General features: G+C 67.6%; 45 protein-coding genes, 1 pseudogene and 1 riboswitch. Of the genes and pseudogenes, 19 read left to right on the top strand and 27 right to left on the bottom strand.

Annotated features, from left to right (window positions below; genetic code table 11):
- From IAE58_RS05330 to IAE58_RS05355, 6 genes are all read right to left on the bottom strand, one after another.
- A partial coding sequence (locus IAE58_RS05330; protein ID WP_199932863.1) for a transposase occupies window positions 1–237 on the bottom strand: 237 nt, incomplete at its 3' end.
- Window positions 238–469: 232 nt separating this feature from the next.
- Entirely contained in the window at window positions 470–1,189 is a 720-nt protein-coding gene (locus tag IAE58_RS05335; RefSeq protein WP_199932864.1) for an energy transducer TonB, read from the bottom strand.
- Window positions 1,186–1,611, bottom strand: coding sequence for a TonB system transport protein ExbD (exbD, locus tag IAE58_RS05340; protein ID WP_199932865.1), 426 nt, complete (start codon window positions 1,609–1,611; stop codon window positions 1,186–1,188). Before exbD ends, IAE58_RS05335 begins: the two co-directional genes overlap by 4 nt.
- Window positions 1,612–1,618: 7 nt before the next feature.
- Window positions 1,619–2,326, bottom strand: coding sequence for a tonB-system energizer ExbB (exbB, locus tag IAE58_RS05345; protein ID WP_233614717.1), 708 nt, complete (start codon window positions 2,324–2,326; stop codon window positions 1,619–1,621).
- Window positions 2,313–2,774, bottom strand: coding sequence for a YbaN family protein (locus IAE58_RS05350; RefSeq protein ID WP_199932897.1), 462 nt, complete (start codon window positions 2,772–2,774; stop codon window positions 2,313–2,315). Before IAE58_RS05350 ends, exbB begins: the two co-directional genes overlap by 14 nt.
- A 31-nt stretch (window positions 2,775–2,805) precedes the next feature.
- A complete protein-coding gene (locus IAE58_RS05355; protein WP_199932866.1) occupies window positions 2,806–3,393 on the bottom strand; it encodes a biliverdin-producing heme oxygenase in 588 nt (195 codons plus the stop codon).
- A 104-nt stretch (window positions 3,394–3,497) separates the two neighbouring features.
- Here IAE58_RS05355 and IAE58_RS05360 point away from each other — a divergent pair, with 104 nt between their 5' ends.
- Complete coding sequence (locus IAE58_RS05360) at window positions 3,498–3,755, top strand: DUF2789 domain-containing protein (RefSeq protein WP_108754064.1); 258 nt, start codon at window positions 3,498–3,500, stop codon at window positions 3,753–3,755.
- 66 nt (window positions 3,756–3,821) lie between these two features.
- Here IAE58_RS05360 and IAE58_RS05365 read toward each other — a convergent pair whose 3' ends face one another.
- The 5 genes from IAE58_RS05365 to IAE58_RS05385 all read right to left on the bottom strand — a co-directional run bounded on the left by IAE58_RS05365 (window position 3,822) and on the right by IAE58_RS05385 (window position 9,491).
- Window positions 3,822–6,743: a TonB-dependent receptor gene (locus IAE58_RS05365; RefSeq protein ID WP_199932867.1), complete on the bottom strand. Its 2,922-nt coding sequence runs from the start codon at window positions 6,741–6,743 to the stop codon at window positions 3,822–3,824.
- Window positions 6,744–6,898: 155 nt separating this feature from the next.
- Window positions 6,899–7,837, bottom strand: a complete 939-nt coding sequence (locus tag IAE58_RS05370) for a FecR domain-containing protein (RefSeq protein WP_199932898.1) — start codon at window positions 7,835–7,837, stop codon at window positions 6,899–6,901.
- 103 nt (window positions 7,838–7,940) lie between these two features.
- Entirely contained in the window at window positions 7,941–8,441 is a 501-nt protein-coding gene (locus tag IAE58_RS05375) for an RNA polymerase sigma factor (RefSeq protein ID WP_199932868.1), read from the bottom strand.
- A gap of 82 nt (window positions 8,442–8,523) precedes the next feature.
- Complete coding sequence (locus tag IAE58_RS05380; RefSeq protein ID WP_199932869.1) at window positions 8,524–9,000, bottom strand: hypothetical protein; 477 nt, start codon at window positions 8,998–9,000, stop codon at window positions 8,524–8,526.
- Window positions 9,000–9,491 carry a hypothetical protein gene (locus IAE58_RS05385; protein ID WP_199932870.1) on the bottom strand — a complete coding sequence of 164 codons (492 nt, stop codon included), beginning with the start codon at window positions 9,489–9,491 and terminating at the stop codon, window positions 9,000–9,002. The genes IAE58_RS05380 and IAE58_RS05385 overlap by 1 nt, the downstream gene beginning before the upstream one ends.
- Window positions 9,492–9,674: 183 nt before the next feature.
- Here IAE58_RS05385 and ppa point away from each other — a divergent pair, with 183 nt between their 5' ends.
- Window positions 9,675–10,211, top strand: coding sequence for an inorganic diphosphatase (gene ppa / locus IAE58_RS05390; protein WP_199932871.1), 537 nt, complete (start codon window positions 9,675–9,677; stop codon window positions 10,209–10,211).
- Window positions 10,212–10,362: 151 nt separating this feature from the next.
- Window positions 10,363–11,484 carry an HDOD domain-containing protein gene (locus IAE58_RS05395; protein WP_108757094.1) on the top strand — a complete coding sequence of 374 codons (1,122 nt, stop codon included), beginning with the start codon at window positions 10,363–10,365 and terminating at the stop codon, window positions 11,482–11,484.
- Window positions 11,485–11,628: 144 nt separating this feature from the next.
- Here IAE58_RS05395 and IAE58_RS05400 read toward each other — a convergent pair whose 3' ends face one another.
- The 6 genes from IAE58_RS05400 to ggt form a co-directional block, all read right to left on the bottom strand.
- Window positions 11,629–14,562 carry a TonB-dependent receptor gene (locus IAE58_RS05400; protein WP_199932872.1) on the bottom strand — a complete coding sequence of 978 codons (2,934 nt, stop codon included), beginning with the start codon at window positions 14,560–14,562 and terminating at the stop codon, window positions 11,629–11,631.
- A 49-nt stretch (window positions 14,563–14,611) separates the two neighbouring features.
- Window positions 14,612–15,511, bottom strand: coding sequence for a helix-turn-helix transcriptional regulator (locus IAE58_RS05405; protein WP_108750612.1), 900 nt, complete (start codon window positions 15,509–15,511; stop codon window positions 14,612–14,614).
- Window positions 15,512–15,626: 115 nt separating this feature from the next.
- Complete coding sequence (locus IAE58_RS05410) at window positions 15,627–17,924, bottom strand: winged helix-turn-helix domain-containing protein (protein WP_199932873.1); 2,298 nt, start codon at window positions 17,922–17,924, stop codon at window positions 15,627–15,629.
- 259 nt (window positions 17,925–18,183) lie between these two features.
- Window positions 18,184–18,855, bottom strand: a complete 672-nt coding sequence (locus IAE58_RS05415; protein ID WP_108751624.1) for an ion channel — start codon at window positions 18,853–18,855, stop codon at window positions 18,184–18,186.
- 103 nt (window positions 18,856–18,958) lie between these two features.
- Window positions 18,959–20,803, bottom strand: coding sequence for a phosphomethylpyrimidine synthase ThiC (gene thiC / locus IAE58_RS05420; RefSeq protein WP_199932874.1), 1,845 nt, complete (start codon window positions 20,801–20,803; stop codon window positions 18,959–18,961).
- 83 nt (window positions 20,804–20,886) lie between these two features.
- Window positions 20,887–20,987, bottom strand: a riboswitch (TPP riboswitch).
- A gap of 22 nt (window positions 20,988–21,009) precedes the next feature.
- Window positions 21,010–22,728, bottom strand: coding sequence for a gamma-glutamyltransferase (ggt, locus tag IAE58_RS05425; protein ID WP_199932875.1), 1,719 nt, complete (start codon window positions 22,726–22,728; stop codon window positions 21,010–21,012).
- A gap of 795 nt (window positions 22,729–23,523) precedes the next feature.
- On the opposite strand from ggt, the gene ilvC reads away from it, so the two are divergent.
- From ilvC to leuB, 9 genes are all read left to right on the top strand, one after another.
- The gene (gene ilvC, locus IAE58_RS05430; protein ID WP_108754076.1) at window positions 23,524–24,498 is read left to right on the top strand and encodes a ketol-acid reductoisomerase; all 975 of its coding nucleotides are present in this window, start codon (window positions 23,524–23,526) and stop codon (window positions 24,496–24,498) included.
- 39 nt (window positions 24,499–24,537) lie between these two features.
- Window positions 24,538–26,274: an acetolactate synthase 2 catalytic subunit gene (gene ilvG / locus IAE58_RS05435; RefSeq protein WP_199932876.1), complete on the top strand. Its 1,737-nt coding sequence runs from the start codon at window positions 24,538–24,540 to the stop codon at window positions 26,272–26,274.
- Window positions 26,258–26,506 carry an ACT domain-containing protein gene (locus IAE58_RS05440; RefSeq protein ID WP_199932877.1) on the top strand — a complete coding sequence of 83 codons (249 nt, stop codon included), beginning with the start codon at window positions 26,258–26,260 and terminating at the stop codon, window positions 26,504–26,506. The genes ilvG and IAE58_RS05440 overlap by 17 nt, the downstream gene beginning before the upstream one ends.
- A 99-nt stretch (window positions 26,507–26,605) precedes the next feature.
- Window positions 26,606–27,706: a threonine dehydratase gene (locus tag IAE58_RS05445; RefSeq protein ID WP_199932878.1), complete on the top strand. Its 1,101-nt coding sequence runs from the start codon at window positions 26,606–26,608 to the stop codon at window positions 27,704–27,706.
- Window positions 27,703–29,286 (top strand): 2-isopropylmalate synthase, encoded by a 1,584-nt coding sequence (locus IAE58_RS05450; protein ID WP_199932879.1) that lies wholly within the window; start codon window positions 27,703–27,705, stop codon window positions 29,284–29,286. The genes IAE58_RS05445 and IAE58_RS05450 overlap by 4 nt, the downstream gene beginning before the upstream one ends.
- Window positions 29,287–29,296: 10 nt before the next feature.
- Window positions 29,297–30,073 (top strand): class I SAM-dependent methyltransferase, encoded by a 777-nt coding sequence (locus IAE58_RS05455; RefSeq protein ID WP_108762836.1) that lies wholly within the window; start codon window positions 29,297–29,299, stop codon window positions 30,071–30,073.
- Between the two features lie 60 nt (window positions 30,074–30,133).
- On the top strand, window positions 30,134–31,552 hold the full coding sequence (gene leuC, locus IAE58_RS05460; protein WP_199932880.1) for a 3-isopropylmalate dehydratase large subunit: 1,419 nt from the start codon (window positions 30,134–30,136) through the stop codon (window positions 31,550–31,552).
- A complete protein-coding gene (gene leuD, locus IAE58_RS05465) occupies window positions 31,552–32,130 on the top strand; it encodes a 3-isopropylmalate dehydratase small subunit (protein ID WP_108754081.1) in 579 nt (192 codons plus the stop codon). The genes leuC and leuD overlap by 1 nt, the downstream gene beginning before the upstream one ends.
- Entirely contained in the window at window positions 32,120–33,181 is a 1,062-nt protein-coding gene (leuB, locus tag IAE58_RS05470) for a 3-isopropylmalate dehydrogenase (RefSeq protein ID WP_199932881.1), read from the top strand. The genes leuD and leuB overlap by 11 nt, the downstream gene beginning before the upstream one ends.
- A gap of 183 nt (window positions 33,182–33,364) precedes the next feature.
- Here leuB and IAE58_RS05475 read toward each other — a convergent pair whose 3' ends face one another.
- Entirely contained in the window at window positions 33,365–36,526 is a 3,162-nt protein-coding gene (locus IAE58_RS05475; RefSeq protein ID WP_199932882.1) for an efflux RND transporter permease subunit, read from the bottom strand.
- A gap of 3 nt (window positions 36,527–36,529) precedes the next feature.
- Complete coding sequence (locus IAE58_RS05480) at window positions 36,530–37,651, bottom strand: efflux RND transporter periplasmic adaptor subunit (RefSeq protein ID WP_199932883.1); 1,122 nt, start codon at window positions 37,649–37,651, stop codon at window positions 36,530–36,532.
- Window positions 37,652–37,772: 121 nt separating this feature from the next.
- Between IAE58_RS05480 and IAE58_RS05485 the strand changes: the two genes are divergently transcribed.
- The 3 genes from IAE58_RS05485 (at window position 37,773) to IAE58_RS05495 (ending at window position 40,614) form a co-directional block, all read left to right on the top strand.
- Window positions 37,773–38,450 carry a TetR/AcrR family transcriptional regulator gene (locus tag IAE58_RS05485; RefSeq protein ID WP_164272152.1) on the top strand — a complete coding sequence of 226 codons (678 nt, stop codon included), beginning with the start codon at window positions 37,773–37,775 and terminating at the stop codon, window positions 38,448–38,450.
- A 141-nt stretch (window positions 38,451–38,591) separates the two neighbouring features.
- Complete coding sequence (locus IAE58_RS05490) at window positions 38,592–39,239, top strand: protein-L-isoaspartate O-methyltransferase (protein ID WP_164272149.1); 648 nt, start codon at window positions 38,592–38,594, stop codon at window positions 39,237–39,239.
- 16 nt (window positions 39,240–39,255) lie between these two features.
- Window positions 39,256–40,614, top strand: a complete 1,359-nt coding sequence (locus IAE58_RS05495) for a TolC family outer membrane protein (RefSeq protein ID WP_108754088.1) — start codon at window positions 39,256–39,258, stop codon at window positions 40,612–40,614.
- 76 nt (window positions 40,615–40,690) lie between these two features.
- Here IAE58_RS05495 and IAE58_RS05500 read toward each other — a convergent pair whose 3' ends face one another.
- Entirely contained in the window at window positions 40,691–41,902 is a 1,212-nt protein-coding gene (locus tag IAE58_RS05500; RefSeq protein WP_199932884.1) for an amino acid transporter, read from the bottom strand.
- 204 nt (window positions 41,903–42,106) lie between these two features.
- A complete protein-coding gene (gene waaA, locus IAE58_RS05505) occupies window positions 42,107–43,405 on the bottom strand; it encodes a lipid IV(A) 3-deoxy-D-manno-octulosonic acid transferase (protein ID WP_199932885.1) in 1,299 nt (432 codons plus the stop codon).
- A gap of 60 nt (window positions 43,406–43,465) precedes the next feature.
- Here waaA and IAE58_RS05510 point away from each other — a divergent pair, with 60 nt between their 5' ends.
- Window positions 43,466–44,383 (top strand): LpxL/LpxP family Kdo(2)-lipid IV(A) lauroyl/palmitoleoyl acyltransferase, encoded by a 918-nt coding sequence (locus IAE58_RS05510; protein ID WP_108754091.1) that lies wholly within the window; start codon window positions 43,466–43,468, stop codon window positions 44,381–44,383.
- 42 nt (window positions 44,384–44,425) lie between these two features.
- Here the strand turns inward: IAE58_RS05510 and IAE58_RS05515 are convergent.
- The 4 genes and pseudogenes from IAE58_RS05515 to IAE58_RS05530 form a co-directional block, all read right to left on the bottom strand.
- A pseudogene (locus IAE58_RS05515) lies at window positions 44,426–44,874 on the bottom strand (transposase).
- Between the two features lie 120 nt (window positions 44,875–44,994).
- Complete coding sequence (locus IAE58_RS05520) at window positions 44,995–46,326, bottom strand: O-antigen ligase family protein (protein WP_199932886.1); 1,332 nt, start codon at window positions 46,324–46,326, stop codon at window positions 44,995–44,997.
- The gene (locus IAE58_RS05525; protein WP_199932887.1) at window positions 46,307–47,422 is read right to left on the bottom strand and encodes a glycosyltransferase; all 1,116 of its coding nucleotides are present in this window, start codon (window positions 47,420–47,422) and stop codon (window positions 46,307–46,309) included. The genes IAE58_RS05520 and IAE58_RS05525 overlap by 20 nt, the downstream gene beginning before the upstream one ends.
- A gap of 15 nt (window positions 47,423–47,437) precedes the next feature.
- On the bottom strand, window positions 47,438–47,635 hold the full coding sequence (locus IAE58_RS05530; protein ID WP_108750589.1) for a zinc-finger domain-containing protein: 198 nt from the start codon (window positions 47,633–47,635) through the stop codon (window positions 47,438–47,440).
- A 394-nt stretch (window positions 47,636–48,029) separates the two neighbouring features.
- On the opposite strand from IAE58_RS05530, the gene IAE58_RS05535 reads away from it, so the two are divergent.
- Window positions 48,030–51,374, top strand: coding sequence for a GH92 family glycosyl hydrolase (locus tag IAE58_RS05535; protein ID WP_199932888.1), 3,345 nt, complete (start codon window positions 48,030–48,032; stop codon window positions 51,372–51,374).
- A gap of 4 nt (window positions 51,375–51,378) precedes the next feature.
- The gene (locus IAE58_RS05540; protein ID WP_108762849.1) at window positions 51,379–52,116 is read left to right on the top strand and encodes a basic secretory protein-like protein; all 738 of its coding nucleotides are present in this window, start codon (window positions 51,379–51,381) and stop codon (window positions 52,114–52,116) included.
- 157 nt (window positions 52,117–52,273) lie between these two features.
- Here the strand turns inward: IAE58_RS05540 and IAE58_RS05545 are convergent, their stop codons facing one another.
- Together IAE58_RS05545 and IAE58_RS05550 are read right to left on the bottom strand one after the other, a co-directional pair.
- The gene (locus IAE58_RS05545) at window positions 52,274–54,565 is read right to left on the bottom strand and encodes an NADP-dependent malic enzyme (RefSeq protein WP_199932889.1); all 2,292 of its coding nucleotides are present in this window, start codon (window positions 54,563–54,565) and stop codon (window positions 52,274–52,276) included.
- A 228-nt stretch (window positions 54,566–54,793) separates the two neighbouring features.
- Window positions 54,794–56,149, bottom strand: a complete 1,356-nt coding sequence (locus tag IAE58_RS05550; protein WP_199932890.1) for a dicarboxylate/amino acid:cation symporter — start codon at window positions 56,147–56,149, stop codon at window positions 54,794–54,796.
- Between the two features lie 321 nt (window positions 56,150–56,470).
- Between IAE58_RS05550 and IAE58_RS05555 the strand changes: the two genes are divergently transcribed.
- Entirely contained in the window at window positions 56,471–57,637 is a 1,167-nt protein-coding gene (locus IAE58_RS05555) for a porin (RefSeq protein WP_108754098.1), read from the top strand.
- Window positions 57,638–57,671: the final 34 nt, after the last annotated feature.

Below are 57,671 nucleotides of genomic sequence, written 5' to 3' on the forward strand. Positions count from 1 at the left end.
TCGTGCCCGAGCTGGGTTGATGCGCACCATGGGCAGACCGGCAGCGTGCAAAGCATCCAGGACGGCATGCTCGTAACCCCCGCTGGCCTCAAGAACAACCTGCTTGATGGGCCACTTCTTCAGCCACCGAATCAGACTGACAAAGCCACGCTTGTCGTTGCTGAATTGGCGAAATTGCTCTTCATGGACAGCCACATCCAGCGTGGCTTTGCTGACATCGATCCCGATCCCAAACATGGCAGAACTCCGCTAGGCTGACAGGGTCGAGAGCTCCCCCCGCTTGCCCAGTCTTATCAGTTCGAGCGCCAACTCAACCAACTGTTCGGGCGGTTCAGGGAGAATCCGGCGTGGGGACCCAAGCTACTTCACGGTCGCAAGACCTGGATCCACACGGTCGCCCACGCCGGGCTCTCGGCACCCAAGGTGCCAGATCGGCAAGAGATAAGATCCACGCCATGCGTGGATGCGGTCAGCGACCGCGCAGGAAGAACGACACCGGCACCATCACCTGCACCGGGTCGCCGGCCACCTCAGCCGGCGGCGCCGGAACCGGGCTGGCGCGCGCAACGGTGTCCAGCGTTTCCTGGTCCAGCAGCGTGTGGCCACTGCTGCGTTCAATGCGCGCCGCGGTCACCCGGCCATCGCGGAACACCGCGAACCGCACATATGCAACACCCTGCTGGCGCAGGCGTTCGGACTGCCGTGGATAGCGCCGGTGCTGCTGCAGATGGCCCAGCAGCAGGCCCTGCCAGGTGGCGTTGGCGGTACTGGGCTGCCCCGCCGTGGTCTGCGCCGCGGCGTAACGCGTCCCTGAATCGGCGGCGACCTGCGGCGGCGCGCTGGTCTGCGCGATGTTGGCATCGGCGGTGTCCGGCGAGGGGCGTGGCTGCGGCGCGCGCGGCGGCGGCAGATCGCCCTGCGGCTGCACAGGCACCTGGGGTTGTTCGTGCTGCACCGGCTTCGTTGCCTGCCGCTGCTGTTGCAGCAGCAGCGGCCCGCTGGCGACCTCGCGCGGCGGCGCGGGCGGGGCCTGTGCCATCGGCGCCAGTTCCAGCATCAAGGCCGCCGGCGCCGCCACGGGGGGCTGCACCGATGCGCGGGCCGCCCACCAGCAGGCCACGCCGATCAACAGCGCATGTGCCAGCAGCACGATCGCCAGGCTGGTCGCCCAGCGCCGCAGTCCGCTCATCGGGCGCCCTGCTCCAGCCCGACCAGCGCCACTTTCAGGTGGCCGGCAGCGCGCAGCGCATCCAGCGTGGCCATCAGCTCACCGTAGGCCACCTGTGTATCGGCGCGCAGATGGATGCGTTGTCCGGTGTCACCCCCGGTCGCGGCCTGCAGCGCCGCTGCCAGACCCTCGCGCGTGACCGCCTGCTCGCCCACGCGCAGCGACAGATCGGCCTGCACGGTCACATACACCGGTGCCTGCTCGCTGGGCGCGGCCTGCGCGCTGCTGGTCGGCAACTGCACTGGCACCGACACCGTGGCCAGCGGTGCGGCCACCATGAAGATGATCAGCAGCACCAGCATCACGTCGATGAAGGGCGTGACATTGATTTCGTGTGCTTCTTCCGGCGTATCGTCACGCTCGGACGCGGTCCTGATCGCCATGCCCGCCTCAACCGATGCCGCGCTGCGCAGCGCGGTCCAGATCACGCGAGACCAGTTGCTGCACGCCCGCCGACAGATCGCCCAGCAGGCCGCGCAGGCCGGCCAGCACGCGACTGAAGTGGTTGTAGACCAGCACCGCCGGAATCGCGGCCACCAACCCCAGCGCGGTGGCCAGCAGGGCCTCGGCAATGCCCGGTGCAACCACGGCCAGGTTGGTGGTGTTGCTGTGGGCAATGCCGATGAAGCTGTTCATGATGCCCCACACCGTGCCGAACAGGCCCACGAAGGGGGCCACTGCACCAATGCTGGCCAGCACGCCGATACCGCGCCGCTGCATGCGCGCGGTGTCCAGTTCGATGCGGTCCAGGCGCGAGGCCACGCGCTCCTTGATGCCTGCGCGGTCCGCCAGCCCGGTGGACAACTGCAGTTCGGTGCGGGCGGCCAGCAACATGGCGGCGGCCGTGCCCTGCCCCAGCGTGGCGTCCTGCGGCTCTGCAGGCAGCTGTGGCGCAGACAGCAGCTGAGTGCGCGCGGCGCGCAGCGCGCGGGCCTGGCGCTGCAGTTCCCAGCCCTTGGCCAGCAGCACGGTCCAGGTGGCCAGCGAGGCCAGCGCCAGGGCGATCATCACCGCTTTGACCACCACATCAGCGGCCAGGTACATGGCCCAGGGGGTCAGCGCGGAAGGGGCCATCGGGGCCAGGTCAGCAGGCAGCATCGTCGTTACGTCCATCAGCATCAGGGGCGGCGCGGCGGCGGCCGGCACGCAGGTCGGCCACGTCCATCTGCAGGCGCGGCGTGGGATCGGGGCGCGGCGCCGGGCGGCTGAGTACATAGCCGGCGCTGACCGCGAAGAACAGGCCGACGCCCAGCAGCAGGCGCCAGGAGGGGTGTGCACCCCAGCAGAACAAGGCGAAGCCCACCGCCATGCCGGCGCTGGCAAAGGCCTTGCCCTTGCGCGACACCGCGCCCTGTTCACGCCACAGGCGCAGCGACGCGCCATAGCGCGGGTGGGCCAGCAGGCGCTGCTCGAACTTCGGCGAACTGCGTGCAAAGCAGCCCACTGCCAGGATCAGGAAGATGGTGGTGGGCATCACCGGCAGCAGCGCGCCGATCACCCCCAGGCCCACCATCAGCCAGCCCAGTGCGAACCACAGCCAGCGCATCAGGCGCCGGCCTGCAGCGGCCGCCCAGGCATCAGCAGAACTCCCGTTCGACGTGGCCATGCACACTGCGGAACGCCGTGTCGGCGGCGTCGATCACCTGCTGTTCCTGCTCGGTGGTCAACACCACCGCATCCAGCGCAGCGGTGAATTCGCGCCAGTGGCGCGCGGCGCCATCGGGGTGTGCGGCCAGGTGGCGCGCGCCGAAGTCGCGATCCAGCCCCAGCGCAGCGGCCATCTTGTACAGCACCGTACCGCCCAGGTTGGATCCCTCGGCCACGTACAGCCAGCCCAGCGCGGCCGGCAGGGAAAGGTCATCGCCCAGCGCGGCGATATCGGCACCGGGCAGCGTCTGTTCCAGATCCTGCAGGTCGCGGCGCACCTGCTGCAGGCGGCGGCGTTCGTGCAGGTCCGGCAGCAGCGCATCCAGCGCAGGGTTGGCATACAGCGCGTCGATGCTGCGGTGGAAGCGGTACTGCACGCGCAGGAAACGGGCGAAGTTGCTGCGATTGGCGAAGATATCGCCGGCCATGATGCGCTTGTCCAGCGCACCGTGGCTGTCACGGGTGGCGGTCTTGAGCCGCACGCTGCGGCTGGTTTCGGAAGTCACGGAGGCGGTCATGCAGGGAACCCGGGGAAGCGTCGTGCAGTAGACGTCTGAACGGGGGATTTCCCCAAGCGCGCAAGCGTCGATAATGCAGGTTCCCAATCCGCCAGGTAACGACCATGATCACCACCGAACCGCGCATGACCAATCTGTTCCTGCAGCTGGGCCTGGATGCCAGCGCCGAGGGCATCGCCCAGTTCATCGGCAGCCACCAGCTGGCCACCGAAGTGGAAGTGGTTGACGCGCCGTACTGGAATGATGCGCAGCGCCAGTTCCTGGCCGAATCGCTGGAAGCGGACGCGGCCTGGACCACCGTGGTTGACGAGCTGAACGAGGCGCTGCACGAAGATGCGGTGAAGGCTGCGCGCGGTCTGTAAGCGCGCAGGCCGGGGTCAGAGCCCTTTCCGCAGGAAAGGGATCCGACCCCGATGTTGCCCGGCCGATCAATACCGCCAGGTCACCGCCAGGCGTGCGGTGCGGCCCGGGGCCGGCATCACACCCAGGGCAAGCGGGTCCAGGTAGTAGCGATCGGTCAGGTTGTCCACGTTCGCTTCCACCGACAGCTGGTCGTTGAACGCCCAGCTGGCGAAAACGTCCACCACCGTGGTGGGGCGATACAACTGCTGGATGGCCGACAGGCCCACGTTCCATTCCTTGTCCAGCTTGCTGATCGGGCCAGCGTTGTGCACCACGCGGGTGCCGAACGTCAGGCGCTCGTCGAACAGGCGCGAGCCCAGGGTCAGGTTGACCATGTAGCGCGGCGGGTTCTGCGTGTTGGTGTAGGACCCTTCGAAACCGCCGTCAACGCAATCCGGGGTGGCCGCCAGCTCGGCGTTCTTGCGCTGCACGCCATAGGCGCGGCGTTCGGCGGCAATGTCCGGCGCGCAGGTCTTGGCCTTGAAGTAGTAATGCGCGGACAGATCGGCAAACAGCTTGCCGCTGTCATAGCTGGACTGGAACTCCATGCCCGAGACCTTGAAGCGGTCGATGTTGCGGATCAGCCCGGCCGACAGGGTGCGGTAGTCGCGGGTGATCAGATCATCGATGCGGGTGTCGAAGTAGGCCAGCTTCAGCGCCAGGCGATCGCCGGCGGTGAACAGGTCGTGGTGGATGGTACTGGCGCCCAGCTCCCAGCTGTGTGCGGTTTCCGGCTTCAGTTCGGCCACCGGACGTGCGGCGGTGAACAGCCCCAGCGTGGTTTCGAACAGGCTGGGCAGCTTGGTGCCTTCGGCGTACTTCAGGTAGATCATGGCGTCTTCGCTGAAGCGGAACGCCACGCTGGCGGTGGGCGAGAACGCGCTGTCACGGCGCCGGATAGGCTGCGACCAGGTCCAGCTGACCGGCACTTCGTAGTCTTCCGGGGCGTCGGCATCGTAGAAGTTCCAGCCGCCCAGATCGGCCACCGTGCCCTTCTTGTACGGCGAGGCCAGCAGCGAGGCCTGGGTGAAGTTGCCGTTGGCGTCCGGGTACCAGTTCAGCAGCGCGATGCGCTGCGCGCGCCACGACGGCAGCGCCGGGTTGCCGTTCAGCAGCTCGGTGTAGCGGTACTGGCCCTGCACTTCATAGGCATCGACGGTGGCCAAGCGGTTGCGGTCGTGCACGTCCACGCGGTTCCAGCGGCCGCCGGCCATCAGTTCCCAGTGTTCGTTGGGCTCCCACTTCAGCGCTGCCACGGCGCTGGTTTCCTTGCGCCAGGCATTGCGCAGGAAGCGGTTGTTGACCAGGTCGTCCTGCATGATCGGGCCGGAACTGCCCGGCGCGATGTCTTCATCGCTGTAGGACAGGCCGTAATCCAGGGTGAAACGGCCCGCGCCGGCTTCGAAGAGCGAGGTGTTGCTGGCGTCCAGGCCGAAGCGCTTCTGCCGCAGCGGATTGCGGTAGGCATCCTTGTAGCCGGGGTTGCCGCTGAAGCTGGGCGCGTCGTACCACTCGGTGTGGCGGTCGAAGTACCACGGGGTGATGCCGGTCAGGCTGTTGTACATCACGCTGTCGGCGTCGGTGTACCAGGCGTTCACGCGCAGGTCGACCTTGTCGCTGTCCGGGTTGAAGCGGTAGCGCGCGCTGTAGCTCTCCATGTCCACGTGGCCCGGATCCCACTGCGGCACGCGGTCGCGGTCCACGCGGATGATCTGCGAGGCCATGATCTCGCCGGCCGTACCTTCGTAGCGGCGGTAGCCCAGTTCCAGGGTCTGCGCATCATCGATGCGCCAGGTGCCCTTCAGCAGCGCCGATTCCGAGCGCGAGGAGGTGTTGAATACCTCGGTGCGCGGCGGGTTCAGCGGCGCCAGCGTGCGCCGGGTCTGCGGGAAATCGTCGTAGCCGTGCTTGCCGGAAAAATAATTGCCATTGTCGCGGTAGGCGTAGGCGGCCACCAGATCGAAGCGATCCCAGTGGCCGGCCGCGGCCACGTTGAAGAACTGGCTGCCGGTGGCACTGCGGTCGCTGCGCGGCGCGGCATCGTAGTCCGGCAGGTTGTTGGCGCTGCCGTTGGCCAGGCCGCCGCGCACGCGCACGCCCACGTCGCGGCCTTCGCGCAGCACATCGTCCACGTTCAGCGTTTCCATTTCCACCACGCCGCCGATGCCGCCGGAGGCATTGGCCTGCAGGCTGGGGCCCTTGGTGATGGTCAGGCGCGAGATCAGGTCGGGATCGAGGTAGGTGCGCTGCGACTGGCCGGCATAGCCGCGATAGGTATCGATGCTGGACTGGCCGCCGTCGATGATGACCGGTACCCGGCTCTGGCCCTGGATGCCGCGGATGTTGACGTCGAAGCCGTTGCCGACGCGCGGATCACCGGCGGTCACGCCGGCCACGCCCTTGACGATGTCACCGGTGGAGGTGCCGCGGAAGCGTTCCAGCGTGGTGCGGTTGATCGTGCTGGTCGAGCCCACCGTGCGGTAGCTGTCGAGCAGGCGTGCTTCATCACTGACCGTACCGCCCTGCACCGGGTCGCCGGCCACGCTGAGCGTGTCGGTCACGATCACATCATCGCCGGCCTGCAGAGGCGCGCCAGCTTCCAGGATGACCGCATCGGGGCTCATCGGGCGCGCCAGCAGACCGGTGCCCTGCAGCAGCTGCGACAGCGCCTGGCTGGCCGGCAGGTTGCCACTGACCGCCTGCGAGGTACGCCCGGCGGTGAGCGCTGCGGCATAGGCCACCTGCACGCCGGACTGGCGCATGTAGCTGCGCAGTGCTTCATCCAGCGACTGGGCAGGAATGTCGAAGCGCTGCACGGCGGAGTCGGCGCCGCGCGGTGCGGACTGGGCAAAGACGGCAGGCGTGGTGGCGGCCAGGCCGGCAGCCAGCAGCGCGATGCACAGGCGGGACGGACGCGGCCGACGGCCACGGCTTGAGAAGTCGTACATAGGAAACCTGTCAGGAGAGCGTTACCGCGGACGCGGCGTCATCCGCACAGCGCGCGGACACAACGACGTACGTGGCGGCGGCGGGTACGTTCGTGGAGTAAGACGGATGGGATGAGCGGAACCCCAAGGTGAATTCATCCACGCATGGCGTGGATCTACTGGACGATGGCCACGCCCAACGGCCAGCGGGTGACCCGCAGGCCGGCGGTGGCCGCCAGCGTGTCCAATGCCTGCTCGGGGCGGTCGATGCGCAGCGCCGCGCTGATCGGTGGCAGCGATGACAGATCACCGCGCACGAAGGTCGGGCCGCTGCGATACCGCCCCAGACGGTCGATCGCCTCGGCCACCGGGGTCTGCTGCAGCAGCAGTTCGCCGCGGCGCCAACTGCCGATGCTGTCGGTGTCGGCGTCCGCCAGGCGCTGTACGCCGCTGTGCCCCCCATAGGACGCGCGCTGCCCGGCGCGCAGGTAGGTCCAGCCACCATCGGCGGGGCTGGCCACGCGCACCTGCCCCTGCCCCACTTCGGTCCGCGCGCCATCGCCCTGCCGTTCCACGGTGAACGCCGTGGAGATGTCCTCCACCACGCCGTTGCCGGCCGACACACTGAAACGCCGTTGGGCATCGGCCGCCACCTCGAACCAGGCGCGGCCGCGCAGCAGTTCGATCTGCCGTGCCGTCGCGTCGAAGCGCACGGCAATAGCGCTGTCGGCGTCGAGGACGGCGCGACTGCCGTCGGGCAGGCGCACGTCCTGCACGAATTGCTGGCTGCGGTGGTCGGCCTGCAGGCGCAGCCAGGCATCGGGCCACACCACCAGCAGCGCCACCGCGGCGGCGGCGGCCATCGCCCAGCGCAGACGCCGCGGGCGCCGACGCGGCGGCGCGACCGGCGCGCACACCGGGGGCGGCCCCAGGCTGCGCCACAGCCGACGCTCGTGCTCGAACGCACGGCGATGGCCCGGCTGCTGCAGCCAGTGCTCGAAGGCCTGCATGCGCGCATCACTCAGCTCGCCGGCCGCCAACCAGGCAATCCAGTCGCGGGCCTGCTCGGCCAGGGCAGCATCGTGGGCGGAAGATGTCGGCAGGTGCGGGCTCATGGGCTGGCGGGTGGGCGCGTTCACGCGCGTGGCAGGGTGCAGGGTGGCAGGCACGCCACTGCAGGGAAGACGTCTGCGGGCGGGCCGGCCCCAAGCCTATCCATCATCGCCCCTCGCGGGCCCAGGCCAGCCGCTGCAACGCGGAACGCATGTGGTTCTCGACGGTGGTGACCGACACTGCCAGGCGCCGGGCGATCTCGGCCTGGGTCAGGCCCTGCAGCCGGTTGAGGCGGAAGATGGTGCGCGTGGGCTCAGGCAGATGGCCGGCCGCTTCCAGCACGCGCTGCAGTTCGTCCTGCGCCATCACCTGCGATTCGGTGGACACGGTGTCCTCGTCCTGCCACAGGTAGTGATCGGCCAGCAGACGGTTGCGACGGGTGGCCTCGCGGCCGTGATCGGTGGCCAGGTTGATGGCCAGCCGGTACAGATAGGCGCGCGGGTTGTCGATGGTCTGCTGGCTGTCCACGCCGCGGGCCTTGAACCACACGGCCTGGATCACGTCCTCGGCGCTGCTTTCGCTGCCCAGGATGCGCTGCACGCGGCGCAGCAGCGCCGGCCGTTCGCGGATCAGCAGTTCGGTAAGCGTGGCGGCATTGGAGGGCATGCGCGATGGGGGCAGACAGGGGCGGCGCGCATGCTACTCCGTTGATGCGAATAAATCACGTTTGCATTGCCACGAACATCCTTCAGAGGCAGTCGGTCAGTGCCTCGTACACGCTGCCGGGCATGCCCGGCACCGGCACATGGATGGCCTCGCTGGCCGGTGCCGCCCCCCAGGCGCGCAGCACATCCTCCAGCCGCGTACCTGCGGCAATCGGCAACGCGCAGGCAAATGCGCCCTGGTCCACGTCGAAGCGGCCGTCGCCGCGCACGCGGGTATCGCTGCCGGCAAAGGTCCAGATGCAGCCGGCCAGCACGCCGGAGCCGGAATGCACCGAGCAGCGCAGGCGCATGGCCCAGAGGTTGTAGTACTGGCCTTCGCAGAAGGTATCGCCACAGACGTCGTCGAAGCCGCGCTCGAGCGCGCGTTCGGCGGCCAGGAAGCGCTCGTGGCCGGCCGCAGGCGTCGGGTACTGGCGCGCATCAACGTAGGGCCCGGCGGCCTGGAGAGCGCCTGCCAGCAGCAGACCCGCGCACAGCGCAACGGCAAGGAGCATGCGCATCAGCCCACCCTCCCCGGCCCTTGCAGGCACTCAGCCAAGCCCTCGAACAGGCCGTGGCCAACGCCGGGCAACGGCGCGGTCAAACCACCGGGCGCCGCCAGCGCGGCGTGGAAGGCTTCCACAGGCACGCCCGGCTGCAGCGGCACCGTGCAGGCCCAGCGCCCGTTATCCACCTGCACCTGCCCGGCATCGGCCTGCACTGCCAGTTCGCTGGCGGCAACCACCCAGACGCAGCGTTGCACGGTGCCGCGCGCGGCCAACACCGCGCAGCGGAACTGCATGACCCGGTAGTTGCTGTAGTCGCCCTCGCACAGGGTATCGGCGCACAACGCAGAGAACTCGCGGGCCAGCGCGGCTTCCAGATCGAAGGCACGGTCCCAGTTGGCTTCGGGATGGGGGTAGTCGATCAGATCCACATGCAGCCCGCGCGCCAGGCCGGGCAGCGAGGCAAAGAACAGGAGGGCGCCGCAGCACCCGATCATCCATCGCATGTCAGCACTCCAGGTGAACGAGGCTCCAGCCTGCGCCCGCCCGCTGGGGCCGGCCATCGGGGAAGCCCGCGCCGGCCGGTGGGCGATGCACGCCGCGGCAGGTGGGAACCGCCCCGCTGCACAGCGCCCGGCAAAGGCATAAAATGGGGGACTAACCGTCTACACCCCCACCTGGAGCACACCATGGGTCTGGAACTCGTCTCGCCCGGCAAGAACCCGCCGGAAGAAATCAACGTCATCATCGAGATCCCGAAGGACTCGGAGCCGGTGAAGTACGAAGTGGACAAGGAAACCGGCGCGATCTTCGTCGACCGCATCCTGTCCACCCCGATGCGCTACCCGTGCAACTACGGCTACGTGCCCAGCACCCTGTGCGGCGATGGCGACCCGGCCGACGTGCTGGTGGTGCTGCCGCTGCCGCTGGTGCCGGGTTCGGTGGTGCGCTGCCGTCCGGTGGGCGTGCTGAAGATGAGCGATGAAGCGGGCAGCGACGAGAAGATCCTGGCCGTGCCGGTGTCGAAGATCTTCAGTGGCTACGCCCACGTGGAAGACATCGGCCAGGTGTCCAGCCACTGGCTGGAGCGCATCGGCCACTTCTTCGAGCACTACAAGGACCTGGAAAAGGGCAAGTGGGTGAAGCTGGACGGTTGGGGTGGCGCGGCCGAGGCCAAGCAGATCCTGATCGAGGCGCACCAGCGCCATCTGGACAACAAGGCCTGATCCTGAACAGGATCGCTCCGGCGCAGCCCGCAGGAGCGATCCTGGTCACGTTTCATGACGGCGGTCCATCACTGTTGGCGCCGTATTAGGTAAATTGCGTCACTTCACACGTCTTCGACGCCCATCGTCGAGACAGCCAGGGGAATGTGTCGTGCGTATTCTGCTTGTAGGGGATGCAGCCAGCCTGCCGGCTGAGCTGTCCGAATTCATTGCCGATCTTGGGGAAGACTGGCAACCGTTGACCGCCACCGATGGCCACAGCGCGATGAGCGTGGTGGCTGCGCAGGGCGTGGACGCGGTGATCGTCTGCCCGCAGCTGCCCGATCTCAATGCCACAACGTTGCTGGGGCAGATCCGTACGCTGCGCCCGGAAACCATCCGTATCGCGCTGGTCGATGCCCAGCAGGGCAACCGGCCGCCGCCGGCGCGCCTGATCGGCGTGGCCCACCGCTTCCTGCCGCTGCCACTGGCGCCGGAAGTGCTGCTGGAGGCGCTGACCAGCCTGGAAGAGCTGCGCGAAGTGCTGGACAGCCCGCGCCTGCGCGATGCCATCGGCCGCATCGAGAAGCTGCCTTCGCCGCCGCACCTGTACCTGAGCCTGACCCAGGCGCTGGAACACGATGACGAGACCGACAGCGCCGATGTCGCCAAGCTGGTGGCCGCCGACCCGGCCATTGCCGCCAAGGTGCTGCAGCTGTCCAACTCGGCGTTCTTCAGCCAGGGCCGCACCATTGCCGACCTGCGCACCGCGGTAACGCGGCTGGGCCTGGCCACGCTGCGTGACCTGGTGCTGGCCAGCGAGGTGTTTTCCGCGCCCACGTTGTCTGCGGCCGAGCGCAATTCGCTGCAGCAGCGCGCGCTGATGGCCTCGCGCCTGGCCGCGCGCCTGCTGCCCGAATCCAGCGCCGAGCTGGGCGCCACCGCCGCACTGCTGGCCGATATCGGCCTGCTGCTGCCGGGGGTGCGCAACGAGCGTACCGACCCCTCACTGGGCGGCGATCCCCTGCCCGGCCATGCCGAGGCCGGCGCCTACCTGCTGGGCCTGTGGGGCCTGCCGATGCCGATCATCGAGGCCGTGGCCTTCCACCTGCAGCCGCAGCGTTCGACCACCCGCAGCTTCTGGGTGACCGGCGCGGTGCACGTGGCGCTGGCACTGGTGAACGGCGACCCGGTGGACGAGGACTACCTGCAGCGCGCAGGGGTGCTGAACAAGCTGCCGCAGTGGCGCGAACACGCGAATAGCCTGATGGGGCTGGTGCCCAGCGAGGCCTGAGCGCCGCACAACAAGGCAAACCGAGGGCAGGCCGCAGGGCCTGCCCTTTTTTCATGCCGCCTGCAGACCCGGTGATCGCGCAAAGAAAGAGGGCGGACCTTGCGGTCCGCCCTCCTTGTACTGCGTGTTCCAGGCTTCGATGGATCAGAAGCGCTGGTTGTACTGCACGAACAGGTAACGATCGTAGTCCAGCATCGGATCGAGCTGCACGGCGCTGGCGTTGGTCACCGCGTAGGTGATCGGCGGGGTCTTGCCGAACACGTTGCGGGCACCGACGGTCACGCTGCCGTTCCACGGAGCCTGCCAGGTGGCAGAGATGTCGTGATAGACGATCGCGCCCTTCTTGTTGGCACCCAGGCCACCGGCCCAACCACCGTTGTCGGTCTGGTAGTTCGGCTGGTTGCACTCGATGCCGGCTTCCTGGTCGTAGCAGAAGTCACGGAAGCCACCGTAGTAGCGCATGCTCCAGTTGGCCGACAGGTCACCCTTGGTCCACGTGGTGGTCAGGGTGCCGCGGACGCGCGGGAAGTTCCAGTAGCCTGCGTAGTCATCCCACTCGGCACCCTTGGTGGCCTGCTGGCGGTAGCTGACCAGGTAGTTGGTGTCCAGGTTGAACGACAGGGTGCCGAAGGCGTATTCCGGCAGGCGGTAACGCACGCCGAAGTTGTAGCCTTCGGTTTCCAGCGAACCCAGGTTGGCGTTGCCACGGCTCAGGCTGGTGACCTGACCGGTGGTGGCGTCACGGCTGAACTGGTTGCAGAACGCTTCGATGTTGTTCTGGTAGCACTGGTTCAGCACGTAGTTGGCCGACACAGCGGTGATCACGTTGTCGACGGTGATCTTGTACCAGTCCAGCGAAACGTTCAGGCCATCAACGAAGCTCGGGCTGTAGACCAGGCCCGCGGTGCGGGTCTTGCTGGTTTCCGGCTGCAGCGATTCGTTGCCCACGCCCGAGTTGAACGGGGCGTTGCCCTGCACGTCACGTGCGGTGACCGGACGGCCAGCGGCGTCGGTCTGGCGGAAGTCCGAAGCCAGGCCCTGGCCGGCGCAACGTGCGGCAACGCCGGCGTTGGCGGTCTGGCCGAACACGGCATCACACGGGTCGGTGAAGGTGTCGAAGGTCTGCGAACCGCCACCGAAGGTGTCGTCCAGGGTCGGTGCACGGAAGCCTTCACCGTAGGTGGCACGCACCAGCAGGTCTTCGATCGGCTTCCAGGTGACGCTGAACTTGCTGTTGACGGTGTTGCCGAACTTGTCGTAATCCGAATAACGGCTGGCGATATCCAGCGACAGTTCCTTGGCACCCGGCATGTCACGCAGCAGCGGGACCATCAGCTCCAGGTAGACTTCGTTGGTCTTGTACTGGCCGCTGGTGGCCTGTGCGGCCAGGTCGGTGGTGTAACCGGCCGAGGACAGCGCGTCCGGGTTGTCGAAGCCGGACACTTCGCGGTGCTCGTAACCGGCAGCGAAGGCGAACTCGCCTGCGTCACCCGGCATGTCGAACAGCGAACCGGTGATGTTGGCGAAGTACTGCTTGCTCTTGCTCTGGCCGGTCGAGTTCAGGATCGTGTTGATGTACGCCAGCGCGTCCGGGGTAGCGCCCGAAGCGCCGCCCAGCACGTTGAACGGGGTGCACTGGCCGGTGCCGGTGCCCAGCGCGATCGGGTTCTCAGCGGTGCCGCACTGGGCGACGCCGGCGGCGTTGATGAACGACGGGCCCAGGGCCTTCTGCAGGGCCAGCAGGTTGATGTTGCCCGAGCTGATCTGGGTCACATCGTACTGGTTGTAGTTGATGCCCACATCCCAGTCGAACGGACGATTGTTGAAGTCGAAGTTGCCTTCCAGCGCCGCGTCGAAGTGCAGCGACTTGACGTTGTTTTCAGTGATGCGCGGCAGCTCGAAGATACGACGGCCCCAGCCGGAGATGTCCTGGCCGGTCGGGTTGTACAGGCTGTCCTTGCTGATCACGACCGGGAAGGTCGGCTGCGAGGTGCCGGTGAGCGGGTAGCCGGCGATCTGGCGCTTGGAATCGCGCTCGGAGTACATCGCGGTCGACTTCAGACGCAGGTTGTCGTTGATGTCGTAGCTGGCCGAGGTGAACATCGACTTCTGCTCGCCACCCTGGTTCAGCATCATCTGCTGGGAGGCGTTGTAGTAGTCGTCTTCACCGATCAGGTGGTAGTTGTTCCAGTCGCTGGAATCAGCGCCGACGCCAACCGGGGTGTCCCACGAACCGGTGTGGTTGACCACCCAGGTGTTGGGCTGCCAGACACCCTTGGAGTTGTACGAGCCTGCACCTTCGGTGCCAGCGGCACGCGGATCGGTGAAGCGGCCCCACGGGCCGGCCGGGCTCAGGCCGTCTTCCTTGTGGTTCTGGCCGTAGCTGTAGCGGGTCAGGCCACGGTCCTTGGCCCACACCGGATCTTCCTTGGTGTAGTTGGCGCCGAACACGATCGAGGAACGCTCGCCGGTCGAGCCCAGGGTCAGGCTGTACTGGGTCTTGGCACCGTCGCCACGGCTGTTCTGGCCGTAGTAGACGCTGGCTTCTGCGCCGTCGAAGTTCTTGCGCAGGATGATGTTGACCACGCCGGAGATGGCGTCGGAACCGTAGATGGCCGAGGCGCCGTCCTTCAGCACTTCCACGCGATCGATCAGCGAGGTCGGGATGGTGGACATGTCGGTGAAGCCAGCCAGGCTGGTGCTCCAGCGCTTGCCGTTGACCAGCACCAGCGTGCGCTGCTCACCCAGGTTGTAGAGGCTGACGTACTGGCCGCCCTGCTCCGGGTTGGAGGCCAGCACGGCCGCCTTGCTGAAGGTCTGGGTGCCGGCAACCGACAGGTTCTGCAGCAGGTCGCCAACGCTGACCAGACCCGAACGCTGGATTTCCTCGTGGCTCAGGGTCAGAACCGGCTGCGAGGTCTCCACGTCCACCGAGCGGATGCGCGAGCCGGTGACTTCCAGACGATCGAGGGTGGTGGCAGCAGTGGCTTCCTGGGCGGAAGCGAAGGCCGGGGTCAGCGCAATCGCGATGCCGGCCGGCAGCAGGCCCAGCCTCAGGGCGGGGTTGCGAACGTTCATCAATCTCTCCAAGGTACGTGTTAGTAGCGTGTTAAAACACCCCAGCACGTTACGATTGCGTTGCAGCGCTGTATTTGCGCGAACCAACGAGAGACTTTGCTGATTTTGGCGGGAGCTTCGCACCCTCTTCACGGAACCGCGAAGCGGACGTGCCATAGCGGGCGCGGAAGGCCCGCGCGAAGCTGCAGCAGTTGTCGAAACCGCTGGCAGCGGCGACTTCGCCCACCATCATGTCGGTGTCGCGCAGCAGGTCGGCGGCACGCTCCAGGCGCAGGCGCGCCGAAAGCGACTGCGGGCTTTCTTCATACAGGCTCTGGAAGGTCTTGGACAGGTACCAGCTGGAGAAGTTGGTCAGCTCGGCCAGTTCGCCAATGCGCACCACGCGATGGCTGTTGCCTTCCAGGTACAGGCGCGCACGCTGCATTCGGCCGAACACCTGGCGCTTGCGGCTGCGCGAGCGGCCCGGGCAACGCTGCACGTTGTCGGCCAGGCCGCGCTGCAGGCCCGCCAGATGCAGCAGCAGCGGCCGCAGCGACTGCGCCGGCTGGCCGCTGGCCAGGGCGTCGCGCCACAGGCGCAGGGCAACGCGGGCGTCGCCGCGGTTCATCTGGCCACGACCGGCGTACAGGCCGCAGTCGGCCATCTCGGCCAGCGCCCGCAGCGCTTCGATGTTCAGGTTCAGGCCCACGCACAGACCATTGCGGCCGGCCTGCACCAGCGGGCGCGATTCTTTTTCGAAGGCGATCCACTCGCCCTGGCGCAGGCGGAACCGCCCTTCCTTCGCCTCCACCCACGAGGTGCCACGCACCTGCATCCATACAGTGAAGCTGCTGCCTGCGGTCTGCAGGCTGCCCAGCCGGGCAACGCCCAGGCAGGTCGGGGCCACGTCATCGACAGCCTTGTCCAGCGAGACGGTTTGGCCACGATCGGCCAGCGAGAGTTGACGCATGGGAGCACCACGGATTTGCCAAGTACAGGCCACCGTTTTGCCAAATCAGGTGCATGCCGGTCAGGAAGAACCGCCGAGATCGCCACGAAATCGCTACGACTTCGCCACGAAAGAGTTACGAAGGCCCCTTGTCGTTGAAAATCAGCAACTTGGAAAACGCTGGGAACAGCGTGGGCGCTGCGGCCGGCAGGTGCATCACGCCAATGTCGGCACCGTCGGACACTGCCAGGGCCAGATACAGGTCGCTTCCGTCAGCACTGGCGCTCAACCCGTTGCCTGCGCTCAGCCGTTGCGCGTCCAGGCAACGCTCCGGTTCGGTCGCCCCGCCCTGCATGCGGGTGAGCGTGGTGGAACAGTCGGCCGTGCTGCCCAAGTAGTCGATGCGGCCGTTGCCGGCCACCGCCCACGTGCGATAGCGCCAGCGGCTCGGCCAGCCATCGCTGATCTGCTGCACGCTGGCCGCGTCCAGATTGGGATTGATCGACCACAGCCCGCTGGCGGCCAGGCGGGTGTACAGCACGCGGCCACTGCTGCGGTCCAGGCGCGCCTGCGATACGCCGTCCAGGCTGGCCAGGCGACGCCACGGCTGGGTGCTGCGATCGAACAGGCTCAGCCGCACCCGCTGCTGGTCATCGCGTTCCAGTACCAGCACCTGTTCCGGCGTGGCCCCGTACAGCGCCTGCAGCGGTTGCTGCACCGGCACCGGCAGCACCTGCAGGCGCTCGTCACGCGGGGCGATTTCGTAGACCACGGCCTGCCCGTGTGCATCGCGCCCAACCACCAGCAACTGGCGGCTGTCGGTGGACCAGTCGGGCGCCTGCCGCGCTTCTGGGCGCAGCCCTTCGATCGGCCGCAGCGAATCGGGCCGCTGCATGTCGGCCCACCACAACGCAAAGCTGCCCGAGCGGTCAGAACTGAACACCAGCTGCCGCCCGTCCGGGGCCACCATCGGCTGCCCATCGCGCCCGCTGGATGCGAACAAGCGCTGTGCGCTGCCGCTCTGCACCGGCATGCGGAACATGCCGAACTGTGCGCGGCGATGGACGAAGGCCAGCATGTCGCCGCGCCGCGAAACGGCCGGCCACTGTGCATCGTCCAGGCCGGCATCGCGCAGCGTGCGCCGTTCCACGTCCAGATAGTACAGGCGCGCCTCGCTGTCCACGCGGCGACCGAACACGATGTGTCGGCCATCGCCCAGCCAGGCCCAGCCGCGCAGCTCGGCGGCCTCGTTGGTCAGCTGTTCCGGGGTGCCGCCGTTGGCCGGCATGCGCCACAGATCGCCCAGCTGCGGGTTGCGCACGAACACCAGCCAGCGCCCATCGGGCGAATAGCGCGGCGCGTAATCGAAATCATCTTCGCCGGCACCGTACTGCAGCGCGCGCCACTGCCCACTGGGCAGGTCCAGCACGCGGATGCCGCGATGCGCATAGCGGCCCACCATGCTGCCGAACACCAAGCCACGGCCATCGGGGGTCCAGTCGAAGCTGAGCAGCTCGGTGCCATCGCAGCGCGTGGCCTGGCGCAACGCGCCGCCGGTGGCGCTGGCAATCAATACCTGGCAACTGCCGTCAGCAGCGAAGCGCGCGAAAGCGATCTCGCGCCCGTCCGGCGACCAGCTGGGGAAACGGTCGCTGGCACCGGCCGGCGGTTGCACCAGCTGACGTGCCGGCGCGTTGCCCGAGGTCTGCACGCGGATGGCGCCACCGTTCTGGCTGTCATCGTTGGCGCCTTCGTAGGCCACCTGCGAACCATCGGGCGACAGGGTCGGGTAGGTCTCGAAACCGGCGGTGGCGGTGATCAGCCGATACGGGCGTTCGGGGCTGCCGATGACCCGCGTGCCGTCTTCCACCACTGCATCCAGCGGCGAGGACGGCGCAGGACGTTGTGCCAGCAGCACGCTCAGCACCAGCAGCGCCAGCAGCATGGCCACGCCCACCGCCAGCAGCAGGCGACGACGCCACAGGCGCCAGCGGCGCCGGCGCGCATCCTGTGGGTCTTCCACTTGCGCGTCGACGGCGGTCTCCACCGGCGCGCTGTCCTGCGCCTCCGGCTCGCTGTCGTGCAGCCACTGCACCGGCACCAGCAATCGATAGCCGGTCTTGGCAATGGTTTCGATGTACGACTGGCCGCTGTCTTCGCCGATGGCAAAGGCCTTGCGCAACTGCGTGACAGCCTGGGTCAGCACATCGTTGGTAGGCAGCGTATCGGGCCACACTTCGGCGAACAGCTCATCGCGGGTGACCACGCGGCCGGGCTGGCGCAGCAACACGCGCAGCACGCCCAATGCCTTGGGCGTCAAACGGCGCGGACGACGCGCACCCGGCACGTCCACTTCGCGCGACGACACGGTCACTACGCATTCGCCCACGCGAACGCGGTCACACTCTTGCGACTGGCTCTCGTTGCTGTTCATTGATTGCTAGACGTTTGAAACACGTTGCAGATACCACTGGGCAGCGTTGTGTTTCCGTCCCTGCAACCTCCAAAAGCCAGATTCCGCACAAACCATCGGCGCATACCGCAAAAAAAACGAAGCGCGCGAATACTAGCCTATGCAGGTTACCTCGCCTATCGCGTGGTGGACATCAGGCTCTCTCTCGCCGACGCATTCAGATAACAAGCTGCACCATTCGCGCCCTTCGGGGCGCGAAATTTTTATCTGGCGTTCATTTTCAGGCGCGCCGCAGCATGGTCAATCCGACCAGTCGCGAAACCACCAAAGCTACGTACATCACGCCGGAAAACTGCTCCAGCATGACCAATGCGCGTGCCTGCGGATGCAGGGGAACCACGTCACTCAGACCGACCCCGGACAGCAAGCTGAAGCTCAGATAAAGCAGCTCCATCCACGTGCGCTGCAGCCCCCCGCCGGTGCCCTGGAAACTGCCCGGATACCACTGCTGGCAGACCGCGAATGCGAACGCGAATCCCCATGCGAGTAATGTGAACGTAGCACCAACGGCAAACAGTTCGTCGCGGGTCACCTTGTGGTCCTGCAGCATGTACGCGGTCAGCGCACCGGCGGTGTAGAAGTACAGCAGGCTTTCAAGCAACTGCGCGGTGCTGCCCAGACCGGGGTGATCCAGCAGCGCAGCGGCAATGGAAAACACCACCGACGGAATGGCCAGCACCAACGCCAGCCAGGTGCCCAGCGGGCTGCGCTGCACCACCCACAACGCCAGACCCAGCACCGCCATGCCGAACACCCCCAGCGCGGCGCGACCGCCGGCGGTTTCGTCCAGCGCCGGGTACAGCAGCACCGCCAGCAGCTGCGCCGCCAACAACCAGGCGGAAGGATGGCGGCGGGCAATGGCCAGCCAGCGGGTGGTCACGGCAACAGGCATGGTCTGCATCCCCTGGGTGATGCGGCGAGCATAGCCGGTGCCGGGTGAGCGCAGCGGTTCGTGTTTACCGCTGCGCTCGCCGGGCAGGCCCGGCGCTACCATTTCAGCCCTGCTGGTAGACCTGGGCACCGGCGGCGCGGAACTGCGCTGACTTTTCCTGCATGCCGCTCTCGGCGTATTCACGCACGTCCTGGGTGATCTTCATCGAGCAGAAGTGCGGGCCACACATCGAACAGAAGTGGGCCAGCTTGTGTGCGTCCTTGGGCAGTGTCTCGTCGTGGAATTCCTTGGCCTTTTCCGGATCCAGGCCCAGATGGAACTGGTCTTCCCAACGGAACTCGAAACGCGCCTTGCTGAGCGCGTTGTCACGCACCTGTGCACCCGGGTGGCCCTTGGCCAGATCGGCGGCGTGGGCGGCGATGCGGTAGGCCATGATGCCGTCGCGCACATCCTGCCGGTTGGGCAGCCCCAGGTGTTCCTTGGGCGTGACGTAGCAGAGCATGGCGGTGCCGAACCAGCCGATCATGGCTGCGCCGATGGCGCTGGTGATGTGGTCGTAGCCAGGCGCGATATCCGTGGTCAGCGGACCCAGCGTGTAGAACGGCGCTTCGCCACACTCGCGCAGCTGCTTGTCCATGTTTTCCTTGATCAGCTGCATCGGCACATGGCCGGGCCCTTCGATCATGGTCTGCACATCGTGCTTCCACGCGATCTTCGTCAGCTCGCCCAGCGTTTCCAGTTCACCGAACTGCGCGGCATCGTTGGCATCGGCAATGCAGCCCGGGCGCAGGCCATCGCCCAGCGAGAAGGTCACGTCGTAGGCCTTCATGATTTCGCAGATCTCCTCGAAGTGCGTGTAGAGGAAATTCTCCTTGTGGTGGGCAAGGCACCACTTGGCCATGATCGAACCGCCACGGCTGACGATGCCGGTGACCCGCTTGGCGGTCAGTGGCACGTAGCGCAGCAGCACGCCGGCGTGGATGGTGAAGTAATCCACGCCCTGTTCGGCCTGCTCGATGAGGGTGTCGCGGAAGATTTCCCAGGTGAGTGCTTCGGCGCGCCCGTCCACTTTTTCCAGCGCCTGGTAGATCGGCACTGTGCCGATGGCCACCGGCGAATTGCGGATGATCCACTCACGTGTTTCGTGGATGTGCTTGCCGGTGGACAGATCCATCACCGTGTCGCCGCCCCAGCGGATCGCCCACACCAGCTTTTCCACTTCTTCGGCGATGCCGGAGGACACCGCGCTGTTGCCGATGTTGGCGTTGATCTTGGTCAGGAAATTGCGGCCGATGATCATCGGCTCGCTTTCGGGGTGGTTGATGTTGTTGGGCAGCACGGCACGGCCGCGGGCGATTTCATCGCGTACGAACTCGGGCGTGATGATCTTCGGGATGGATGCACCGAAGGATTCACCGGCGTGCTGCTGCAGCAACGTGCTGTCGCGGATTTCCTGCAGACGCTGGTTTTCGCGGATCGCCACGAACTCCATTTCCGGGGTGATGATGCCGCGCCGTGCGTAATGCATCTGGGTGACGTTGGCACCGGCCCGCGCGCGCCGCGGCAGGCTGCATGCTGGGAAGCGCACCGCATCCAGTTTTGGATCGTGCTCGCGTTCGCGACCGAAGCGCGAACTGAGCGCGTCCAGTTGCTCGGTATCGCCCCGCTCTTCGATCCAGGCACGGCGCAGCGCCGGCAGGCCGGTGGTCAGGTCGATGCGCGCGTCCGGATCGGTATAGGCACCGGACGTGTCGTACACGGTCAACGGTGGATTCTCTTCGCCACCAAACAAGGTGGGCGTGCGGGTCAGGGCGATCTCGCGCATGGGCACGCGCAGGTCCGGGCGTGAACCGGCCACGTGGATCTTCCGAGAGCCGGCAATGGGTCGGGTCACGGAGGCGGAAAGTTGCTGGGCCTGCTGCTGCAGATCGGAAGGTTGTGCGTTCATCGGGCATCGTCCAGGAAGGTCAGGGACGAAGCGGCGGCGCACTGCGCACCGCGCCCGGACGGTCCTTGGGCGGACTCCGGGCACGGTCGCACTGCAAAGCTTCCCTACGCCGGTATGAACCGGATCAGGTTCCAAGGGACTGTCTCAACCGCGGCCACTGGCCACGGTACCCCCGCTTCTTGCTGCGTATTAGAGCACAGGCGGGCTCAGTAGCCCGCCGCCTGGCCATCCTTGCGGCTTTCCGAGGCGCCGAAGTACACACCGGTTTCCGGATCACGCAGGATCGCCTGGTAACCGCCATAGGGGCCATCGGCGAACACCACGCGGTGCCCCTTGCGCATCAGTGCGCGCACGGTCTCATAGGGGAAGCCGGTTTCCAGGTTCACTTCGCCACCATCGCTCATGGCCGTGGCCTGGCCGGTGGGCTCGGTGGACCCCTCATGCTGGATGCGCGGCGCATCGCCGGCTTCCTGCAGGTTCATGCCGAAGTCCACCAGATTCATCACGATCTGCGCATGGCCCTGCGGCTGCATCGCTCCGCCCATCACGCCGAAGCTGGCGTACGGCTTGCCGTCCTTGGTAATGAAGGCCGGAATGATGGTCTGGAACGGGCGCTTGCCCGGCGCATAGCCGTTGGGATGGTTCTTCTGCAGCACGAACATCTCGCCGCGGTCCTGCAGGATGAAGCCCAGCCCCGGCGGTGCCATGCCGCTGCCCATGCCACGGTAGTTGGACTGGATGAGCGAGACCATCATGCCGTCGCTGTCGGCCACGGTCATGTAGATCGTGTCGCCCTGTTCGAGCTGCTTGGGCGTGCCCGGTTGCACTTCCTTCAGTGCCTTGTCCATCGAGATCAGCGCGCGGCGCTGCGCGGCGTAATCCTTGGAAATGAGCTTCTGCACCGGCGCTGGCTGGAAGGCCATGTCGGCATAGAAGCGCGCGCGATCGGCGAACGCCAGCTTCTTGGCTTCCACGAACAGGTGCACATGCTCGGGTGAGCCGAACGGAATCTTCGAGAAGTCGTAGCCTTCCAGCACGTTGAGGATCTGCAGCGCGGCAATGCCCTGGCTGTTGGGCGGCAGTTCCCACACGTCATAGCCGCGGTAGTTGCTGCTGACCGGTTCGACCCACTCACCGTGGTGGTCGGCCATGTCCTGGTAAGTGAGATAACCGCCGTTGGCCTTGAAGTAATCACCGATGGTGCGCGCCACGTCGCCCTTGTAGAACGCATCGCGGCCACCGTCGGCGATTTTCTGCAGGGTGTCGGCCAGGTTCGGGTTCTTCCACATCTGGCCCTTGCGCGGGGCGTGACCGTCGATGGTGAACTGCTCGGTGAAGCCGGGGTACTTGGACAGGCGCGGCACCGAACGATCCCAGTAATAGGCAATCACTTCGGCCACGGGGTGGCCTTCGCGCGCGTAGCGGATGGCCGGGGCCAGATTGTCGGCCATCGGCTTGCGGCCGAAGCGGTCGTGCAGGGCGAACCAGCCGTCGACCGCACCGGGCACCGATACCGGCAGCGGACCGGTGGCGGGGATCTCCTTCAGGCCACGGCGCTGGAATTCAGCCAGGGTGAGTGACTTCGGCGAACGCCCCGAGCCGTTGTAGCCGTACAGCTTCTTCGTCTTCGGGTCCCAGACGATGGCGAACAGGTCGCCACCGATGCCGTTGCCGGTCGGCTCCATCAGCCCCAGGGCGGCGTTGGCGGCAATGGCGGCATCGACGGCCGAACCGCCGCCCTTCATCACGTCCAGCGCGATCTGGGTGGCCAGCGGCTGCGAGGTGGCCGCCATGGCGTGCGGGGCAATCACTTCGGAGCGGGTGGCAAAGGTCTGGCCGGTGATGCGGTCGGCGGCACTGGACACGGCGGGGACCGCGGCCAGCACGGCAGCGGCAAGCAGGGAACGGGCAAGGCGTCGGGACACGGTTGGGGTCCGATGGAAGGGTGGTGACCTGATCTTCGCCGCTTCGGGCGGCAGCCGGAATCGGGCAGAGGTCATGGGCGGCGGTACTTGGGTGGGTGCGGACCTTGGTCCGCACGGCCGTCGGTTTCGGTAGGTGCGGACCAAGGTCCGCACCTACCTGGGCGGGATGCCTGCACGGCTGCGGGCGTCGGTGAATCCAGGGCGCAGGGCGAAATCACCTGCAAATCCGCGCAAAAAACCCGCTGAAAAGAGTGAATTCCGGTTCACCGAAACACTTTCAGCAGCAACCGTCCTTGTGCCGCAAGCCTTTTCGCCAGATACAGGCGAAACCGATGAAAAACCCGTTGCCAGGGTTGACACCGCCGAAATGGCTATGTTTCTCTCGATCCCATGCTGCAACGCCACCCGCCCCTGCGAACCGCCACTGAAGCCGCCGATCCCGGCGCCGCATCGCTGCGTTCGCTTCTCGTGCTCGTACTTATTAGCCAGCCCACAGGTGCGGGACGAGCCAGCGTGTAAGCAGACAACACACACCGGAACTCGATCAGAAACCCGCACCCACCCAGGTGCGGGTTTTTTCATTTCAGGACCTGGTTTCACACGCAACCACTCAACCATCCAGCCACGACCATGCACACCGCCTCGCGCAAAACCCGGACCTGCACCACCACGCCCTGCCGTGGTGGCTGTGCCCGTGCGATGCGCGGCGCCTCCTCCCCCGTTTTCCCCTGACCGGCCGGTACGTCGCTTCGACTGCCGGCCGTCTTTTTTCTTCCCAGCCAAGGAACCTCCCCCATGAGCACCAACTCCCTGCCCCAGACCAAGATCGCCGTCATCGGTTACGGCAGCCAGGGCCGCGCCCACGCACTGAACCTGCGCGAATCCGGCTTCGACGTGGTGGTAGGCCTGCGCCCGGGTGGCCCGACCGAAGCCAAGGCCCAGGCCGATGGATTCACCGTGGTGGCCCCGGCTGATGCGGTGAAGGATGCCGATCTGGTGGCCGTGCTGACCCCGGACATGGTGCAGAAGAAGCTCTACAACGAGGTGCTGGCGCCGAACATGAAACAGGGCGCCTGCCTGTTGTTCGCCCACGGCCTGAACGTGCATTACGGCATGATCGAGCCGCGCGCCGACCTGGACGTGGTGCTGGTCGCGCCGAAGGGCCCGGGCGCGCTGGTGCGCCGCGAATACGAGATCGGTCGTGGCGTGCCGTGCATCTGGGCGGTCTACCAGGACACCAGCGGCCAGGCCGCGCAGCACGCGCAGGCCTATGCAGCCGGCCTGGGCGGCGCGCGCGCCAACCTGATCCAGACCACCTTCAAGGAAGAAACCGAAACCGATCTGTTCGGCGAACAGGCGGTGCTGTGCGGCGGTGCCTCGGCGCTGGTGCAGGCCGGCTTCGAAACCCTGGTGGAAGCCGGCTACCAGCCGGAAATCGCCTATTACGAAGTGCTGCACGAACTGAAGCTGATCGTGGACCTGTTCTACGAAGGCGGCATCTCGCGCATGCTGGAATTCATCTCGGAAACCGCGCAGTACGGTGACTACGTGAGCGGCCCGCGGGTGATCGACGCCGGCACCAAGGAGCGCATGAAGGAAGTCCTGAAGGACATCCAGGACGGCACCTTCACCAAGAACTGGGTGGCCGAGTACGAAGCGGGCCTGCCGAACTACAACAAGTTCAAGCAGGCCGACCTGGAGCACCCGATCGAAAAGGTAGGCAAGGAACTGCGCGCCAAGATGGTCTGGTTGCAAGGACAGGCCGCGTAACCACGCGGCCCTCCCCCACCCGCTTTGCAAGGTTCCCCCATGAACTCTTCCACACACCGCAGCGCGCCGCCCAACGGCGCGCGCTGGCTGACCCAGGCGCTGGAGGCCGAGGGTGTCCGTACGCTGTTCGGTTACCCGGGCGGCACCATCATGCCGTTCTACGACGCGCTGGTGGATTCGGCGCTGAAGCACATCCTGGTGCGCCATGAGCAGGGCGCGGCACTGGCAGCCAACGGCTTTGCCCGCGCCAGCGGCCAGGTCGGCGTCTGCGTGGCCACTTCCGGCCCGGGCGCGTCGAACCTGGTGACCGGCATCGCCGATGCGATGCTGGATTCGGTGCCCATGGTCTGCATCACCGGCCAGGTCGGCACGCCACTGCTGGGCACCGATGCCTTCCAGGAACTGGATGTGTTTGGCCTGACCATGCCCATCGTCAAGCACAGCTGGCTGGTGCGCAGCGTCGATGACCTGCCGCGCGTGGTGGCCGACGCCTTCCGCATCGCCCGCGAAGGCCGCCCCGGCCCGGTCCTGATCGACCTGCCCAAGGACGTGCAGCTGGCCGATGCCAGCCACCTGCCCGCCCATGTACCGGCCAGCGTTGAACCGCCGGCGGCCGCTGCCGATGCGGTCATTGCCGAAGCCATCGCCGCGCTGGCCGCGGCCGAAAAGCCGGTGGTCTACGCCGGCGGTGGCATTGCCCTGGGCGAGGCCGTGCAGGACCTGCGCGACTTCGTCGAGGCCAGCGCCATCCCCACCGTGATGACCCTGCGTGGCCTGGGCGCGCTGCCCCCGCAGCACCCGCAGTCGCTGGGCATGCTGGGCATGCACGGCACCCGTGCGGCGAACATGGCCGTGCAGGAGAGCGATCTGCTGCTGGTGCTGGGTGCACGCTTCGATGACCGTGCCACCGGCAAGCTGGCCGAGTTCGCCCCGTTCGCCCGCGTGGTCCACATCGATGCCGACGCGTACGAAATCTCCAAGCTGCGCAGCGCCGATGTCGCCGTGCCCGGCAACGTGGGCCATGCCATCCGCGCCCTGCGTGCGGCCTTCCCCTCCCCCAAGGCCCACCAGGACGCATGGCGCAAGCGCTGTGCGCAGCACCGCGATCGCTTTGCTGCCCGCTACGACGCGCCGGGCCAGCACATCTACGCCCCGGCGCTGCTGAAGCGACTGAGCGAACTGGCCCCGTCCGATGCGGTAATCGCCTGCGATGTCGGCCAGCACCAGATGTGGGTTGCCCAGCACTGCCGCTTCAACCACCCGCGCAACCACCTGACCAGTGGCGCGCTGGGCACCATGGGCTTCGGCCTGCCCGCAGCGATGGGTGCGCAGTTCGCCAGCCCCGACCGCACCGTGGTGCTGGTGTCCGGCGATGGCAGCTTCATGATGAACGTGCAGGAACTGGCCACCATCGCCCGTTGCCGCCTGCCGGTGAAGATCGTGCTGCTGGACAACAGTTCGCTGGGCATGGTGCGGCAGTGGCAGGAACTGTTCTTTGCCGAGCGCTACAGCGAGATCGACCTGTCCGACAACCCGGACTTCGTGGCCCTGGCCAAGGTGTTCGGCATTGCCGCCACCCGCATCGACACCCGCGACGACGTGGAAGGTGGGCTGGCCGCGCTGCTGGCCGAGCCGGGCCCGGCACTGCTGCACGTGGCCATCGACGCCCGCGCCAACGTGTGGCCGCTGGTACCGCCCAACACCGCCAACAGCACCATGCTGGAAAGCAACCCCGCCCACGCCCGCCAGGAGACCCCCAATGCAATACCGGCTTGACCTGGTGCTGCACCCGGCCGAGGGCGCGCTGCTGCGCGTGATCGGCATGGCCGAACGCCGCGGCTTCGCGCCGCGCGCGATCAGCGGCGCGCCGGTAGACAGCGACGAAGGCCGCTGGCACCTGCAGCTGGTGGTGGACGGGCAGCGCCCGGCCGAAACGCTGTGCCGGCAGATCGAAAAGATCTACGACTGCGTATCGGTGCAGATCACCGCACTGGAAGGAGCCGCATGATGAACACCTGTACCGTAGAAACCACGGTGCCGGTACGGGGGCGTCTTCTTCGCCGCCCGTTCGCGCATGCGGCGCAGTGCCGCCGCCCGCAGGTGGCCCATGCCGGCCGCTGATGCCAGCACCGAAAGCGATGTCGGCGACGTAAGCGTTGCCGACGTACTGGCTGCGCAGGCCCGCCTGCGCCGCTTCCTGCCGCCTACCCCGCTGCACCATGCCGAGCGTTTCGGCACCTGGCTGAAGCTGGAAAACCTGCAGCGCACCGGTTCGTACAAGGTGCGTGGTGCGCTGAACGCGCTGCTGGCCGGCCGCGAACGCGGTGATACCCGGCCGGTCATCTGCGCCTCGGCCGGCAACCACGCCCAGGGCGTGGCCTGGGCCGCCTATCGCCTGGACGTGCCGGCCATCACCGTGATGCCGCACGGCGCACCGGCCACCAAGATCGCCGGCGTCGCCCACTGGGGCGCCACGGTGCGCCAGCATGGCAACAGCTATGACGAGGCCTACGCATTCGCCGTGGAACTGGCGCAGCGCCACGGCTACCGTTTCCTGTCGGCGTTCGACGATGCCGACGTGATTGCCGGCCAGGGCACGGTCGGCATCGAACTGGCCGCCCACGCCATGGATGTGGTGATCGTGCCGATCGGCGGCGGCGGCCTGGCGTCCGGCGTGGCGCTGGCGCTGAAATCGCAGGGCGTGCGCGTGATCGGCGCGCAGGTCGAGGGCGTTGATTCCATGGCCCGTGCGATCAGCGGTGACGTGCGCGAGATCGCACCGGTGCCGTCGCTGGCCGACGGTGTGCGGGTGAAGATTCCCGGCTTCCTGACCCGCCGCCTGTGCACCTCGCTGCTGGACGACGTGGTGATCGTGCGCGAAGCCGAACTGCGCGAAACGCTGGTGCGCCTGGCGCTGGAAGAACACATCATCGCCGAAGGCGCCGGTGCGCTGGCGCTGGCCGCCGGGCGCCGCGTGGCCGGCCGCCGCAAGTGTGCGGTGGTGTCCGGCGGCAACATCGACGCCGGTGTCCTGGCCGGCCTGCTCACCGACGTCCGCCCGCGGCCGCCGCGCAAACCGCGCAGGCGCCGCACCGACGCCAACCGAACGCCACCGCGCTCGCCCGCCAAGGCCAGCGTCCCCACCGCTTCCCCTTCCCCTTCCCACCTGCAAGCCGCAGCGCCCGCTGTCGAGGAGATTTCCCTGTGACCACCATCGAACGAATTACCACCCCGCGCATCCGCATCTTCGACACCACCCTGCGTGACGGCGAGCAGTCCCCCGGCTGCAGCATGAGCCCGCCGCAGAAGCTGGTGATGGCGCGTGCGCTGGACGAACTGGGCGTGGACATCATCGAGACCGGCTTCCCGGCCAGCTCGCAGTCCGACCGCGAAGCGATGGCCCTGATCGGCCGTGAGCTGCGCCGCCCCAGCCTGACCCTGGCCGTGCTGTCGCGCTGCCTGCAGGCCGACATCGAAACCTCGGCGCGTGCCCTGGAAGCTGCGGCCAACCCGCGCCTGCACGTGTTCCTGTCGACCAGCCCGCTGCACCGCGAACACAAGCTGCGCATGACCCGCGAGCAGGTACTGGAATCGGTGCGCAAGCACGTGACCCTGGCGCGCTCGTATATCGACGACGTGGAGTTCTCCGCCGAAGATGCCACCCGCACCGAGCTGGACTACCTGATTGAAGTTTCGCGGGTGGCCATCGCCGCCGGTGCCACCACCATCAACCTGCCCGACACCGTGGGCTTCACCACCCCGGAAGAAATCCGCGCGATGTTCCAGCAGGTGATCGCCGGCGTGGCCGATGTACCGAACGCGGCCAACGTGATCTTCAGCGCGCACTGCCACAACGATCTGGGCCTGGCCGTGGCCAACTCGCTGGCCGCCGTCGAAGGCGGCGCACGCCAGGTCGAGTGCACGATCAATGGCATCGGCGAACGCGCCGGCAACTGCTCGCTGGAAGAAATCACCATGGCGCTGAAGGTGCGCCAGGCGTTCTACGAGCAGGACACCGCCATCAACACCCCGCGCATCGTCGGCACCTCGCAGCTGCTGCAGCGCCTGGTCGGCATGCCGGTACAGCGCAACAAGGCCATCGTGGGCGCCAATGCGTTCGCCCATGAATCGGGCATCCACCAGCACGGCATGCTGCGCCACCGCGGAACTTACGAAATCATGCGTCCGGAAGACGTGGGCTGGGAAGATTCGCAGATGGTGCTGGGCCGCCACAGCGGCCGCGCCGCCGTCGAATCGCGCCTGCGTGCGCTGGGCTTCTGGCTGGAAGAAGACGAGCTGAAGCTGGTATTCGAGCAGTTCAAGGGCCTGTGCGAACAGCAGCGTGTAGTGACCGATGCCGATCTGCAGACCCTGATGCAGGGCGGTTCCAACGCGCAAGGCTATCGCCTGGCTTCGATGACCATCAGCGATGTCGGCAGCCGTGCCAATGCCCTGGTGGAACTGTCCGACCCGGAAGGCAACCGCGTGGCTGAGACCGCGCAGGGCGATGGCCCGGTCGACGCGCTGTTTGGCGCGCTGTCAGCCGCCACCGGCGTGCAGCTGATGCTGGACAGCTACCAGGTGCACAGCGTGGGCATCGGCGCCGATGCGCGCGGCGAGGCCAACCTGAGCGTGCGCCACGAGGGCGTCGAGTACGACGGTACCGGCACCAGCAAGGACATCATCGAAGCCTCGGCACTGGCTTGGTTGGATGTAGCCAACCGCCTGCTGCGCCAGCGCCAGGCCGCCGCCAGCACCGCCGAAACCGCGACCCCCGCCACCGCCTGAGGACTGTGAGATGAGCGCCTTCGACACCCCCACCACGGCCTCGGCCGGCCAGCAGTGGAATGCCCAGGACTATGCGATCGACGCCGGCTTCGTGCCGCTGCTCGGCGGTGCGGTTGCGCGCCTGCTCGACCCGCGCGCCGGCGAGCGCATCCTGGACCTGGGCTGTGGCGATGGCGTGCTCACTACCGAACTGGCACTGAGCGGCGCCCGCCTGCACGGCGTGGATGCCTCCCCCGAGCTGGTGATCGCCGCCCGCGCGCGCGGCGTCGATGCACAGGTGATGGACGGCCACGCGCTGGCCTTCGACAGTGAATTCGATGCGGTGTTCAGCAACGCTGCGCTGCATTGGATGGGCAACCCCGACCGCGTGCTGGAAGGCGTGCGACGGGCGTTGCGCCCGGGTGGCCGCTTCGTCGCCGAATTCGGCGGCCATGGCAACGTGGCCACGATCATCGCCGCAGTGCAGGCCGCGCGCGTGGCCCACGGCCACGGCGCCAGCGCGTTCCAGTGGTACTTCCCGACCGCTGACAGCTACGCCGATCGCCTGCGCCAGCACGGCTTCCAGGTGCAGCTGATCGAAACCACGCCACGCCCCACCGCATTGCCGACCGGCGTGGCCGGCTGGCTGCGGGTGTTCGCCGCGCCGCTGCTGGACGACCTGCCGGACCACGCCCGCGCTACCGTGCGCGAGGCCGCAGCGGCCCTGCTGGATGACCTGCCGCGTGACGCCGCGGGCCAGCCACTGGCCGACTACGTGCGCCTGCGCGTGCTCGCCCGCCGCCGCTGACTTGACCGTTTCATATTCTTTACTGATGTTCGCTATCTCGTACTTCTGCCAGGCATACGCATGACTTCCGCACCCCGCACCCTGTACGACAAACTGTGGGACGCCCACGTGGTGGTTCCCGAATCCGACAGCGCCCCCGCCGTGCTGTACATCGACCTGCACCTGATCCACGAGGTCACCTCGCCGCAGGCCTTCACCGAGCTGCGCGCGCGCGGCCTGGCGCCGCGCCGCCCGGACCGCACCAAGGCAACGATGGACCATTCCACCCCGACCCTGCCGGCCGGTGCCGACGGCAAGCTGCCCTATGCCAGCGCCGCCTCCGAAGCGCAGGTGGCCACCCTGGCGCGCAACTGCGCCGAGTACGGCATCGAGCTGTTCGACATGGCCTCGGACAACCGCGGCATCGTCCACGTCATCGCGCCGGAACAGGGCTTCACCCAGCCGGGCATGACCATCGTCTGCGGTGACAGCCACACCTCCACCCACGGTGCGTTCGGCTCGCTGGCCTTCGGCATCGGCACCAGCGAAGTGGGTCACGTGCTGGCCACCCAGTGCCTGCTGCAACGCAAGGCCAAGACCTTGGCGATCACCGTCGACGGGCCGCTGGCGCCGGGCGTGGGCGCCAAGGACGTGGTGCTGCACATCATCGGCGTGATCGGCGTGAACGGTGGCACCGGCCATGTGATCGAGTTCCGTGGCAGCACCATCGAAGCGATGGACATGGAACAGCGCATGACCCTGTGCAACATGTCCATCGAAGCCGGTGCGCGCGCCGGCATGGTGGCCCCCGACCAGGTCACCTTCGACTTCGTCGCCAACACCCCGCGCGGTCCCAAGGGCGTCGACTTCGATGCCGCCGTGGCGCGCTGGCAGCAGCTGCGCAGCGATGACGGCGCACGCTTCGACAGCGAAGTGCGCATCAACGCTGCCGACATCCGCCCCACCCTGACCTGGGGCACCCACCCGGGCACCGCCATCGCGGTGGACGCGCCCATTCCGGCCGCCAACGATGCCGCCGCGCAGAAGGGCCTGGACTACATGCACTTCCAGCCCGGCCATGCCCTGGCCGGTACGCCGGTGGACGTGGTGTTCGTCGGCTCCTGCACCAACGGCCGCCTGAGCGACATGCGCGAAGTGGCGCAGGTGCTGCGGGGCCGCCACGTGGCCGACGGCGTGCGCATGCTGGTGGTGCCGGGTTCGGAAATCGTCAAGCGCCAGGCCGAGGCCGAAGGCATCCACGAGATCGTGCGTTCCGCCGGTGCCGAATGGCGCGAGCCGGGCTGTTCGATGTGCATCGCCATGAACGGTGACCTGGTTGCCCCCGGCCAGCTGGCCGTGAGCACCAGCAACCGCAACTTCGAGGGCCGCCAGGGCCCCGGTTCGCGCACCCTGCTGGCCTCGCCGATGAGCGCGGCCTGGGCCGCGGTGAAGGGCCGGGTGGCCGATACCCGCGAACTGTTCGCACAGGAGGTGGCGTGATGGCCGGTTTCCGTACCCTGACCTCGTCCAGCGTGGTGCTGGCGCAGACCAACATCGACACCGACCAGATCATCCCGGCGCGGTTCCTGTCCACCACCGAGCGCGCTGGCCTGGGCCGCAACGCGTTCAATGACTGGCGCTGGCAGGCCGACGGTGCGCCGGTGGCCGACTTCGCCTTCAACCAGCCGCACAACGCCGGCCGCAGCATCCTGCTGGCGGGCCGCAACTTCGGCTGTGGTTCTTCGCGCGAGCACGCGCCTTGGGCGCTGACCGACCTGGGCCTGCGCGCCATCGTCAGCAGCGAGATCGCCGATATCTTCCGCGGCAATTCGCTGAAGAACGGCCTGCTGCCGATCGTGCTGGACGAAGCCGACGTGCAGGCGCTGATGCAGCGCCCCGACGACGAGCTGACCATCGATGTGGCCGCGCGCGAGCTGCGCACGCCCGATGGCCGGGTGTATTCCTTCCCGCTGGATGGCTTCTCGCAGACCTGCCTGCTGGAAGGCGTGGACCAGTTGGGGTATCTGTTGGGCCGTGTCCCTGAAATCGAACGTTACGAGAGTGAGCATGCACGCTGAGATTGTTGTCCTGCCCGGTGATGGCATCGGCCCGGAAGTGGCCGCTGCCGCGGTTGCCGTCCTGAAGGCCGTCGCCGAACGCTTCAACCACACCTTCACTTTCAGCGAGCACGATATCGGCGGCATCGCCATCGACCGCCACGGCGAGCCGCTTCCGGCCACCACTCTGGCCGCCTGCCAGGCGGCCAACGCCGTGCTGCTGGGCGCGGTGGGTGGCCCGAAGTGGTCCGACCCCAATGCCAAGGTGCGCCCGGAACAGGGCCTGCTGGCGATCCGCAAGGCGCTGGGCCTGTACGCCAACCTGCGCCCGGTGCGCACCCATGAAGCCGCGCTGCACGCCTCGCCGATCAAGGCCGAGCTGCTGCAGGGCGTGGACTTCGTGGTGGTGCGCGAACTGACGGGCGGCATCTACTTCGGCGACAAGACCCGCGACGCCGACAGCGCCAGCGACCTGTGCCGCTACACCGTGACCGAGATCGAGCGCGTGCTGCGCAGCGCCTTCCGCCTGGCCCGGCAGCGCCGTGGCAAGGTCACTTCGGTGGACAAGGCCAACGTGCTGGAAACCTCGCGCCTGTGGCGAGACGTGGCCGCACGCATCGGTCGCGAGGAATTCCCGGACGTTGCGCTGGAGCACCAGCTGGTCGATTCGATGGCCATGCACCTGCTGGCCAAGCCGCGCGAGTACGACGTGATCGTGACCGAGAACATGTTCGGCGACATCCTCACCGATGAGGCCTCGATGCTGGCCGGCTCGCTGGGGCTGCTGCCGTCGGCGTCGCTGGGTGAACCGGGCGCAGTGGGCATCTACGAACCGATCCATGGTTCGGCGCCGGATATCGCCGGCAAGAGCATTGCCAACCCCTACGCGACGATCTTCAGCGCGGCGATGCTGCTGCGCCATTCGCTGGGGCTGGAAGCAGAAGCCGCCGCCGTGGAAGCGGCCGTGCATGCGGTGCTGGACGACGGCGTATTCACCGCCGACCTGGCCGCCAAGGGCCAAGCCGTGAGCACGGCGGCCGCCACCGACGCGGTGCTGGCCAAGCTGGCCTGATCCGGCCTTCTTCGGATATTGCGCGCAGCCACCCATGGGGTGGCTCTACGGGTAGATCCACGCCATGCGTGGATGCCCCAACCCGTGCCACCGAAGCAGTAGATCCACGCCATGCGTGGATGCGGCCATGCGTGCCAACCAAGGTTGGCACCTACCAGAGGCGGTGGCCACAAACCCGGGGCGTCATGCCCCGGATTCGTCCGGCTTCACCCGGAACCAGGCGGCGTACAGCGCCGGCAGGAACACTAGGGTCAGTACGGTGCCGACGATCAGGCCGCCCATGATCGAGATCGCCATCGAGCCGTAGAACGCGCTGCGCGACAGCGGAATCATCGCCAGCACCGCGGCCAGCGCGGTCAGTACGATCGGGCGGAAGCGGCGGACGGTGGCATCGATGATGGCGTGCCAGCGGTCGTGCCCGGCATCGATGTCCTGCTGGATCTGATCAATCAGGATCACCGAGTTGCGCATGATCATGCCGGCCAGCGCGATCGTGCCCAGCAGGGCGACGAAGCCGAACGGTGCGCGGAACAGCAGCAGGAACAGCGTCGCGCCGATGATGCCCAGCGGCGCGGTGACCAGTACCATGGCCGCACGCGAGAAGCTGCGCAGTTGCAGCATCAGCAGGGTGGCCACCACGATCAGGAACAGCGGCATGCCGGCCTTGATCGAATCCTGGCCGCGGGTGGAGTCTTCCACCGAACCGCCGGTTTCCAGCAGGTAGCCACTGGGCAGCCCGGCACGGATGCCATCCAGGGTCGGCACGATCTGCTGCACCACATCCAGCGCCTGCATGCCATCGCTGATGTCCGCACGCACGGTGACCGTCGGCAGGCGGTTGCGGTGCCAGATGATGCCGTCTTCGAAGGCGTACTCCAGGCGCGCGACCTGCGACAGGGTCACTGCGGTACCGCCGCTGGTCGGAATGGCCAGGCTGCCCAGCAGGTCCAGCTGCGCGCGCTCGTTGTCCGGTCCCCGCAGCAGCATCTCGATCTGGCGGTTGCCTTCACGATAGGTGCTCACGCTCATGCCCGACAGCGAACTGCTGAGGAACTGGCTGACCTGGGCACTGCTCACCCCCAGCGCGCGTGCACGGTCCTGGTCGATCACCAGCCGCACCACCTTGCTCGGTTCACTCCAGTCCAGGTTGACGTTCATCACGTGCGGGTTCTCGCGCACCTTGGCCTCGACCTGGCGCGCGATGGCCTGCACCTGGGCGATGTGTTCACCCGACACGCGCATCTGCACCGGATAGCCCACCGGCGGACCGTTCTCGAGCCGGGTCACGCGCATCTGCACGTCCGGGAACTGCTTGATCACGTCCTTCAGCATCCAGTCGCGGGTGCTTTCGCGCGCCTTGGCATCGTCGGTAAGCACCACGAACTGGGCGAAGTTGGTGGCCGGCAACTGCTGGTCCAGCGGCAGGTAGAAGCGCGGCGAACCGGTGCCGACGTAGGCCACGTAGTTGCTGATGCCTGCGCGCCCCTTCAGCAGTTTTTCCAGCTTGTCGGCCTGGGCCTGGGTGGCGGCCAGCGACGCACCTTCGGCCAGTTCGATGTCCACCATCAACTCGGGGCGGGTGGAATCGGGGAAGAACTGCTGCGGCACGAAGCGGAACAGCAGCAACGACCCGACGAACAGCGCGATGGTTGCGGCGATCACCCACCAGCGGTGGCGCAGGCAACGGTCCAGGAACGCGCGGAAGCGGGTGTAGAACGGCCGCTGGTAGGGGTCATGGTCGTGGTCGTGCTGCTTGGGCAGGATCCAGCGGGCCAGCGCCGGATGGCGGTCGGCCCACTGCAGGCGGCGCGCATGCCAGCGTGCAGCCAGACTGCCGGGCTTGGGCGGCTGCGGATTGAACAGGTCCGGCAGCATCTTGTCGCCCAGGTAGGGAATGAACAGCACCGCCGCGATCCACGACACCACCAGGGCGATGGTCACCACCTGGAACAGCGAGCGGGTGTATTCGCCGGTACTGGACGCGGCCGTGGCGATCGGCAGGAAGCCGGCGGCGGTGATCAGGGTGCCGGTCAGCATCGGGAAGGCGGTCGATTCCCAGGCGAAGCTGGCCGCACGCAGGCGGTCGTAGCCCTGCTCCATCTTGGTGGCCATCATTTCCACCGCGATGATCGCATCGTCCACCAGCAGGCCAAGTGCCAGCACCAGCGCGCCCAACGAGATCTTGTGCAGGCCGATGTCGAAGTAGTGCATGACGAAGAAGGTCATCGCCAGCACCAGCGGGATGGTCACGCCCACCACCAGGCCGGTGCGCAGGCCCAGCGAGAAGAAGCTGACCAGCAGCACGATCACCACCGCTTCGGTCAGCACCTGCACGAACTCGCCTACCGATTCTTCCACCGCATGCGGCTGGTCGGAGACCTTGCGCAGCTGCATGCCGGCCGGCAGGGTCTTCTGCAGGCGCTCGAACTCGGCATCCAGGGTGGCACCCAGTTTCAGGATGTCACCGCCGTCTTTCATCGCCACGGCCAGGCCGATCGCATCCTGGCCCATGAAGCGCATCTTCGGCGAGGCGGGATCGGCGAAGCCGCGCTTGATCTCGGCAATGTCGCCCAGGTGCACGGTGCGCTCACCGGCCTGGATCGGGAAGCGGCGGATGTCCTCGATGGAATCGAACTGACCGGTCACGCGCAACTGCACGCGGTCGGTCGGGGTTTCGAAGAAGCTGCTGGCGGTCACCGCATTCTGGTCGGCCAGGGCCTGCTGCACCTGCTGCAGCGATACGCCCAGGGTGGCCAGCTTGGTGTTGGACAGTTCGATCCAGACCTTCTCGTCCTGCAGGCCGACCAGATCGATCTTGCCCACGTCGGGCACGCGCTGCAGTTCCAGCTGGATGCGATCAGCATAGTCACGCATCACCGCGTAATCGAAGCCTTCGCCGGTCAAGGCGTAGATGTTGCCGAAGGTATCGCCGAACTCATCGTTGTAGAACGGGCCGACGATCTCGCGCGGCAAGGTGGCGCGGATATCGCCCACGCGCTTGCGAACCTGGTACCAGAGGTCGGGAATCTGCTTGGAACGCAGGCTGTCGCGGGCCATGAAGATCACCTGCGATTCGCCCGGGCGCGAGTACGAGCGGATGAACTCGTATTCGCCGGTGTTCATCAGCGCTTTCTCGATCGGCTCGGTCACCTGCCGCGAAACCTGCTCGGCGGTGGCGCCGGGCCACATCGTGCGCACCACCATCGCCTTGAAGGTGAACGGCGGATCTTCGGACTGCCCCAGATGCTTGTACGACCATGCGCCGATGACGGCGAAGGCGAGCATGGCAAACAGCACCAGCGGGCGGTTGCCCAGCGCCCACTCGGAAAGATTGAAGCGGCGCATGGCTCAGTGTTCCTTGGCGGCGGGCGCAGTCGGTGCCAGCACCGGGCGGTTCTGCCGGTCCACCGGCGCCACCACCTGGCCTTCGCGCAGCAGATGACCGCCGGCGGCCACCACCCAGTCGCTCGCCGCTACGCCGGACAGCACCGGTACGGACTGCGCACCGTAGGCGCCAACCTTGACCTGCGTCGCCTTCAGCGCGCCGGTGGCAGGATTGACCACCCACACGCTGGCCTGGCCATCGGCGCCGCGCTGCACGGCGGCCAGCGGCAACTGCAGCGTGCCGCTGCGGCCCGCCGTGGCGAACACCCGTGCGCTCTGGCCCAGTTCCACTTCGCTCAGTGCTTCCGGCGCCAGGCTGACGCGGGTGGCGTAGGTGCGGGCCTGCGCATCGGCGGCCGGGGCGATTTCGCGCAGGGTGCCGGGCAGCATCTGGCCCGGGCGGTTCCACAGTTCCACCTGCACGGCCTGTCCGACCTGGTAGTCGCGGATCGAGCTTTCCGGCAGGGCGATCAGCACCTCGCGGCCCCCGTCGGCGGCCAGGGTGAACACCGTCTGCCCGGCACTGACCACCTGCCCGGCCTCGGCCTGACGGCTGGCGATCACGCCATCGGCCGGTGCCCGCAGCTGCGCGTACTCGGCCTGGTTGCGGGCCACGGCCAAATTGGCCCGGGCGGCATTGGCCTGGCCCTGGGCCGCCTTGAAGGCGGCGGTCTGCTGGTCCAGCGCCGATCGGCTCACCAACTGGTCTTCGGCCAGTTTCGCGTAGCGCTTCTGGTCATCGCGGGCGCGCACCAGGTCGGCTTCGGCCGCCGCCAACTGGGCCTGCGATGCCGCTGCCTGCGAGGCGTAGTCGGCCACGTCCAGTTCGGCCAGCAGCTGGCCCTTCTTCACCCGTTCGCCGGCATCGACGTGGCGCTTGACCAGGTTGCCGCCCACCCGGAACGACAGCGGGCTTTCCTGGCGCGCACGCACTTCACCGGGATAGGTCGCCGGCGCCTGCCCGTCCTGGGTGACCGGGTGGACCACCAGCACCGGCAGGGCCGGCGTCGGCTCGGCGGCCTGCCTGCCACACGCTGCCAACACCACCGCCAGCGCACCCACGCCCACCCAACGCATGTTCTTCATGGCTATACGACCTGAAAGGAAATCCGGAGGACCACGGCGGCAACACTCTGTTACGCCACGGACATTATTGAACCAGCCGGTATAGTATAAATATCGAACCGCGTGGTCTAGTATTACGGCAATGAGTTCCCCCACTTCCCGCAAGCCGTCGGCCAAGGCCACTGCCAAGGCCGCCGGGCCCGGGCGTCCAAAGGACCTGGGCAAGCGCGCTGCCATCCTGGAAGCGGCCAAAGTGCTGTTCATCGAACAGGGCTACAGCGGCGTCAGCATGGACAGCATCGCCGCCCAGGCTGGCGTATCGAAGCTGACCGTTTACAGCCATTTCGGCGACAAAGAGACCCTGTTCTCGCAGGCGGTGCAGTCCAAGTGCATTGAGATGCTGCCCGATGCGCTGTTCGTGGCCGACGCCGAGGGCCCGCTGCGTGACCAGCTGCTGGGCATTGGCGTGGCCTTCTTCGAGCTGATCACCTCGGACGCGGCGCTGTCGATCCAGCGGGTGATGATGGCCCCGGAAACCGACGCGCGCCTGCGCGAACTGTTCTGGCAGGCCGGCCCGCTGCGCACCTGCGAGGCGCTTGCCGAGTTTCTGCGCTCGCGCACGGCACGCGGCGAACTGCAGATCGACGACTTTGCCCAGGCCGGGCAACAGTTCCTGACTCTGGTGAAGGGCGAGGTGCACATGCATATGATGTGCGGCATGCCATTGTCCCCGGCCGAGACCGACGCCACGACCCATGTGGCCGCCAGCGTCGATTTCTTCCTGCGCGCCTACGCCCCGCGAGGGGCCGGAAACGACTGAAACGCACCAACCTGAACGAACCGGAGGTCGCGATGACTTCCGGCACTGCGACCCCGGCCACCCGGCAGCTGATGCTCTGGGCGCGCCGCCGGCCTCCGGCACCGGTAAAATGGCCGGCCCACTGCGCTGGATTTGAACCTCATGACGATTGATTACGCCCACGCCCGCGAACTGATGGTGGAACAGCAGATCCGTCCCTGGGACGTGCTGGACATCAAGGTGCTCGACGTCCTGGCCCGCCTGCCGCGCGAGGCCTTCGTCGCCGACGCGCGCCGTGCGCTGGCCTACACCGATGTCGAACTGCCCATCGGCAACGGCCAGAAGATGATGAAGCCGGTGATCGAAGGCCGCACCCTGCAGGCGCTGGATCTGCAGCCGGGTGATGAAGTGCTGGAGATCGGTACCGGCAGCGGTTTCCTGTCGGCCTGCATCGGCGCGCTGGCGCGCGACGTGTTGAGCCTGGAAATCGACCCGGAACTGGCCGCCGCTGCGCGCGCGCGCCTGGACGCTTCCGGCCTGGGCACCAACGTGCGGGTGGAGGTGGCCGATGCCCTGACCTGGCAGACCGATCGCCGCTTCGACGTGATCTGTGTCACTGGCGCAGTGGACGTGGTGCCGTCACAGTTCGCCTCGTGGCTGCGTCCGGGTGGTCGCCTGTTCGTGATCCACGGCCGTTCGCCGGCCATGGAAGCGCTGCTGGTCAAAGCCGACGGCAACACCGAATCGCTGTTCGAGACCGATATCGATTACCTGCGCGGTGCCGCCCCGGCACCCCAGTTCCACCTCTGAGTCCAAGGAAGCCGCAATGATCCGCCGATCCCTCGCTGTTGCGCTGGCCACTGCCCTGCTGCCGTTGTCTGCCCATGCCGCCGACCTGCTGCAGGTCTACGAAATGGCGCGCAACGGTGACCCGCAGCTGGCCGCTGCCGAATCGACCCGGCTGTACGACAAGGAAGGCGCCGTGCAGGCACGCGCTGCCCTGCTGCCGCAGATCAACGGCACCGCCGCGCTGAACCGCACGCGCAGCGAAGCCAATGCCGATGCCAATTCCGGTTCGGTGATGAGCAAGCGCCGCAGCTATACGGTCGATGGCAGCCAGACGCTGTTCAACTGGACCCAGATCAGCAATCTGCGTTCGCAGCGTGAGCTGAGCAAGGCGGCGGATTTCACCCTCGATTCGGCCAACGACAGCCTGATCGTGCGCACCTCGGCGGCCTACTTCAACGTGCTGGTGGCGATCGAATCGCTGACCGCCGCACAGACCAATGAAGCAGCCGCGAAGAAGCAGTTCGACTTCGCCGACAAGCGCCTGGAAGTGGGCCTGGCGCCGATCACCGACGTGCACGAAGCGCGCGCCCAGTACGACCAGGCGCGCGCCAACACCATCGTTGCGCAGAACACCCTGGCCGATAACTACCAGGCCCTGACTGAACTGACCGGCCAGCCGGTGGTGAACCTGCGCGGCCTGCCGGCCGACTTCCGCCCGGAAGTGCCGGCCAACCGTGGCAACATCGACGAGCTGGTGACCCAGGCCAGCGGCCAGAACCCGGCGCTGAAGGCGCAGGAGCTGAAGGTCAGCGCCGCCGAAGCCGGCGTGCAGGCGGCCCGTGGCGGTCACTACCCGACCCTGTCGCTGGGCGGCAGCTGGGGCAAGAGCGCGACCTGGGGCGACAGCACCGGCGCCGGCTCGCTGTCTCCCGATGCCCGCACCAACAGCATCGGCCTGACCCTGAGCGTGCCGATCTTCTCCGGCGGTGCCACCCAGTCGGGCGTGCGCCAGGCCCTGGCGCAGCGTGATATCGCCCAGGACACCTACGAACAGCAGAAGCGTGCGCTGGACCGCAACACCCGCAATGCCTACCAGACTCTGGTGCAGGGCATCAGCGAAGTGGAAGCGCGCCGCCTGGCCGTGGTTTCGGCACAGAGCGCATACGACGCTTCGCAGGTCGGCCTGGAAGTGGGTACCCGCACGGTGCTGGACGTGATCCAGAACCAGCGCATCCTGTTCTCGGCGCAGCTGGATTACGCCCAGGCCCGCTATACCTTCCTGCAGAACCGCCTGCTGCTGAGCCAGTCGCTGGGTTCGCTGGACGTGGCCGAGCTGCAGGACATCAACCGCCTGCTGACCCAGGACGCGGGCAACCCGTCGACCACCACGCGCTGATTGCAGGCGTTGCTGGCCGCACAGAAAAACCACCCGCAGGGGTGGTTTTTTTGTGCCTGCGCGGTGCTGCCCGCCCTTAGAACAGCCGCTGCAGAAGCGGCAGCAGGCACAGCGCGGTGGCCAGCGGCGCACGCACCCGGGCCGCACCAGACTGCTTCATCTGGCCGGCACAGACCGCCGCCAGCGCGATCAGCGCCAGCGGACCCGGCAGGCTGGGCAGCAGCCCTTCGGGCAACCACACCGCCAGCAGCGCCGCCGCTGTCCCCAGCCACGCGATGACCGCAGCGCGCTGCCACGGCTGGCGCTCGCCGCCGCCCGCCCAGCGCTGCAGGCACAGCGTTGTGGCCAGCAGCACCAGCACCACCTGCAGCGCGGCCAGGCCGGCTGCGCCGGCAGCCGGCAGCAGCGGCAGCAGCCATTGCAGCTGCGTGAGCCCCTGCAGGGCCGCCGACAGCGGCCGCGTGCTGGCCAATGCGGGGAACGCCACCAGCCCCGACTGCAGCGCCGCCAGCACCATCAGCCAGAGCATGCCCACCGGCACCGCCACGCCAACGGCCAGGACCAGTTGCCGCCGCGGCCGGCTAACCAGCGGCGCCACCACCAGCAGCAGGCCCGTGCTGGCAAACACCGCCAGCAGCGGCACACTGGCGGCGACCACCCCACCCACGCCGAAGCGGTACGGGGCCACCGCGTTGGGCAACCACGGAATCCAGTGCGCGTAATGCACGTGGCGCGCGGCCAGGACCAGCACCAGCGCGCCAATGCCGAACTTGAGGGTCAACAACGCACAGGCCAGCAGCACCGCGCGACGCGGCCGCAGCAGCGCCATCGCCGCGGTGGCCAGCACCAGCACGGCCGCGACCACCTGCACGGGCAGCCACTGCCGCGGCTCCACGCCCAGCGTGGCCGCGACCGCGTAGAGATGGCGCGCACCGGACTGCGCAGCACCGGCCACAGTGGCGGTCAGTTCCAGCACCAGGACCAACAGCAGCAGATCGGCCACGCGCTGGCCCCAGGCCGCCCGCAGCAGATCGTGCAGGCCGCTGCCATCGGGTTGCGCACGCAGCGCATCACGCAGGCTGTACAACACCAGCCATGCGCCCAGCGCTGCCAGCAGCAGGCTGAGCACGATTGCCGGGCCCGCCTGCGCTGCGGTGTGCTGGCCCACCAGCGCCACCACGCTGCCGCCGACCAGCAGCGCCAGCGCAAGCACCAGTACATGATCCGTGCCAAGTACACCGCCGGTTCGCACCCCACCCCGCGCGGTGCTGCCGCCATCGACGTTCATTGAAAGCTTCCTTGATGCCGACCAAGCGTGGTCGACAGCAGGCTGGCAGCGGTAACGGCGCGGCGGTATCGGGAAACGGCGCGCAAGCGCCACGCTGTGATGAAAGACACGCGCACGGCCGCGCAGGCAGGCCAGCTACGACACCACCTCGGCCATCAAGCAGGCTTTATGCGGCTGTTTGCGTCAGTACGCCGCGGCGCCGCGTCAGTCGCGCGGCGGCGGCAGGTGCGGTTCCACCAGCGCCACGGTGCGCTGCAGCGCGCCGCGACCGTTGCTGACCAGTGTGCAGCCGGCATGGGCCATGTCCTCGCGGGCCTGCGGATCCTGCAGCAGGTGCTGCAGGTGGTCGCCCACGGCCTGCACGTCGTCGCCGATCAGCAATGCACCGGCCTCGCGCATGCGCCGCGAGATTTCCGCGAAGTTGTGCAGGTGCGGGCCGGTAACGGCGGCCGTGCCCAGCGCTGCCGGCTCGAGCAGGTTGTGGCCGCCGATGGCCTGCAGGCTGCCGCCGACGAAGGCCACCTGGGCACAGCCGTAGAACGGTATCAGCTCACCCAGGGTGTCGATCACGAACACGTCGGTATCGGCCTGCGGCCACTGCTGCGCGCGACGGGTGGCCACGCGCCAGCCCTGATCGCGGGCCAGCGCTTCCACCCTGGGGAAGCGTTCCGGGTGACGCGGCGCCCACAGCAGCAGCAGATCCGGATGCTGCAGGCGCAGCCGGCGGTGCAGGTCGATCACCGCCTGTTCCTCGCCCTCATGGGTGCTGGCGGCGATCCACACTGGCCGCTGGGCCGGAACCTGCTGGTGGAACTGGGCGATGAAGGGCTGCACTTCCGGCGTGGCGATGTCGAACTTCAGGTTGCCCAGTGCCTGCACCTGTTCCGGCGCGGCGCCCAGCAGCACGAAGCGCGCGGCATCATCCTGCGATTGCGCGGCCACGCAGGTCACGGTGCGCAGGGCACGGCGGATCAGTGCGGCCAGCACACGGTAGCCACGCAGCGAACGCGCCGACAGGCGTGCGTTGAGGATGTAGACGGGAATGCGGCGGTCACGGCACCCGAACAGCATGTTCGGCCACAGCTCGGTTTCCAGGATCAGCGCCAGGCTGGGCTGGAAGTGACCCAGGAAGCGGTTGACGCTGCCGGGCACGTCATACGGCAGGTAGACGTGATCGAGCGCATCGCCCCACAGCGCGCGCACGCGCTCGGAGCCCGTAGGCGTGATCGTGGTGATGACCCAGCGGATGTCCGGGCGCTGCTTGCGCAGCGCGTTCACCAGCGGCGCGGCGGCGTTGACTTCGCCCACCGATACCGCGTGCAGCCAGACCCGGGGCTGGCCGGTCGGCTGCGGGTAGGAGGCGTAACGCTCATCCCAGCGCCGGAAGTATTCGCGGACCCGGAAGCCGCGCCACACCAGGTGGTACACGGTGATCGGCAGCAGGATGTAGAGCACGGCCGAATACAGGCCGCGCAGGATCCATTCGACAGGGTCTTTGCGCATGCGGCAAGGATACGGGACGCCCCCGGGAAAGACACGCGGCGGGGTTGGTAGAATGACGGCATGTCCGATGCCTCTACTGCCGTCCGCCCGTCCCTGGCCGATCCCCGCAACTGGCCGATGTTCGCGGCGATGTTCGCTGCGTTCGGCATTGCCCGCCTGCCATGGTTCCTGCAGCGCGCGCTGGGGCGCGGGGTCGGCTGGATCACCTGGCGCCTGCTCGGCAGCCGCCGCCGTGCTGCCGAGGTGAATCTGAAGCTGTGCTTCCCGGAAAAGGACGAGGCCTGGCGCAACCGCCTGGTACGCGACAGCTTCGACGCGCTGGGCGTGGGCATCTTCGAATGCGCGCGTTCCTGGTGGGGCAGCATCGACAGCATCCGCCCGCAGGTGCAGATTGAAGGCCTGGAACACCTGAAGCAGATGCAGGCCGAAGGCCGTGGCGTGCTGCTGGTGTCGGGCCACTTCATGACCCTGGAAATGTGTGGGCGCCTGCTGTGCGACCACGTGGACCTGTCGGGCATGTACCGCAAGCACAAGAACCCGGTGTACGAATGGGCGGTGAAGTTCGGCCGCCTGCGCTATGCCAAGGCGATGTATGCCAACGAGGACATCCGCGCCACCGTGCGCCACCTGAAGAAGGGCGGCTTCCTGTGGTATGCCCCCGACCAGGACATGCGCGGCAAGGACACCGTGTTCGTGCCGTTCTTCGGCCATACCGCGGCCACCATCACCGCCACCCACCAGTTTGCGCGCATGACCGGCTGCGCGGTCATCCCCTACTTCCACCGTCGTGAAGGCGGGAAGTATTTCCTGAAGATCGGCGCGCCGCTGGAGAACTTCCCCAGTGAAGACGTGGAAGCCGATACCACGCGGGTGAACCAGGCCATCGAACAGATGGTGCGCGAGGCCCCGGACCAGTACCTGTGGATCCATCGGCGGTTCAAGCGCCAGCCCGGTGGCAGAAGCGATTTCTACAAGTAGATCCACGCCATGCGTGGATGATTTTCGCGCGACGCCACCGGATTACAACGGCCAACGGCACCACGCGTGCGGGTACTCCCCACCTCGCACGCAAAGCCTGCACGGACCGGGTTGGCCAGGATGTACATGGCCTTCTCGTGAAGTGACTCATCGGTGCGCACCGCGTGGTCGTGGTAGCCGTGCTGCCATAGCGCACCGCGCCGGCCCAGCTGCTGGTTCAACACGCGGCTGCTGCGGGATTTGAGCAGGGACATGCACTCGGCCAGGGTGCCCTTCTGCAGCTCCATCAACCAATTCAAGTGGTCGGGCATCACCACCCAGGCCAGGCTGTGGCTGATACCGGCGCGCTCCACGAAGCGCAGTGCATCGACCAGGACCGCCACGTTGGCAGCGTCGGCGAAGAAGGGTTCACGGCGCAGGGTGACCGTGGTCAGAACGTGCACGTTGCCGGTGCGGGAGTAACGACCGTAGCTGAGTCTGGGGCTGGCCATGACCACGGCCTGCGCTGCCGAGGTCAGCAGGGGTATTGGGGAGTTGCCCGGGGTTGGGTCGGGAAAGCGCCATCCACGCATGGCGTGGATCTACCGTCTGCGTTGGGGGTGGGTGGGCGACTACATCGCGTTGGGCGGATCGTCGGGCTCACGCGCCAGCAGGGTACCGACGAACAGCGCCGCCAGCAGCACGGTAACCCCACCCCAGAAGGTGGAATAGAACGCCAGGTGGGTGTTCAAGGGAAACACGGTGACGGCCAGCGCCAGCATGGCCGGGCGTGCGCGCTCACGCGCCGCGGCCGGGGCGAAGCGCCAGGCACGCCACGCCTGGGCCACGGCCGCCAGCCACAGCAACAGGCCCAGCACGCCGGTTTCGGCGAGGATTTCCAGCACGATCTGATGGGCGTGCAAGGCCGGCTCGGCGCCCCATACGGCGGGCGCCTGCTCGCGCACGCACGCGGGGTAGGCATCGCGGAACCCCCGCGCGCCCACGCCGTTGATCGGGTGTTCTTCGATCATGCACGCTGCCGCCGACCAGATACGCGCGCGGCCAGACAGCGCCTGGTCCACCCCGTCGTCGGCGCCATCCCAGGCCATGGCGGTGCGCGCCACGCGCTCGCGCAGCTGCGGCACGCTGGCAGTCAACGCAGCCGCGCCCAGCAGGCCGGCCAGCGACAACAACAGCAGGCGCTTCCAGCCGAACTGGCGCACGCCGCTGTACACCAGCACCAGGCCAAAGGTGACCCAGGACGCGCGCGAGCCCGCCAGCAGCAGCACGATGCCCAGCGCGGCCGCGCCCAGCAGCCAGCCGGCATGGCCGAAACGGCGGGCCAGTGGCAGCAGCAGGAACGGTGACAGGCTGGCCAGCACCTGGCCGAACTTCAGGTTGCACGGCCCCAGGGCACCGCTGAGACGGTCGGCCAGCACCACCTCATCGGCCGGGCACAGGCCGTGCCCGCTGACCACATGCTTCAATTGGTCCAGCGACCAGAACCACGGACTGGTGCCGGCCAGCGCCTGCACCAGCGCGTCCACGGTCCACAGCCCGGTGATGAGCGCCAGCCCACCCAGCGTCAGCCGACGCCGCTGCGGGGTGGCCACGGCAATGGCCACCAGCCACATGAAGGGCAGATAGCGCAGGCCGGCGGCGGTCTTGGTCCAGGCCGCCGACGGATCGATGGCATCCAGCGCCGAGAACGCCTGCGGCAGCCAGTAGCCCAGGAACAGGATGGACGTCAGTGCCCACGCGGCAGGGCTGAGCAGATGCGGGCGATGCTGCAGCCGGCGCAGCACCATCCGCGCGGCGGCGTACAGCGCGCCCAGGCCGAGCACGGTTTCGGCGATGCCCGGCAGCGGCCACAGTGCCACGTAGGCCAGCACCCACCAGGGCGCCCAGCGCCCGGCGCGATCATCGCGCAGGGTCGGCGTGGGGTCAGCCGGCAAGGTCGGCATAGAGGCGAAGGGTGTCACGCTGCATGGCCTGCAGGGTAAACGGGATCCGCCCCGGCAACGACGGCGGCTGAGCCAGCAGGGCCAGCGCGCGTTCACGCAGGGCCTGTGCATCGCCCAGCGGCACTGCACCCGATGGCTGCAGCTGCCGCAGCAGTTCGCCCACGCAGCCGTGGTTCCAGCCCAGCACCGGGCGGCCGACCGACAGGGCCTCGACCACGGTGCGGCCGAAGGCCTCGGGCTTGTCCGACAGCTGCAGCACCAGGTCGCTGGCGGCGTACGCCTGGGCGATGCGCGCGGTAGGCACGCTGATGTGCACGGCCTCGGCAATGCCCAGTGCGGCCGCCTGCGCGCGCAGGCCGGCAAGATAGGTTTCGCGGCCGGGCTCATCGGTGCCCAGCATCCACAGCTGCGCCGGCACGCCGGCTGCACGCAGGTCGGCCAGCAACTGCAGCGCGTGCGCATGGCCCTTCAGCCGCGTCCCGCGCCCGGGCAGCAGCAGCAGCGGGCCGTCTACCTGCCCCAGCCACGGGTAATCGGCCGCCAGGGCCAGGCGTGGGCGACGATCGGCACGTGCCACGCGCGGGAACTGGCCCACGTCCACGCCGCGCGGAATCACCTGCAGGCGCGCGTCGGGAACGGTCGGGTAATGGGTGTGCACATACTCGCGCACGGTGTTGGACACACAGATCACGCGTTCGCCGCTGGTCATCACCGCACTGTAGCGGCTGGGCGAATTCAGGCCATGCACGGTGGTGACCCAGCGCGGGCGCTGCGCGGGCGGCAATGCACGGATCGCATACAGGCCCAGCCAGGCCGGCAGGCGCGAGCGCGCATGCACGATGTCCGCGCCCACTTCGGCGAACAGGCGGCGCAGGGTCGGCATGTGGCGCAGGGTCAGCAGCGATTTGCGGCCGATATCCAGCGTGAGGTGCTCGGCACCGCTGTCCAGCAGCGGCTGCACCAGGCGACCGCCGGCGGACACCACCAGGGCACGGTGGCCGGCCGCCACCAGAGCGGCGGCGATTTCAAGGGTGGAACGCTCGACGCCGCCGGAGTGCAGCGCCGGCAGCAACTGCACCACGGTCAATCGGCGCATCGAACGGCCGCCCGATCAGTCGGCCAGCACGAAGGTGGAGCCGCAGTACGGGCACTGCGCTTCACCGTTGGGCTCGTCTTCGATCGGCAGGTACACGCGCGGGTGCGAGTTCCACAGCGCCATTTCCGGGGTCGGGCAGCTCAGCGGCAGGTCGGCGCGGTGCACGGTGTAGCGCTTTTCGGCGTTGGCGGGCGCAGTGGCGGTATGGCTCATGGCGGGTGTCGATGAACGGATTGCGAGGGCTGGGATTCTAGCATCTGGGCCGGGCCAGCATTGCACCGCAACAGGCGGGTTGGCGTCTGCACACCTTCCGTTCCGACGCACAGACACCCACCTGGGCGGATTTCTTCAATCGATCCAAGCAGTTCCGGGCACCGCCCTGCACTGGCGAGGATTTGCCGCATTTGGATCGAACTAAATGGCACTTGTCAGGGTGCAGCCGCCTGTTGCAGCATCGGGACCCTTACAACCCGACCCGATCGCACGGCCCGCCCCCCACCGGACCTGCATCGCTTCCGCGCTGCCCCTGGGCGGCACGGGCGGTGCTGTCCTGGGTGTTCGCCGATGCGGGTCCTGCCAGCCGCCTGCCTTACCCGGGAGACCCTGCATGACCCTGACCGATCCGCGCCGCGCCCTGCTTCCCCTCGCCCTGGCCCTGGCCTGCGCGACCTCTGCGACGCCGGCACTGGCGCAGGGCCTGCAGACCTCGTTCGAGCCGGGCGAACCGGCACCGCTGAAGGCCGCAGGCGCGCTGCAGGTGCAGATCGGCACGGGTCCGGCCGCCCCGTATGCCGCCAAGCGCAATGCCGGCTACACCGGCCTGCATGCCCTGCACTACCGCGGTGATGGCGGCCGTGCATCACGCGAACTGTTCACCACCGATCTGACCATTGCCGCCGACACCACGCTGTCGTGGCTGGTGCTGCCGGAGATCGTCGGCAGCGATACCGTGGCTTCGACCTATGTGTCGCTGGACCTGCGCCTGGACGATGGCAGCCGGGTGTCGGCCAGCGCCGCGCGCGACCAGCACGGGATCGCGCTGGGCGCCCGCGCGCAGGGCGATTCGAAGACGCTGTACCCGCAGCAGTGGGCGCGCAAGGCGGTGCGCCTGGGCGAAGTCCCGGGCCTGCTTGGGCGCCGGGTCGTGGCCATTGAACTGGCCGTGGCCAGCGCCGATGGCGCGCCGGTGGCGGGCTGGATCGACGATGTGCGCCTGGATGCGCAGCCGCGCACCGTGCCGCAGCGCGTGTCGGACTGGGTGCTGACCACCCGCGGCACGCAGGCCAACGGCACCTTCTCGCGCGGCAACAATTTCCCGGCCACGGCGGTGCCGCACGGCTTCAACTTCTGGACCCCGGTGACCGACGCCGGCGCACTGAACTGGCTGTACCGCTGGAGCGAGCAGAACGATGCGAAGAACCGGCCGCAGCTGCAGGCGCTGGCGCTCAGCCACCAGCCCAGCCCGTGGATGGGCGACCGCCAGACCTTCCAGGTGATGCCCTCGGCCACCCGCGGCGTGCCCGAGGCCGACCGCAGCAAGCGCGCCCTGTCCTTCGACCGCAGCCAGGAATCGGCGCGCCCGTACCGCTATGACGTGCGCTTCGACAATGGCATCGCAGCGTCGATCGCGCCCACCGACCATGCCGCCCTGTTCCAGTTTGAATTCCCGCAGGGCAGCGATGCCAACCTGCTGTTCGACAACGTGGATGCGCGCGGCGGGCTGACCCTGGATGCGGCCACGCAGACCCTGAGCGGCTACACCGACACGCGCAGCGGCCTGTCCAACGGCGCCACCCGCATGTACGTGGTGGCCCGCTTCGACCGGCCCTGGCGCAGCAGCGGCCGCATCGATACCGGCCGCCCCACCGGCTACATCAAGTTCGATACCGCGCAGGGCCGCACGGTGACGATGCGCATTGCCACCTCGCTGATCTCGCTGGAACAGGCACGGCACAACCTGGCGCTGGAAATCGCCGACGCCGACACCCTGGCCAGCGTGGCCGGGCGCGCGCAGGACGCCTGGGATGCGCGCCTGTCGCGCTTCGATATCGGCCAGGCCAGCGACGACGCCAAGACCACGCTGTATTCGAACCTGTACCGCCTGTACCTGTACCCCAATTCGGGCCACGAGAATGCCGGCACCGCCGCCGCACCCGACTGGCGCTATGCCAGCCAGGCCAGTGCGGAAGACAACAACACCGATGGCAGCGCCAGCCGCAGCTTCGCGCCGGTACGCGACGGCAAGGTGTACGTGAACAACGGCTTCTGGGACACCTTCCGCACCACCTGGCCGGCCTATGCGCTGTTCACCCCACAGGATGCGGGGCAGCTGGTGCAGGGCTTCATCGAGCAGTACCGCGCCGGCGGCTGGATTGCGCGCTGGTCGTCACCGGGCTATGCGGACCTGATGGTCGGCACCAGTTCCGACGTGGCCTTCGCCGATGCCTGGCTGAAGGGTATCGGCGGTTTCGATCCGGCCGAAGCCTATGCCGCAGCGTTGAAGAACGCGACCGTAGTGCCGCCGGACCGCCACGTCGGCCGCAAGGGCATGGACCGTTCCACCTTCCGCGGCTACGCCAGCGCCGATGTGCACGAAGGCATGTCGTGGACGATGGAAGGTGCGTTGAACGACTTCGGCCTTGCCAACATGGCGCAGGCACTGGCGACGAAGGCAACCACGCCGGCCGCGCGCGAGCGCTACCGCACCGAGGCCGAGTACTTCCGCTACCGTGCAGCCGGCTACGCCACGGTGTTCGACCCGGCGGTGGGCTTCTTCCAGGGCCGCCAGGCCGATGGCAGCTGGCGCGTGGATGCCAAGGACTACGACCCGCGCGTGTGGGGCCACGACTACACCGAATCCAATGGCTGGACCTTCGCCTTCACCGCTGCCCACGACGGCGAAGGCCTGGCCGCGCTGTACGGCGGCCGCGAAAAACTGGCGGCCAAGCTGGACACCTTCTTCGCCACCCCGGAAACCGCCGCGAAGGAATTCGCCGGTTCCTACGGCGGCATCATCCACGAGATGACCGAAGCGCGCGACGTGCGCATGGGCATGTATGCGCACAGCAACCAGCCGGCGCACCACATTCCGTGGATGTACCTGTACGCCGGGCAGCCCTGGAAGACCCAGCAGCACGTGCGCGAGATCCTGTCGCGGCTGTACGTGGGCAGCGAGATCGGCCAGGGCTACCCCGGTGACGAGGACAACGGCGAGACCTCGGCCTGGTACCTGTTCGCCTCGCTGGGCCTGTACCCGCTGCGCATGGGGGCGCCGGAGTATGTGATCGGTTCGCCGGCATTCGCCCACGCACGGGTGGAACTGCAGGGCGGCGCGGTGCTGACCGTCAACGCCGAGAACAATTCGCCGGAAAACGTGTACGTGCAGTCGCTGAAGATCAACGGCAAGCCGTGGACGAAGACCTGGGTGCCGCACGCGCTGATCGCCCAGGGCGCCACACTGGACTTCGCCATGGGCCCGCAGCCGTCGCGCTGGGGCAGCGGTGCCGACGATGTACCGCCATCGCTGACCGCGGTCGGCAAGCGCCCGCAGCTGCTGCACGACCTGCTGGGCGGCAGCGCGCGCGCGGCACTGGCCGATGGCCGTGCCCTGCCCGCCCTGACCGACGACGATGCGGACACCGCAGTGGCGCTTGGTGCGGGTGCGACCATCAGCCTGAGCGGCGGCGCCGATGGCGTGCCGACCCTGTACACGCTGACCAGTGGCGATGGCGCGATCCGTGGCGGCCAGTGGGTACTGGAAGCGCGCAACGGCAACGGAAGCTGGCGCTCGCTGGACCAGCGCGACGGCGAAGACTTCACCTCGCCGCGGCAGACCCGTCCGTTCCGCATTGCCACGCCGGCACGCTACAGCGAATACCGTCTGCGCGTGATCGGTCCGGGCCGCCTGCAGCTGGCCGAGATCGAACTGCTGGCACCGGCCACCGTACAATGACGCCATGCGCCTTCGTCTGATTCCCCTGCTCTTTCTTGCTCTGGCCTTCCCCGGTGTTGGCCAGGCGCAGACCCAGGCCTTCGATGGCCAGGTCAGCCGTGATGGCGTGACCCTGTACTACCAGGATGCCAGTGGTGCCCTGGCGGCACCGGTGCGCAAGCGCATCATCGACACGTTCTACTTCGCTTACCTGCGCGAGCGGGCGGACTTCCGCCCGGCGGCGCCGAACGAAGTGCGCATCGTGATCGATCCGGCCTACAACGGCGTGGCCTACGTGGGTGACAAGGACAAGGCCAGCACGATCACCATCAATCCGGGCTGGCTGCTGAAGCACCCCGATGACATCGACCTGGTGACCCACGAGGCGATGCACATCGTGCAGGGCTACCCCAGCTACGGCGACAAGCGCGTGCCGGGCTGGCTGGTGGAAGGCATTGCCGATTACGCACGCGACCGCTACGGCATGAACAACACCGCCGCCGGCTGGGCGTTGCCGGTGAAGGTGGAAAAGGGCCAGACGGTGGAAAGCGGCTACCGGGTGACCGGTGCGTTCCTGAAATGGGCCGAGGGCGAGCACCCGGGGCTGGTGCTAGCGCTGGACAAGGCGCTGCGCGACGGCCGCTACGCGCCCACGTTGTGGCAGAAGGAAACCGGCAAGACCCTGCCGGTGTTGTGGGCGCAGTACGCCAAGCCGCGCAGCGACGCCCCGCCACCGGCCCCGGCGCGCCGCGGCCGGCGCTGAGGGCGGTAGCGCCAGGCCATGCCTGGCGGAATACACGGCACACCGCGCTGCGCGCCGCCGGGCATGGCCCGGCGCTACCCGATCCGGGTCTGCGCTTCGCGCAAACAGAAACGCGCCCCGTGGGGCGCGTTTCTGCAGCTGTCGCTGGAAAGAAGGCTTACGCCTTCTTCTCCGCTTCCAGCTGCTTGCGGATCTGTGCATCCACCGCGGCGATGGCGGTCATGTTCAGGATCCGGCGCGAGGTCGCGCTGGTGGTCAGGATGTGCACCGGCTTGTTCACGCCCATCAGGATCGGGCCGATCGCCACGCCATCGGTGAACACGCGCACCAGGTTGTAGGCGATGTTGGCCGCTTCCAGGTTCGGCAGCACGAACAGGTTGGCACGGCCCTGCAGGGTCGAGCCCGGCAGCAGCTTCTGGCGCAGCGCTTCGTCCCACGCAGTGTCGCCCTGCATTTCGCCGTCCACGTTCAGGCGCGGGTTGCGCTTGAGCAGCATCTCGCGGACCTGGCGCATCTTCAGTGCGTCCTTGGAATCGTGGCTGCCGAAGTTGGAGTGCGACAGCAGCGCCACCTTCGGCTCGACGCCGAACAGCTTCATGCGATAGGCCGCCTGCAGCGTGGCTTCGGTGATCTGCTCGGCGGTCGGGTCTTCCTGCACGTGGGTGTCCACGAAGAAGAACACGCCCTGCTGGTTGATCACGCCGGTCATGGCCGAGGTCGAGGTGACCTTCGATTCCAGCGGCAGCACGCTGCGCACGTAACCCAGCTTCTTGTGGAAGCGGCCGACGATGCCGGTCAGCATGGCATCGGCTTCACCACGGGCAACCATCACCGCGGCGATCAGGGTCGGGCGCGAACGCATCAGGTTCTTCGCCGCAGCCACGGTCACGCCACGGCGGCCGGTCAGGCCGTGGTAGTACTGCCAGTATTCGTTGAAGCGCGGATCATCGTTGATGTTGGTGATCTCGATGTTCTCGCCCACCTTCAGGCGCAGGCCCAGGCGTTCGATGCGCGCTTCGATCACGTCCGGGCGGCCGATCAGGATCGGGTGCGCCAGGCCTTCATCGACCACGTTCTGCACCGCCTGCAGCACCACTTCCTCTTCGCCTTCGGCGTACACCACGCGCTGCTTGTCGGCGCGGGCGCGGTCGTAGACCGGCTTCATCATCAGGCTGGTGCGGTACACGAACTGCGACAGCTTCTGCCGGTAGGCATCCATGTCGGCGATCGGGCGCGCGGCCACGCCCGAATCCATCGCGGCCTGGGCCACGGCGGCGGACAGTTCCACCAGCAGGCGGCGGTCGAACGGGCGCGGGATCAGGTATTCACGGCCGAAGCTCGGTGCATCGCCGCCGTAGGCCGACCCCATGTCGGTGGCCGCACGGCGGGCCAGCGCGGCGATGGCGCGCACGCAGGCGATCTTCATTTCCTCGTTGATCGCGGTGGCGCCCACGTCCAGCGCGCCGCGGAACAGGTACGGGAAGCACAGCACGTTGTTGACCTGGTTCGGGTAGTCCGAACGGCCGGTGCCGATGATCGCGTCCGGGCGGGCGGCACGCGCCTCTTCCGGCATGATTTCCGGAGTCGGATTGGCCAGCGCGAAGATGACCGGGTCCGGCGCCATGGTCTTGACCATCTCGGCGGTCAGGATGCCCGGGGCCGAAAGGCCAAGGAAGATATCGGCGCCGTTGACGATCTCGGCCAGGGTGCGCTTGTCGGTATCGCGCGCATAGCGCTGCTTTTCCGGGTCCAGATCGGTACGACCGGTGTGGATCACGCCCTCGCGGTCGAAGGCCAGGATGTTTTCCGGCTTCAGGCCCAGCTGCACCAGCATGTTCACGCAGGAAATGCCGGCCGCGCCCATGCCCGTGGTCGCCAGCTTCACTTCTTCGATCTTCTTGCCGGTGATGGCCATGGCGTTCAGCACGGCGGCGCCGACGATGATCGCGGTGCCGTGCTGGTCGTCATGGAACACCGGAATCTTCATGCGCTCGCGCAGCTTGCGCTCGACCACGAAGCATTCCGGGGCCTTGATGTCTTCCAGGTTGATGCCACCGAAGGTCGGTTCCAGCGAGGCGATGATGTCGACCAGCTTGTCCGGATCGGTTTCGTCCACTTCGATGTCGAACACATCGATGCCGGCGAACTTCTGGAACAGCACGCCCTTGCCTTCCATCACCGGCTTGCCGGCCAGCGGGCCGATGTTGCCCAGGCCCAGCACGGCGGTGCCGTTGGAAATGACCGCGACCAGGTTGCCGCGGGCGGTGAGTTCGCTGGCCTGCTGCGGGTCGGCCTTGATGGCTTCGCAGGCGTAGGCCACGCCCGGGGAATAGGCCAACGACAGATCACGCTGGGTCAGCATCGGCTTGGTCGCAGCGACGCGGATCTTGCCCGGCGGCGACATGCGGTGGTAATCGAGGGCGGCCTGTTTGAAATCTTCGTTGGACATCGATGTGGGTTACATGAATGGGCAAGAGGGACAGGGGATGATACCCCCGTTGGAGTGGCTGGACCTGTCGCTATCCTGTCGCAGCCATGCTGCGACCGCACAATTCCGTACCGTATGCAACGATCCGGGTCCAGCGTGGGCGCCCTTGATGACAGCCAAGCGACGCCCTGAAACGCTGCGGGGCCGTGCCACTGTCGTGACCGGCCCCGCAGTACCACACACCTGGCGTCAGCCCTTGGCCGGCAGGGCCTCGGTCAGTACCGGGGCCACCGCATCGACCGGCGGCGGCAGCTCGCTTTCGCGGCCGTCCAGCGCCAGCTTCAGGCGGTCACGGTCCAGCGCGCCTTCCCAGCGCGACACCACCACGGTGGCCACCGCATTGCCGATGAAGTTGGTCAGCGAGCGGCATTCGCTCATGAAGCGGTCCACGCCCAGGATCAGTGCCATGCCGGCCACTGGCACTTCCGGCACTACGGCCAGGGTGGCGGCCAGGGTGATGAAGCCGGCACCGGTGACGCCGGCCGCGCCCTTGGAGCTGAGCATGGCGACCAGCAGCAGGGCGATCTGGTGGCCCAGGGTCAGTTCGGTGTTGGTGGCCTGGGCGATGAACAGCGCCGCCAGGGTCATGTAGATGTTGGTGCCGTCCAGGTTGAACGAATAGCCGGTGGGCACCACCAGGCCGACCACCGACTTGCTGCAGCCGGCGCGTTCCATCTTTTCCATCAGCGACGGCAGCGCCGATTCGGACGAGGACGTGCCCAGCACCAGCAGCAGCTCGGCCTTCAGGTAGCGGGCCAGCTTGAACACCGAGAACCCGCAGAGGCGGCAGACCACGCCCAGGATGACGGCCACGAACAGGAAGGCGGTGAGATAGAACGAACCCACCAGCCAGGCCAGGTTGACCAGCGAACCGACGCCGTACTTGCCGATGGTGAAGGCGATGGCACCGAAGGCACCGATCGGGGCGGCCTTCATCAGGATGTGCACCAGCTTGAACACCGGGGCGACCAGCGCTTCCAGGAAGTTGACGATCGGCTTGCCCTTCTCGCCCACCGAGGCCAGCGCGATGCCGAACAGCACGGCCACGAACAGCACCTGCAGGATGTTGCCATCGACGAAGGCGCTGATCAGCGTCTTCGGGATGATGTCCATCAGGAAGCCGACCAGGGTCAGGTCATGCGACTTCTCCACATAGCTGTGCACCGCGGTCTGGTCCAGCTCGGCCGGGTTGATGTTCATGCCCGCGCCGGGCTGCACCACGTGCGCCACGATCATGCCCACGATCAGGGCCAGGGTGGAGAAGAACAGGAAATACGCCATCGCCTTGGCGAACACGCGGCCCACCGTGCGCAGGTGGGTCATGCCGGCGATGCCGGTGACGATGGTCAGGAAGATGACCGGGGCGATGATCATCTTCACCAGGTTGATGAAAGCATCGCCCAGCGGCTTCATTTTCTCGCCGATCAGCGGCTCGTAATGGCCCAGGACGGCGCCCAGGACGATCGCCACGATCACCTGGAAGTACAGCTGGCGGTAGAGCGGCAACGGCTTTGTGGGCACCGGTGCGGTGGTCGGGATGTGCATGGCGGACTCCGGAAGGGGCGGTTCTGGCGCATACGATTCCCGCCGTGGCGGGACCGTCTCCGTGGATCTGGGCGCGGCCCGGCGGTGAGCGCCGGCGCGACCAATGGACGCCTTTGTACGCGCCGGGCACGCCGGCGCAGATAACCTATTGGTACTAGCCCCCCGGTTCAGGTGGCTGCGGTGCCTACACTGGCGCCGTACCGACGCCCCCGGGGACGCCGGTGGCCCGAGCTGAACGGCCGGGCACGTTCCCGCGCAAGTTCCGGCCATCGCGGCCGTTGTTGTCCTGTCCACACGCAATCTGAGAGAGCCGCACCACCCATGCGCCCGATTCCCACCTTGCTGGCCCTGTCGCTGGCCGCACTGCCCGCCTTCGCCTCCGCCGCCGATTTCGACAACTGGCCGACCAAGTACACCTTCGGCGACGGCACCGAACTGGCCGCCACGGCCAACATCGCTTACGACTACAACGATTTTTCCTCGGCCAGCGGCATCGAGGATGACGATGCGGTGCGCCGCAAGGAGTTCGGCGCGACCCTGAAGAAGAAGGGCGTGTACGACGCGATGGTCTACTACGACTTCCAGGCCGACACCTGGCTGGACGTGTTCGTGCGCTTTGAAAGCAAGGCGTTCTTCGGCCGCGACGTGGGTCGTTTCCGCTTCGGCTACATGAAGACCCCGGTCGGCCTGGATGCCAACACCTCCTCGCGCGCCGGCAGCTTCCTGGAGACCGCGCTGCCGGTACAGGCGTTCTACGCCGGCCGCCGCACCGGTGTGGAATGGGTGCTGGAGCGCCCGCAGTACCTGCTGCAGGCCGGCGCGTACGGCGGCAAGGACCTGCAGGGTGACAACCCGGGCACCACCCAGGCCGTGCGCGCCGTGTGGACCCCGGTGAAGGCACCGGGCGACGTGGTCCACCTGGGCCTGGCCTATTCGCAGGAAAACCCGCGCGGCTACCACGATGGCCGCGATGTGCACCACGAAGCCAGCGCGCGCCTGCGTGCCCGCCCGGAAGCCGGCCTGACCGATATCCGCCTGGTCGATTCGGGTGCGCTGGTCACTGCCGACCAGATCCGCCGCACCGGCCTGGAAGGTATCTGGATCCGTGGCCCGTTCTCGCTGCAGGCCGAAGCCCTGCAGGCCACGGTGACCCGCAAGGGCCTGCCCGACTACACCGGCAATGGCCAGTACGCGATGGCCAGCTGGGTGCTGACCGGCGAATCGCGCCCGTACAACGCCGGCGCGGTGGCCAACATCAAGCCCGCCCACGATTACGGCGCGGTGGAACTGCTGGCCCGCTACAGCCGCCTGGACCTGGACGATGGCAGCATCCTGGGCGGCCGCCAGCACGACCTGACCATTGGTGCGAACTGGTACCTGACCAGCCACTTCAAGTTCCAGGCCAACTATGTGAAGGTCGACGCCAGTCGTCGCGGCGTGCACAGCACCCCGGAAATCTTCGAACTGCGCGCGCAGATGCACTTCTGATCCGTTCCCCGGCACTTCCTTCCACAGTGCCTGC

The organism is Stenotrophomonas sp. S49 (assembly GCF_016624905.1).
Lineage (GTDB): Bacteria > Pseudomonadota > Gammaproteobacteria > Xanthomonadales > Xanthomonadaceae > Stenotrophomonas.

Coding starts and splice junctions, on each gene's coding strand:
- IAE58_RS05335 (WP_199932864.1), bottom strand. CDS start 1,189: ATGAGCGGACTGCGGCGCTGGGCGACCAGCCTGGCGATCGTGCTGCTG.
- exbD (WP_199932865.1), bottom strand. CDS start 1,611: ATGGCGATCAGGACCGCGTCCGAGCGTGACGATACGCCGGAAGAAGCA.
- exbB (WP_233614717.1), bottom strand. CDS start 2,326: ATGCTGCCTGCTGACCTGGCCCCGATGGCCCCTTCCGCGCTGACCCCC.
- IAE58_RS05350 (WP_199932897.1), bottom strand. CDS start 2,774: ATGCGCTGGCTGTGGTTCGCACTGGGCTGGCTGATGGTGGGCCTGGGG.
- IAE58_RS05355 (WP_199932866.1), bottom strand. CDS start 3,393: ATGACCGCCTCCGTGACTTCCGAAACCAGCCGCAGCGTGCGGCTCAAG.
- IAE58_RS05360 (WP_108754064.1), top strand. CDS start 3,498: ATGATCACCACCGAACCGCGCATGACCAATCTGTTCCTGCAGCTGGGC.
- IAE58_RS05365 (WP_199932867.1), bottom strand. CDS start 6,743: ATGTACGACTTCTCAAGCCGTGGCCGTCGGCCGCGTCCGTCCCGCCTG.
- IAE58_RS05370 (WP_199932898.1), bottom strand. CDS start 7,837: ATGAGCCCGCACCTGCCGACATCTTCCGCCCACGATGCTGCCCTGGCC.
- IAE58_RS05375 (WP_199932868.1), bottom strand. CDS start 8,441: ATGCCCTCCAATGCCGCCACGCTTACCGAACTGCTGATCCGCGAACGG.
- IAE58_RS05380 (WP_199932869.1), bottom strand. CDS start 9,000: ATGCGCATGCTCCTTGCCGTTGCGCTGTGCGCGGGTCTGCTGCTGGCA.
- IAE58_RS05385 (WP_199932870.1), bottom strand. CDS start 9,491: ATGCGATGGATGATCGGGTGCTGCGGCGCCCTCCTGTTCTTTGCCTCG.
- ppa (WP_199932871.1), top strand. CDS start 9,675: ATGGGTCTGGAACTCGTCTCGCCCGGCAAGAACCCGCCGGAAGAAATC.
- IAE58_RS05400 (WP_199932872.1), bottom strand. CDS start 14,562: ATGAACGTTCGCAACCCCGCCCTGAGGCTGGGCCTGCTGCCGGCCGGC.
- IAE58_RS05405 (WP_108750612.1), bottom strand. CDS start 15,511: ATGCGTCAACTCTCGCTGGCCGATCGTGGCCAAACCGTCTCGCTGGAC.
- IAE58_RS05410 (WP_199932873.1), bottom strand. CDS start 17,924: ATGAACAGCAACGAGAGCCAGTCGCAAGAGTGTGACCGCGTTCGCGTG.
- IAE58_RS05415 (WP_108751624.1), bottom strand. CDS start 18,855: ATGCCTGTTGCCGTGACCACCCGCTGGCTGGCCATTGCCCGCCGCCAT.
- thiC (WP_199932874.1), bottom strand. CDS start 20,803: ATGAACGCACAACCTTCCGATCTGCAGCAGCAGGCCCAGCAACTTTCC.
- ilvC (WP_108754076.1), top strand. CDS start 23,524: ATGAGCACCAACTCCCTGCCCCAGACCAAGATCGCCGTCATCGGTTAC.
- ilvG (WP_199932876.1), top strand. CDS start 24,538: ATGAACTCTTCCACACACCGCAGCGCGCCGCCCAACGGCGCGCGCTGG.
- IAE58_RS05440 (WP_199932877.1), top strand. CDS start 26,258: ATGCAATACCGGCTTGACCTGGTGCTGCACCCGGCCGAGGGCGCGCTG.
- IAE58_RS05445 (WP_199932878.1), top strand. CDS start 26,606: ATGCCGGCCGCTGATGCCAGCACCGAAAGCGATGTCGGCGACGTAAGC.
- IAE58_RS05455 (WP_108762836.1), top strand. CDS start 29,297: ATGAGCGCCTTCGACACCCCCACCACGGCCTCGGCCGGCCAGCAGTGG.
- leuC (WP_199932880.1), top strand. CDS start 30,134: ATGACTTCCGCACCCCGCACCCTGTACGACAAACTGTGGGACGCCCAC.
- leuD (WP_108754081.1), top strand. CDS start 31,552: ATGGCCGGTTTCCGTACCCTGACCTCGTCCAGCGTGGTGCTGGCGCAG.
- leuB (WP_199932881.1), top strand. CDS start 32,120: ATGCACGCTGAGATTGTTGTCCTGCCCGGTGATGGCATCGGCCCGGAA.
- IAE58_RS05475 (WP_199932882.1), bottom strand. CDS start 36,526: ATGCGCCGCTTCAATCTTTCCGAGTGGGCGCTGGGCAACCGCCCGCTG.
- IAE58_RS05480 (WP_199932883.1), bottom strand. CDS start 37,651: ATGAAGAACATGCGTTGGGTGGGCGTGGGTGCGCTGGCGGTGGTGTTG.
- IAE58_RS05485 (WP_164272152.1), top strand. CDS start 37,773: ATGAGTTCCCCCACTTCCCGCAAGCCGTCGGCCAAGGCCACTGCCAAG.
- IAE58_RS05490 (WP_164272149.1), top strand. CDS start 38,592: ATGACGATTGATTACGCCCACGCCCGCGAACTGATGGTGGAACAGCAG.
- IAE58_RS05495 (WP_108754088.1), top strand. CDS start 39,256: ATGATCCGCCGATCCCTCGCTGTTGCGCTGGCCACTGCCCTGCTGCCG.
- IAE58_RS05500 (WP_199932884.1), bottom strand. CDS start 41,902: ATGAACGTCGATGGCGGCAGCACCGCGCGGGGTGGGGTGCGAACCGGC.
- waaA (WP_199932885.1), bottom strand. CDS start 43,405: ATGCGCAAAGACCCTGTCGAATGGATCCTGCGCGGCCTGTATTCGGCC.
- IAE58_RS05510 (WP_108754091.1), top strand. CDS start 43,466: ATGTCCGATGCCTCTACTGCCGTCCGCCCGTCCCTGGCCGATCCCCGC.
- IAE58_RS05520 (WP_199932886.1), bottom strand. CDS start 46,326: ATGCCGACCTTGCCGGCTGACCCCACGCCGACCCTGCGCGATGATCGC.
- IAE58_RS05525 (WP_199932887.1), bottom strand. CDS start 47,422: ATGCGCCGATTGACCGTGGTGCAGTTGCTGCCGGCGCTGCACTCCGGC.
- IAE58_RS05530 (WP_108750589.1), bottom strand. CDS start 47,635: ATGAGCCATACCGCCACTGCGCCCGCCAACGCCGAAAAGCGCTACACC.
- IAE58_RS05535 (WP_199932888.1), top strand. CDS start 48,030: ATGACCCTGACCGATCCGCGCCGCGCCCTGCTTCCCCTCGCCCTGGCC.
- IAE58_RS05540 (WP_108762849.1), top strand. CDS start 51,379: ATGCGCCTTCGTCTGATTCCCCTGCTCTTTCTTGCTCTGGCCTTCCCC.
- IAE58_RS05545 (WP_199932889.1), bottom strand. CDS start 54,565: ATGTCCAACGAAGATTTCAAACAGGCCGCCCTCGATTACCACCGCATG.
- IAE58_RS05550 (WP_199932890.1), bottom strand. CDS start 56,149: ATGCACATCCCGACCACCGCACCGGTGCCCACAAAGCCGTTGCCGCTC.
- IAE58_RS05555 (WP_108754098.1), top strand. CDS start 56,471: ATGCGCCCGATTCCCACCTTGCTGGCCCTGTCGCTGGCCGCACTGCCC.